The following is a 57,259-nucleotide window of genomic DNA, read 5'->3' as shown; positions in this document are numbered from 1 at the left end:
CATGGGCGGCAAGCGCCGCCCGGGTTGCGTGCCTCTCAGGATAATGTCCTCGCCCCGCCCTCGTGGAGGTTTCGCCGATGCGAGCGCCGGCCGGCCGGCGCACGAACTGGTCCCCGCGGCCTCGACCACACCTTTCTCCGGAGGTTTGCGGCTCAACCGGCCGAAATCGGGTCGGTGGGCGTCAATTCGGGTCGCGGCGGGCCGAACCTCCGGAGAAACGCCTGTGGCAAGGCTCGGCGATCGAGCGAAAGGCTGCCGTCTCCGTCGGCGTCACATTCGCCGCCCGCGGCAAGGGCGACGGTAGCGTCAACGTCATGGCCGCCAATTCTCCTCCTCGAATGGTGACCGTGCCCGGCGGCCGGATCACCCTCTCGGATCGGCGGAGGCTCCGCAGCTGGGACGTCGACCTGGCCCCTTTCGACATCGCCGTCACTCCCACGACGCAGGCGGAGTATGCCGCCGTCGTCGGTGAGTGGCCCGGCGAGACCCGCGGAGGCCTACTCCCGGTGGACAGCGTGACGTGGGGGGAGGCCATCCGGTACTGCAACTTGCTCTCAGAACGCACCGACGTTGCCCCGGCCTACCGGATCGATGGTGAGGAGGTCCTGCTCGACGACTCGTCGACCGGATACCGGCTGCCGACCGAGGCCGAGTGGGAGCACGCCTGCCGAGCCGAGACGATCGGCGCGCGCTACGGCTCGCTCGACGCAATCGCCTGGTATCGCGACAACTCGCAGGAGCACTCGCACGAGGTGGGCGGGAAGCTGCCGAACGGGTGGGGGCTTCACGACACGCTGGGCAATGTGTGGGAGTGGTGCTGGGACCTGCTCGACCCGGCCACCTATGGCACCTACCGGGTGCTTCGTGGCGGCGGCTGGTTCGACGAGCAGTGGAGCTGCCGTGCGTCGGTGCGGCGGGGCAGCCATCCGACCCTTCGGATCGAGGACGTCGGTTTCCGCGTCGCTCGCGGTCGCGCCGTCGCGCCTCCCGCCGGGGCCGCCTCGCGGGATGAGGACACTCCGTACTGAGCACCCGTCCGCCCCGTCGCCCCGCCAGCACTCACGTTTCTCCGGAGGTTTGCGGCTCAACCGGCCGAAATCGGGTCGGTGGGCGTCAATTCGGGTAGCGGCCGGCCGAACCTCCGGAGAAACGCGGCGGCAGACGCGGCTGCGCGGGCGGAGCGGAACCGGCACGCGACGCCGGCTTAAGGGCCAGGAAGTGGGCGCGGTCTGCCGGGGAGAACTTCTCGATCGCGTAGCGCAAGGCGGTGCGCGGCATGGTCGCCGCGTGGGTGTCGAGGAACGCGACGAGGCGCGCGCGGTCCATCTGACCGGCGGAGCGCAGCATCCATCCGGTCGCCTTGTGGATGAGGTCGTGGTCGTCATCGAGCAGCAACGCGGCCATCGCGAAGGCGTCATCGAGGTCGCCGGAGCGGATGAAGTACCAGGTGGCCACCATCGCGGTTCGTCGCTCCCAGAGTACCGGAGACCGGGCGAGCTCGTAGAGGATGTCGCGCGGCCGGTGCTCGAGATAACCTCCCACGACGTACGGGGCCGCACTGTCCACGAGGTCCCAGTTGTTGATGCGGTCGTGGCGCCTCAGGTAGAGCTCGAACAGCTCACGACGACGCTCGGGAGAGGTGCGTTTCCTCCGTCCCTCCTCTGACATGATCGCGAGCGCGGCGGCGCGAGCCTCGTGGATCTCGCTGCGCAACAGCGACTCGAGTTCGCCCACCGGCATCCCGAGGAACTCCTTCGCGAGTGCGGTGAGCGGGCCGCGACGCACCCCGATGAAGGTGTCACCCTCGCCGTACTCGCCGGGGCCGGCCTTGAAGAACCGACTGAGCCCTGGCACGTCATCGGGATTCGCGAGCGCGGACAGTCTCTCGAGAACGGATGCCGCACTCAGTCGCCCCGGATCCGTCACGCGTCCACGCTACTGCGCCCACCGGCAGAGGCTCGTGGGCGACGCCTAGGCGAAGGTCCGCACGGCGCTGACCCGGAGCAGGTCGAGCTTCGCGGCATCCGCCGACCCCGGCACCACGGTGTAGACGACGATCTTGAGGTCGCTGCCCGGAGCCGAGAGCACATCGCAGTCGAAGGTGATGGGTCCGACGACGGAATTACTCACGGTCTTGCGCGATTCCCGGTGCTCGCTGAAGTCGGCGGTAGCCCACAGCCGCTCGAAGTCCTCCGAGGATGCCCGGAGCCGGGCGATGAGGCACGCGAGGGCGGCATCGTCCGGGTAGCGCGAAGACGCCACGTGCACGTCCGCGACCAGGTCGCGACGGAACTGGGCGAGATGCTCGGCGGTGTGCTCGACGACCGTTGGCGCGCCCATGAACTGGTGCCACAGAAGGTTCGTTCCGCGATCGGGCTTAGCCGCCTCCCCGAACAGTGTGACCCAGAGGTCGTTGACGAGCAGAGTGTCCCATCCCGCTGAAAAGACCGCCACGGGCACTTCGCCGAGCCTGTCGACGATGTGCTGCACCCCGGGCGTGACGTGCCGAGGGACCATCGTCTTGGTCGGCACCGCAACACCCCCCAATCGGAACAGGTGGTCTCGCTCCTCGTCGGTGAGCCGAAGTGCGCGGGCGAGCGCTCCCAGAACCTGGGCGGACGGATGCTTCGCACGCCCCTGCTCGAGGCGGACGATGTAGTCCACGCTCAGGCTCGAGAGCATGGCGAGCTCCTCGCGGCGGAGCCCCGGTGAGCGACGGTCCCCTCCGGCGGGGAGTCCCGCCTCGACGGGCGAGACCCGGTCGCGCCACCCCCGGAGCAGCGATCCAAGATCTGACATGTTCCCATCCTGCTCCCGCGGCCTGATCGCAGGGTGGTACCGGGAGTGCCAGTCACCGGCACGGGCGAGGCCGCAGGCTCGATTCATGACAACAACACTGATCACCGGGGCCAACAAGGGCCTCGGACTCGAGACCGCCCGCCGACTCATCGAAGCCGGCCACACCGTCTATGCCGGCATGCGCGACACCTCCAAGGGAGCCGCCGCTGCGGCCCTCGGAGCCAAGGTAGTGCAGCTCGATGTGACAGACGAGGCATCGGTGGCGGCGGCTCTTGCCGGGCTTCCCGCCGTCGACGTACTCATCAACAATGCCGGAATCATCGGCTCGCACGCCGGAGCCGACGAGTTCGGGGCCGATGACCTGGCCGAGGTGTTCGACACCAACGTCTATTCGATCGTGCGCATGACCAAGGCGGCGCTGCCGCTGCTCCGGGAGTCGAGCAACCCGGTAATCGTGAACGTCGCGAGCGGACTCGGTTTCCCGCGTTTCGTGACCGACCCCAACCGCGTCGAGTCGACCATCAGCGGCCTGGGCTACATGACGTCGAAGGCCGCGGTGATAATGCTCACGCTGCAATACTCGAAAATGCTCCCCGGCATTCGCGTGAACACGATCGACCCCGGCTACACCGCCACCGATCTCAACGGCCACAACGGGCACCAGACCGTGACCGAGGGAACGGATGCCGTCGTCGCCCTGGCGACGATCGGCGCGGACGGCCCCACGGGCACCTTCAGCGATCGAGACGGAGTCATCGCGTACTGACGCCGCCGGCGCCGGTCGGCTAGTAGGCGACTCCGAATTGCGCGCCGGAGTGGGCCGGGGTCTCGATCTCGTCGACGATCGCGGTAGCGAAATCCGCGCCGGAGATAGCGGATGCCCCACTCTCGTCGAAGATCGCGACTTCGCCTCCGGTGCGGTAGGTGCCTTTCGTCTCTCCCGGTGCATACGATCCGTACTCGGCGGCCGGGCTCACGTAGAACCAGTCGAGCCCCTCGGGAGCGCCCTCGACCAGATCGTCGATGACCTCGGCCATCACCCGGGCCTCTGTCGCAAACTGCGGAGGCACGCCGTCCGTGTATGCCGTGCGTGTCGCCCCTGGCGCCAGGCGAAGGGCACTGAATCCGCCCACGATCCCGACGCGCTTTCCGGCGGCGGCCGCTGCTCGCGCCAGCGTGGCGTAGAGACTGCGCAGTTCGGTCTCGAGACCACCGCGCGGGGCGAGCGCGCCGATGATCACGTCGGCGTCCGACACCAGGCCGGCCAGCTCATCCTGAATCGACCCAATGAGATAGCGGACACCGTCGATCGGCGCGGTGGGCGCGGTGCGGCTGAACGAGGTCACCTCGTGGCCGCGCGAGACTGCCTCGCGGGCGATGTTCGAGCCGGTGTAGCCGGTTCCTCCGAGGACGGTGATTCGAGTCATTGTTTTCCTTTCAGAAGCCTGGGCGTGGGTCTTGAATAACTCTAGGAGAGTTGGTTACTGTTGGTAAGTAGGCACTTTGGGGTAACCGGATGGAGCGGGAACATTGCTGGACGCAAGCGCACGCGAGCTCGATCCCTATCAGGCGGGCTGCCCGACCCGGCGCATCCTCGACCTCATCGGGGGGCGATGGACGGTTCTCATCGTGGGCGCGCTCGGGGAGGGCACCGCACGGTTCTCGGAGCTGCTGCGGCGAGTGGACGGCATTTCGCAGAAGATGCTGACGCAGACCTTGCGGTCGATGGAGCGGGACGGCCTCGTGATCCGCACGGTCACCGCGGAAGTGCCGGTGAAGGTGGAGTACACGCTCAGCGAGGCCGGCCGCACCCTCACCGAGCCCCTCAGGGCACTCGAGCGCTGGTCGATCGAGCACTTCAGCGGCGTCGCGGCATCGCGCTCCGAGTACGAATCGCGGATCGCCGGCTAGTCGGGAAGTACCCGTAGCGTCTCCCCAGATGACCAGGGCGCTCTCCCGTGAGTCGATGGACCGATTCCAGTGAAGAGACCCCGCTCTCGTTCGTCTCCCTCATCGATCAAACTTTCGGATGTTATGCACAGATTGCTGTCAATCTATGGTTATAATGTTCGAGTTTTGCGAGAATGAAGTCATGCCCATCACCGCCACTCTCTCCCTCGAGGTCCCCGCCCTCGAGGGAATATCGCGCGCCGACGACCTCGAGCTCATCGAGGTCATGCGCAAGTGGGCACAGGCTCGGCGGGCAGTGGATGCCGGGCTGGCCATCCTTGCCGGCGTCGTGGCGGCGCGGTCCTCACTCGAACTGGGATACGACGGGCTCGCCCAGCGGGCGGGCGCGCGCACCGCCGACGCGCTGGTGTCTCAGCTCACCGGCACGTCGGGGCAGGAAGCGCGCGCGATCACCTCCGTCGGCACCATGATGAGCGACCCCGCGGCCTGGCTGGGTGAGGTGGCGACCAGAGTAGCGGCCGGTGACCTCTCGATCGGGGCTGCCGCGGCCATCCAAAGCGGGCTGGGGGCGCCGTCACCCACCGTCGCTGCCGACGACCTGGCGGATGCGGCGCACGAGTTGCTGGCATCCGCGAATTTCCTGCCGCCCGAGAAGGTCGCACGGCAGGCCCGCGAACTGCGCGACGAACTCGACGAGGCCGGCGTGGTCGACCGCGAATCGGAGTTGCGCGAGAAGCGATTCCTCCGCCTGACGCGCCAGGCCGACGGGATGACGCGCATCGTCGGGCTGCTCGACCCTGAGTCGGCGGCCCTCGTGACCGACGCGGTCGATGCCGTCACTTCGCCGCGACGAGGCGGACCGCGCTTCGTCGACGCGACCGCGGCGGCACGCGCAGAGGACATTGCTCTCGACGACCGCACCACCGGACAGTTGGCACTGGATGCCTTGGTCGAGATGGTGCGGATCGCCGTCGCCGCAGACGACGGCCGCGTGTTCGGCACGCGCAAGCCCGCCGTTCGGGTGCACGTCACCGCCACGGACCTCGCCCGGGGCACCGGTGTCGCCCACCTGGAGGGACAGACATCGGCGGTCTCCGTGGCGACCGTGGAGCGACTCGCCTGCGGCGACGGATTCCTCGCCATCGAGTTCAGCGACGGTGGGGCCAATAGCGGGGCGGCGCTGCGACTCGGTCGCAGTCGGCGCACATTTTCCGACGCCCAGCGCGCGGTCCTTGCCGCGATCTGGGGCGGATGCGCGGTGGGCGGCTGCGATCGGCCGCCGTCCTGGTGCGAGGCCCATCACATCGACGAGTGGCTCGAGGATCTCGGTCCAACCGACGTGAGCAACGGCATCCTTCTCTGCCGACACGACCACCTGCTCGTGCACAACAACGGCTGGAAGATACGGCGACGCGGCAACGACTACTTCCTCGAGCCACCGCGGGGTGATCCTCTGCATGCCGCTGCAATTCCGCTGATTCCGAAGAACCCGGTCTACCACCGAGGGCGTGCGAACGCGGATGCACGATCGCGGGGGCCGATCCGAAGGCCGAACGCCCCGCCTCCCGCCGGCGACCGCGCCGAGGGGACGGCCTAAGCGACCGCTGCCGCCATTTCGAACAGCAACCGCTCCTGACCGGCAGCCCTCGACAGCCGCATCGGGCCGGAGGCCGGGCCACCCAGCCAGAGGGTGGTGTGCTCGACCGGAGCGATGGTGCGGGACCGATGGTACCGGTGTGATCGCGCTTGACCACGCCGAGCTCCCAGCGAAAATGCTCTGGAATCACCCAGCCTGACGATATATCGTTAAGTGTCGTCGAGCCGCGGTGGCTCCGACGCCGAGGAGGAGATCATGAGCGGTTCATTCATGGGCGATGGGTTCCCGGGACGCAAGGGTGGCGACGGCTGGCCGGGCGGCGCGCTGTGGGAAGCAATGGAGCAGCTGCGCGGACAGTTCGATCGCAAGGTCGGCGCGAGGATGGCACGAGGCGACGTGCGTTCGGCAGTGCTCGCCCTTCTCGCCGAGAAGCCGATGCACGGCTACCAGATCATCCACGAGATCGAGGAACGCAGCGGCGGCGCGTGGAAGCCGAGCCCCGGCTCGGTGTATCCCACCCTTCAACTGCTCGCGGACGAGGGCCTCATCGTTGCGGAGGAGTCCAACGGCCGCAAGACCTACTCGGTCACGGATGAGGGGCGACGGGCAGCGGAGGCCACGGCGGGGAACTCTGCGCCGTGGGAGGCGGAGAGCGTTCGGGAGAGCGTGCGGGCGACCGCACTGCCTAAGGCCGGCATCGATCTGGCCCAGGCGGCCGCCCAGGTCGGGCGCTCGGGCAACCCGGAACAGGTGAAGCAGGCCGTCGCCGTTCTCGACGAGGCGCGTCGTAAGCTTTACTCGATCCTCGCTCAGGACTGACCGAGTGCCCAGGGCACGTCGGCCTCAAGGAGACTAGTTGACCGACGTCGGGAACATGCGCGCCCGCTCCCGCAGGATCCTGCGGTTCGCTGCCCGCTATCTGGCGCAGACCTGGTGGTTCGAGTTGTTCCTCCCGCGGATCGGGCTCGCGCGGGTCGCGGCACGGGGCAGATCGGCGCGCCTGCGGCGGATCGCACAGCACTTCCACGTGCTCGCCGTCGAGCTCGGCGGGCTCATGATCAAGGTCGGCCAGTTCATGTCGTCGCGGCTCGACGTGCTGCCGCCGGAGATCACCAAGGAGCTCGAAGGCCTGCAGGACGAGGTACCCGCGGTGCCGTTCCCGGCGATCCGAGTGCTCGCCGAGGCCGAACTGGGGGTGACCCTCGAGCGTGCGTTCTCGTACATCGATCCGACGCCGCTGGCCGCGGCATCCCTCGGTCAGGTGCACCGAGCCCGGCTCTCGGAAATCGACGCAGCGGAGACGGGCCTGCTCGACGTCGTCGTGAAGGTTCAGCGGCCGGGCATCGGCACGATCGTCGACGTCGACCTCAGCGCCCTGCGGCGGGTCGCCGGCTGGCTCAGCCGCGTGCGTCTCGTCTCGGATCGCGTGGACGTGCCCGCTCTCGTCGAGGAGTTCGCGTTCACGAGCCTCGAGGAGATCGACTACCTGCACGAGGCGGCGGGCGCGGAGCGCTTCGATCAGAGTTTCGCCGACGACCCCCGGGTGAGCGTTCCCGAGCTGGTCTGGGAGCGCACGACGCGGCGAGTGCTGACCCTGCAGGACGTGACCGCTATCAAGATCAACGATGTCGACGGGCTGCGCGCGGCCGGCATCGACCCGTCCGCGGTCGCGAACGAGTTCGCGGCCGTCATGTTCGACCAGCTCTTCGTGCACGGCTACTTCCACGCCGACCCGCACCCCGGCAACATCTTCGTGACTCCACTCGCTGGCGCGGTCGGTGGCCGGGCCTGGAAGTTCAGCTTCGTCGACTTCGGGATGATGGGCGAGGTACCCGAGACCCTGCGCCAGGGGCTGAGAAGGCTTCTCATCGCCGCCGCGTCGCGCGACGGCAAGGGGATGGTGGACGGCATCCGACAGGTGGGCGTGCTCCTGCCGTCCGCCGACACCGTCGAGCTCGAGCGAGCGATGACGAAGCTGTTCGCCCGCTTCGGCGGCATGGGTTTCGCGGAGCTTCAGGAGGTCGACCCGCGGGAGTTCCGCGCCTTCGCCGTCGAGTTCGCCGATGTGATGCGCTCGCTGCCGTTTCAACTCCCGGAGAACTTTCTCCTCATCGTCCGCGCCATGTCGCTGACCTCGGGGATGTGCAGCTCGCTCGACCCCGCCTTCAACATCTGGAATGCCGTCGAGCCGTATTCGGCCCAACTGATCCGCGCCGAGGGCGGAAACCTCGTGCAGGCGTTCGCGAGGCAGGCGGTGTCGGTCGCGGGCATCATCGCCCGGCTACCCCAACGGCTCGACAGCCTCGCGACTCAAATCGACGAGGGCAGGGTCTCGGTGCAGGCACCCCGGCTCGAGCGTCGCCTGGTCAGCATCGAGCGAACGGGCCGGCAGATCATCTCGGCGATCCTCTTCGCCGCCCTGCTGGTGGGCGGCATCCTGCTTCGCGCCGAGGACGCCGTGTTCGGCACGGTGCTCATGGTCGTCTCCGCGCTCCCGCTTCTCCACGCCCTCTTCGCCGGGGTGATTTCGCGGCGCGGACCCCTGCCCTAGCGGACCCACCGCAACCCGGGTCAGACGGCCAGGTGGAACGTGCTCGCGAAGCGTTCGAGCAGGTCGCCGGGCCCGCGCAGCACCTCGACCACGCCGGTCGCGATCGCGAGGTGCGGGGTGAGCTCGCCGGAGATGAGCCGACGGATGTCCGCGCCCGCGGCGAAGGCGAGGTCGGCCGTGCCGTCCCCGCGCCGCACGTCGAGGGCGGATCCATCCACCCGGATGAACAACTCGGCCGGACCGAGGCGCGCCGCGTAGGCTGTCGGCGGCAGGTTCGCCGCCACCTGCTGCCGGAAGGCCGTGCGGAGGTCCATGGTCATCGAGTCCGGGGTGATGACCTGCTCCTGGCGCGGATCGCCCAACGTCTTGAAGCCCCAGGCCCCGAGCGCGAGCACGACCGGCTCGAGTTCGCGGCCGTACGGCGTCAGCTCGTAGACGATCACCCGTGAGTGCGGCACCCGGCGGATGACGCCCGTCGCCTGCAGCTCCTTCAGCCGTGCCGCCAGGATGTTGCTCGGGATCCGGTGCAGCCCCGCGGCGAGTTCTCCGTACCGGCGAGGCCCGACGAGCAGGTCGCGGACGATGAGCATGGCCCAGCGCTCGCCCACGAGTTCCAGGGCGCGCGTGATGCCGCCGTACTGCCCGTAGTCCCGTGCGGCCATGAGTCCTCCGGCGTCTGGCCTCAGGCCTGCTGGTTCGCGAAGGCCTCTGGCCCTTGCTCGGCGGCGACCGGATCCATCCAGCCGAACTCGAGGAAATTGCCGTCGGGGTCGGTGAGCTGGCGCTGGTACATGAAGCCGTAGTCCGTGGCGGGTTGCGGCTCCGCGCCCCCGGCTGCGAGGCCGTCCGCGACGGCCCGGTCGACCGCCTCGCGGGTGTCGAGGAAGATGGCGGTCGCCACCGAGGGGTTCACTGCCGGGTCACCGATCGGAAGGTCGGTGAAGGTCTGGAAGAACTCCCGAACCAGAATCATGAAGTAGCTGTGGCCGTCCTCGACGACGACGCAGGCCGCGTTGTGATCCGTGAAGAGCGGATTGATGGTGAATCCGATCGCCGTGTAGAACGCCTTTGCACGGTCCAGGTCGGTCACTGGCAGGTTGACGAACATCTGGGGCATCATGGTCTCCTTTTCTGAGTCCGGCATGCGGAACAGGATCAACACTTGCAAAAAACAAGTGCTTCGTCAAGACCCTGTCTGTGCGCGGAAGCCCGAACTCGGGCCCTCGGCGAATCCACGCTACCGAGTTGATGTCGTCGACATAGTCCCCGGGGAGGTAATCCCAAGCCCTACACAGGCCCGAAATGATGGCGGTGCTCCGACGGTGTTGTGTTCAGGCGTCGGCGAAATGCTCGGTTCATGGTCTCGGGGGTGCCGAAGCCACACGCGCGAGCGACCTGTTCGATCGTGACAAGGGTGGTTTCGAGTAGGCGGCATGCCGCTTCCATTCGCACTGCTTCGACGTGTTCGGCGGGTGTGATGCCGACGTCGAGCTTGAATAACCGACTGAACTGTCGCTCGGAAAGGTGTGTGCGAGCCGCCATGACCCGGATCGACAGGTCGTCGGCCAGGTGCTCGGGCAGCCAGGCGAGGAGGTCGCGAATCGGCTCCTCGTTGGCGGACTGGGCAGCCAACAGTGCGGAAAATTGGCCCTGGCCACCGGATCGACGCAGGTAGACGACGAGTTGCCTGGCGACCAAAGCAGCGGCCTGGCTGCCGTGATCATCAGCTACCAACGCCAGCGAAAGGTCGATGCCAGCGGTGACCCCGGCGGATGTCCACACGTTGCCGTCGTGCACATAAATGGCGTCAAGGTCGACCGATACGTCGGGGTAGTCCTGTTCGAGCTGCGCGCAGTCCGCCCAGTGGGTGGTCGCATGCCTGCCGTCGAGGAGCCCCGCAGCGGCGAGCAGGAACGCTCCGGAGCACACGGACGTCACTCGTCGCGATCTCCTGGCGACACGCTGGATTTCGTCAACCAACTTCGCATCGTTGGTCGCCTGATCGAAGTCGCGCCCGCCAGCCACAACGAGCGTGTCGACATCGCCGACGACCTCATCGATCGGAGTGGTTGCGTATTCCAACCCGCTCGTTGACAGTACGGGCCCACCGCCGATGCTCACCACCTGCGTCGAGTACGGCGGTATGGACAGGAACCTCGAGGCGGTCGAAAACACTTCGAGCGGGCCGGCTATGTCGAGGATCTGGGCGCCCGGGAATCCGACGATGACGATGCGTGGTTCGGGCACCGGTCCTCCGTCACAGAAGTCATATTGAGTCGAACGCGTGGCCGAGATCGTCAACATCGTGTCCTAGGCGGGTCGGCGAGCGAACTCTACCGTGAATGCATACCCACAAACAGGAATCGAGACCAAATGCGCATCGCACGCTCGGCCCACGTTCCCTGGATGTGGCTCGTCACGACAGTCGCAATCACGGCGGTTGTGATCACCTTCGGTCGCTTCAGGAGCAACGAGCGAATCGCCCAGGCAATCGCGGCCGGAGCAACACGACGCCGCGGCGAGCCCAGCGCCGAAGCGCTTCCCCTTGACCCCACACAAACCCACGAATCGAGTCCGACATGACCACAACAAACCCCGTCCAGCAGTCCCGACCCCGTCGCCTGACGCGAATTGCCCGAGTATTCGGCATTGTCGTGGTGATTCTTCTCCTGCTAACCGCAGTTTCGGCTCTGGCGAACGCCTCCATCACGACATCGGAGAAGACGAGCCTCACCCCGTACGGCCAGAGGGTATCGGTCGATGCCGGCGCCCTTAACGTGTACCGCAACGGCGGATCAGGGCCGACGATGGTTCTTCTCAGCGGCTTCGGCACCCCGGCACCAGCGATCGACTTCGCGCCGCTCATCCGCAAGCTCGACGCATTCAACGTGATCGTCGTCGAGGGATTCGGCTACGGATACAGCGATCTGGATGTTGCCAATCGCACGATCGAGAACATCACCAGCGAACTCCATCAGGTGCTGACCAAGCTGCAGGTGAACGAGCCGGTGATCCTGGTCGGCCACTCTGTCGGAGGCCTCTACGCCCGCTACTACGCGAACGCCTACCCGAAGGATGTCTCAGCCATCGTCGGCATCGACCCCATGGTGGCCACGACCTCGTCGCTGAAGGTCGGGGCACCGTCGACCGTAGAGGGCATCCAGGCCGGTACCGGCCTGTTCCGATTGGTGACGACGATTGCGCCCGACCTCATCCAGCCTCCCGGCACCGCGTACACGCCAGACGACCGCCGCCGCACGGCTGCCATGACCAAATGGAACTACGGCAACGTCTCGATCTCAGACGAATGGAGCCGCATCGGCGCCAACTCCACACAAGCCAACGCCCACCCGTTCGCCGCCGACCTTCCCGTCCTGGAGATCCTGTCGAGCGAGAGTGTCAAGGCGATGCCGGAGTGGCTGCCCAACCATGAAGCCGAACTCAAGGGCGTCGCAACGCACCAGCTCGAAGTACTTGAGGGCAGCCACTACCTTCACTGGACGCAGTCCCCGGCATTGGCTCGGATCATCTCGAAATTCGTCGCAGCAAACGTTGCCAACTGACCGCACCCGGAAGCAGAGAACGCCCCAGCTCCTATCCGGCCTTGCCTCGCCCAACCCACTCAACCCAACCCACTCAACAAGGAGATCAGCCATGACGAACAAAACGAACATCCCAACCATTTCCCGCAGTGCCGCCTGGGTCGGAGGGGTCTGCCTTCTCCTCATCGCAGTGCTCGCCGGCGCTGGCAACTTCGGCGCGCTCGCTCCTCTCATCACCGCCGGTGATGCGGCGAGGACCGCTGCTGCCATCAGCGGTTCGGGACTCCAATTCCGCATCGGCGTGCTCTGCATGGTCCTCGCGGCGATCCTCGACGTTGTTGTTGCCGCCGCACTGCTCCGCATCCTTGAGCCAGCGAGCCGGATGGTCGCCCTCACCGCGGCCTGGTTCCGCATCGCGTACGCTGCCGTGTTCGTAGTAGCCATCGCCCAACTCGCGAGCGTGCCGAACTTGCTTCGGAACCCGGATCGGGCCCTCGACGCGATCGACTCCTACAACGTCATCTGGCACGTCGGGCTAATGCTGTTCGCAGCCCACCTCGTGCTAGTGGGGTACGCGGCTTTCCGGTCCCGCATCCTGCCTCTTTGGCTCGGCATCTTGGTCGGCATCGCCGGCGCGGGATACTTCGTCGACGGCGCCGGCACAATCCTCCAGCCCGACTATGTTCCGTCGATCTCGACATTCACCTTCATCGGAGAGGTCGCACTCATCGGATGGCTGCTCTGGACAGCCATGCGCCGGCCAACGCTCCAGCTCGCCGCCGCCCTGTGAGACATCTTCCGCACGCTCTCGCCGGAAAGGAATCGAGATGTCTACCGTGAATCGCCGATTCACCCTCCGCCCGACTCGCCAGCGCGGGTCTCGCCGCTGGGTCCGGCGGGCGGCTGCCGCTTTCGTTCTGGTGGTGGTCCCCACGGGGATGCTGTTTCAATCCCTGCGAAGCGGCCACTACGCGGACGACAGCTGGGTTGGCATCCTCATGGCGGCCGTCCTCATCGTCCTGTTCGTCGCGACCAGGCGGCTGGCGCCAACCCTGCTCGTTGCAGCGCTCGTCGTAGGTCTCACGGTGTGGGCAGCCACTCCCTCGGCCCTGGCTTCCCCCACCGGCGACTCCCTCGTGCTCGCCAGGATCGATCGGGCGCGCGAGTCCGGGTTCCTCACCCGGCAGCACGACATCGCGGTCGCGTCGGTGTCCCTGCATGACGCCGCGCCTGTCAGGTTTGCGGGCATAGGCGCATCGGATGCCACACCCATGGAGATCGGATCGCTGACCAAGGCGATGACCGGGTTGGTCATCGCCGATTCGGTACGCCGGGGCGAGATCCGCCTGGACACGCCGATTTCCACCTACCTTCCTCACTTGGCGGGCGTCCCTGCTGGCACTGTGACGATGCAGGAACTCGTTACTCATACTTCCGGCTACGCCGCCTTTGGGCCGACCGTGCTGCGGCGGGCCGCGTGGAGCGCTCCGTTCGGCCGAAACTTCCTCGACGGCGATCTCGGTGAGCTCTACGGGGATGCCAGACAGGGGACGCTTGAGACTCGCGGAACCTATTCTTATTCGACCCTCGGAGCCGCAATCGCCGGGCAGGCTGCCGCTGCGGCGGCCGGGATGACCTACCCCGAGCTCATGCAGGCGCGGCTCTTCGGTCCGCTCGGCATGACGCACACGTTCATCCAGGGCGCGCACGCCCTTGTGCCGGGCGGATGGTCGACGTCGGGCCTGGCGGTGCAGCCCTGGCTCCTTGGCGCGTATGCCCCCGGTGGTGGCGGAGTATCAACAACCCGGGACCTCGCGATACTCGCCACTGCGCTCCTCGATGGTTCGGCACCCGGCATGTCCGCCCTTGATCCCACCACCGCGACCACGCAGACGGACACGCAAGTGGGAATCTTCTGGCACACCTCGACCCTGACGTCGGGCACAGACGTCACGTGGCATGGCGGGCAAACCGGCGGCTACACCACCTACTTCGGCCTTGACCGGACCGCAGGAACCGCCGCCATTGTGCTCTCCGATGTCGCCAATCCGTCAACGGACGCTCTCGGCGTCGCGCTCCTGACCGACACCAACTGAACGTGCAACGCCTGGAGGGATTTGAACGCCTGACCTACTGTTCAGAGGTCAATTGGTCGACTTGGCCCGACGAACCAACACTCAGACAAACACCGGGCCGGATTAGGCCGTGGAGCTCGGATCATGGCCTAAGTCACCGAAGTCGTTTGAAGCGGGGCAGAAGCCAGAATGGGCCTGACCAGATTTCGCAAGAAATGGTGGTCAGACCCGTTATCCAATGTGCGCCCGGAGGGATTTGACTCCCCTACTGAGCCGCATCCACATCGCGGTCTTCGCGTGAACAGCTCAATGAGGCGGGCGATGCGGCTGACTGCTCAGCGGGGCCCACGAGAGCTTTCGCGTCCTCCCGGGCGCACCAATCAATCGAGACGTCCGGTTAAACGAATCGGGACGCCACACGAATGTGACGTCCCGATTGATTGGTGCGCCCGGAGGGATTTGAACCCCCGACCTATTGATCCGTAGTCGAAAGTCGTCTCCCCGGAACTAGACGGAAGTGGTCGAGATACCGCTAAAACGCTGGTGACTGGGCTCGGCCTCGATGACGCGAGCTGACCACGATGTTCTCCAGGTGTGGGTGAAATGTGGGCACGGCCGCTTGCGTGAGAAACTGCTGACGGTCTTGTGTGCTGAGTGTCTTGGTGACTCTCGCGGTTGGGCCGCGGACACCCCTGCGTAGTCATGATGGTCTCGAATTCGATCGGGCTCAGCCGGCCGAGCGCAGCATTCAGCCCACGACGCTCTCGGTACGCGATCGCTCACGCGCGCGGCTACCAATGATTCGTCGTCGATACCGCGCTGCAAAGCCCCGAATTGATCTGCTGACCAGCCTCAATAACGATTAGACACTCTGACTCATTCCCTCCGTTTAGATGCCTTTCTGTCCACCGGGTCCGCGGAACTGCCCGTCGCGCGAGACAATCGGCGGCCGGGTGGCCGCAGAGCCCGGACGACCCCCATACTCGAAGCCGTGAATCCCCTCGAGCCCGCCCCGAGCGCCCCCAGCCTCGATAGTCGCCGATTCGTGATGGAATCCTCCACCAACAGCGACGTCAATCTCGCGTCCCCCTCACGTTTCCAGTATTTCGAGCGCGACGGCGTCATCTGGGGCGACTACGACGGAGACACCGTGACGTTCGGCCGGTTCGTCGGAACACGGGTCGGAGACCAGCTCTCCATCTCCTTCGCCCACGTCATGACATCCAACGGACTCGTCGTGACGGGGACGAGCGGAAGCCTCGTCGAGGTGACAGTCGAGGGCATTCGCCTTGTCGAAAACTTCCGCATCGGCGACACCGATCACGTGAGCATCTGCGTCGAGGTTTAACCTCCTGGCCACCATCTAGCGAGCGGCGGCGTCCCGCCCGTTTCCGGCCGTGGTGAATCGCGTCATGCCGAGGCGGTTCGCCATGCCCGTCCGGTTCGGGATGTCCGACGGCAACACGTAGGACTTCCGCACAACCTCGTCGAGAACGACGACGCTAACGACCGACTTCACCTCGGGCCGCGCGGCGACAACGCCGGTCACAAAGTCGTGGATGCCTCCGATGTCGAGCGCTCGGATCAGCAGCATGGCGTCATGCTCGCCGGTTGTGATCGCGCAGTACTCGACATCGGGCATCTGCAGGATCCCCTCGCGAAAGCGGTGCCAGCTCTGCGGATGGACCGTCACGAAGACCAGCGCGCAAACCTGCAGGCCGACGAGGGCGGGGGCGACCTGGGCGGAGAATCCCGTGATGATCCCTGCAGCGATCATTTGCTCGACGCGATTGTAGACGCTCGCCCGGGAGACGTTGACCTTGTCTGCGAGCGCGGCCATAGAGATCCTGCCGTCGCCCCTGAGGACGGACAGGATGCGCATGTTGACCTCGTCGAGTCCGGTCGCCTTTTGTCCAGAGAGCGGCTGCCCGTCTTGGGCCGTTTTCAACACTTTGCACTCCAGAACGTTTTGGACATAGATTTCGTCTACGGTTTTTGATGAACGGTGACTTAACAATAGGGATCATGCGACTCTTTCTCCATACCGTCCAACGGCAAGAAGTATTACGGATGGACGCTCGGCGCGACGGAGGGCCATCCACCAGTCGCGAGCTATCCCGTTCTGGTCGGTACCGACCGTGCCGGCCCTTTCCCCCAGGAGACATCATGGTTTTCCGCTCCGCCAAGACCAGAATCGCGGTCGGTTCCGCAGCCGTCGCCCTCGCTCTGGTCGTCACCGGATGTTCGTCCGGCAAGACCACGGGCAGCGACTCCGCGTCAAAGACGTTGACGATCGACAAGGCCTTCGACCTTAAGACCGCCGATCCGGGCCGCATGTACGAGCCCACCGGCGAGATGGTCGACAAGGCCCTCTACGAGACACTCCTGTCCTTCACGGGCGGCGACGTCTCGAAGGTCGCGCCGGGTCTGGCAACGCTCAAGGTGTCGTCTGACTCCAAGACCTTCACTCTGACGCTGACCGGAACCCACAAGTTCTCCGACGGCACGGCGATCACCGCCGACGACGTCGTCTTCTCGCTCGGCCGGGTCATTGGCGTCAAGGGCAATCCGTCCTTCCTGCTCGACGGCGTGACGGTCACGAAGAAGAACGCCACGACCGTCGTACTCACGACGAAGACGGCGACGCCCGCGCTGCCATCCATCCTCGCGAACCCAGCGCTCGGCATCCTGAACTCAAAGGTGGTCAAGGCGCACGGCGGCACGACAACGGACAAGGACAGCGCCGAGAAGTACTTGAACACGCACTCCGCGGGTTCCGGTCCATACGTGCTCAGTTCGCTGAACCTCGCGTCGCAAGTTGTACTGACCGCCAACAAAAACTACGACGGCAGTGACAAGCCCACCTACACCCGGGTCGTGATCCAGAACGTCAAGGGTCCGACCCAGAAGATCAACGTGCAGGGGGGCAGCGCGGATGTCGCGCTCGACCTCTCCGGAACGCAGGCAACCGGTCTGGGCAGCTCGATCAAGGTCACCAGTGACCCGTCGGCCAACGTCATCTTCCTGCTGCTGAACCAGAACCCGGCGGTCTCGAAGATCACGAGCAACCCGTACTTCGTGAAGGCGGTGAAGGAATCCATCGATTACGCCGACCTGGTTTCCATCGCCGGAACCGGAACGTCGCAGGCGCCCGGTGTCGTGCCGAGCATGTTCCTTGGCGCGCTGAAGAGTGCGGACGAGCTGAAGACGGATGCCGCAGCGGCCAAGTCGGATCTGGCCAAGAGCGGCTACGCCGGGGAGTCGGTGACGCTCAACTTCCCGAGCGACATCACGCTGAACGGCATCGAGTTCCCGACGCTGGCGCAGCGAATCCAGTCTCAGCTGAAGACCGCGGGCATCACGATTGACCTCGCTCCTGCGCCCGTCGCCACGGAGCTCGATGCGTACCGCAACGGCACGGAGACCATCGGCCTGTGGTACTGGGGACCCGACTATCCTGACCCGAGCGACTACCTCGTATTCGCTCCAGGCAATGTCGTAGGTCTCCGCGCCGGCTGGTCGGCAACTGCTGATGCCAGCATCTCCAAGCTGGCCGATGCCGCAACCATCGGTGGCAGCAACGCCGAACGAGCCAGCCAGTTCCAGGACCTGCAGAAGGCCCTCAACAGCTCGGGTCCGTTCATCCCGCTGCTCCAGCCCGGCAACAACATCGCCGCGAAATCGTCGGTCAGCGGTGTCGTCTACAACGCCGTGTGGACGATCGATATCGCCGCACTGGGCAGCAAGTAGGCACTGCTCTTGACGAGTGATTCGGCGGCCCGGACCGTGCGCGTGGGGGAAACCGCACGCACGGTCCGGGCCTCCCACCCGTTTCTTCGGTATGCCGGCCGGCGGGTCATCACCTCGATCCTGCTGGTGATCGGCGTGACCCTGGTCACGTTCATCCTCACCAACCTCGTGCCCGGAGACCCGGTGGCCGCATCGCTCGGCCAGCGTGCGGCCGAAGACCCGGCGATCGTCGCGCACTTCCGCGCCGAGTACGGGCTGGACAAGCCTCTCGTCGTGCAATATTTCACCTATCTCGGCAACCTCCTGCACGGCAACCTCGGCATCTCGACCACGACACACGACGCGGTCGCGGCCGACCTTGCCCAGGCTCTTCCGGCCACTCTCGAGATCGCTATCGGGGCGATCGTGCTCAGCGTCGTCATTGGCGTCGTGCTCGGAACGGTCGCGGCCTACCGGCGCGGCAAGGTCTCCGATCACGTGCTGCGGGTCGTCTCGCTGGCAGGGCTCAGTGTCCCGACCTTCTGGCTCGCGCTCGCGCTGTACTACTTCTTATATTTCAAACTTCACATCGCGCCCGGCTCCGGTCGTCTCAGCTCCGATTTCAACACCCCGCACACGATCACGGGGCTCTATACGATCGACGCCTTGCTCGCCGGGCAGCTCGACACCTTCTTCGACGCGCTCTCGCACCTCTTCCTTCCGGTGCTCGTGCTCACCCTCTACACCGTTGGCCTGCTCACCCGGTTCGTGCGCACCGCAGTGCTGGAAATCCTCGACCAGGACTATGTTCGTGCCGCCCGCGCCAAGGGGCTGCCGACGCGCACGGTCGTGTGGTCCTACGTTCTGCGAGGGGCGAGCATCCCCGTGCTCACCGTCGTTGGACTCGCCTTCGGAAGCCTGCTGAGCGGCACTGTGCTCGTCGAATCGATCTTCTCGTGGCCGGGCATCGGCAGCTACGCATACCAAGCCGCCTCCCACCTCGACCTCCCTGGAGTCATGGGCGTGGGCCTCCTCATCGGAGTCATGTACCTTCTCGTGAACTTGATCGTTGACCTGCTCTACGGCATCCTTGACCCGAGGGTGAGGCTCGCATGACGCGCCCGCTTCTCACGAAGGACGAACTCGAGCCCACCAGGCTCCGCTGGCGTCGTCCACGGCTGCGCCTCGGTCGGTGGTCCTCGCCGCTCGGCATCACTGGCGCCGCGGTCGCCGTCCTCTGGATCATCGTGGCGATCATCGCTCCCGTGATCGAGCCGCATGATCCGCTCGCGCAGAATCTTGCCATCCTGCAGGCACCGGGCCACGGGACTCTTATGGGGACCGACGAGCTCGGTCGCGACGTCTTCTCGCGCGTGCTGTCCGGCGCGGGCGTGACGATTCCGCTCGCACTCCTGCTCGTCGTGATGTCCGTGCTGATCGGCGCCGTGCTTGGGGCCATCGCCGGCTTCTTCGGGCGCTGGGTGGATGAGCTGATCATGCGCATCACCGACTTGGTCATGGCGTTTCCCACTGTGATCCTGGCGATGGTCATCGCTGCGGCGCTCGGCGCCTCGCTGCTCAACGCGGTGTTGGCGGCACTGATCGTGTCGTGGCCCTCGTATGCGCGGCTCACGCGGGGTCTTGTGCTGGCTCTGCGCCAGTCGAACTATGTCGTCTCCGGACAGCTGCTCGGCTTCTCGCCCCTGAAGTCCCTCTGGCGCGACATCGCCCCGAACATTGTCGGTCCGATCCTCGTCCTTGCGAGCCTCGATATCGGAACGGCGATCCTCCTCCTCTCCGGGCTGTCGTTTCTCGGGCTCGGCGCAAAGCCGCCGACTGCCGAATGGGGCTCGATGGTGTCGGACGCCATCCAGAATTTCGATTCCTGGTGGCTCGGGCTGTTTCCCGGTCTCGCCATCCTGACCATCGTCGTCGCGTTCAACTTCGTCGGCGACGCGCTGCGTGACGCGCTGGATCCGAAATCAAACACGTTGCGGGGAGGTGGTCTCACCCTATGAGCATCCTCAGGATCACGAACCTGCAAATCGATGTGCGAACCCAAGGGGGGCCCCGCGCCGTGGTGGATGGCATAGATCTCACCCTGGAGAGGGGTCGAATTCACGGCCTCGCGGGCGAGTCGGGCTCAGGCAAGACCGTGACCGCGCTGGCCATCCTCGGGCTGCTCCCGGAATCGATGACGACATCGGGCTCGGTCGTTCTCGATACCAATGACGTCGACACGGAACTTCTTGGTGCGCCGCGTCAGGTGCTCGCCGGCATCCGTGGCAGACGCATCGCCATGGTGTTCCAGGATCCGTCGACGAGCCTGCATCCGCAGCTCTCGGTGGGCCGGCAACTCACCGACCACATGCGACACCACCTGAAGCTGGGCAAACGGGATGCGCGTGATCGTGCACGCGCCCTCCTCGAGCGTGTTCGGGTTCCCGATCCGACGAGCGCGCTCAAGAAGTTCCCTCACCAGTTCTCGGGCGGCCAGCGCCAGCGCATCGCCATCGCCGTCGCCCTCGCGTGCGAACCCGACGTCCTGCTGGCGGACGAGCCGACGACGGCCCTCGATGTCACCGTCCAGGCGGGAATATTGCAGTTGCTTCGGGAGCTCGTCGATGACGCCGGCCTGAGCGTGCTCCTTGTGACCCATGACCTTGGCGTCATGAGTGCCGTGGCCGATGAGGTGGCGGTTATGCGCGCCGGAGTCATAGTCGAGTCTGCGCCACGACAACAACTCTTCACCGACCCGCAGCACGCGTACACCCGGTCACTGCTCGCGGCGCTTCCTGGGTCGAAGCTCGAGGAATCACCGGAGGCGCTCGTCGCGGAGCTGCTCAACGCCACCAGGACGGAGGCGATCGAGTGACGACCATGCCGGTGCTCACCGCCTCCGACGTTGTCGTTGAGTATCGCGGGCGACCGCCGCTCAGGGCAGTCGACGGTGTTTCCCTCGCGATCGCAGCGGGCGAGGTTGTTGCGCTCGTCGGCGAGAGCGGCTGTGGCAAGTCGAGTCTCGCGCGAGCGGTTGTCGGCATCGAGAGACTCGGGTCCGGTAGCGTGAAATTCGGGAGCGACGAGGTGCCCGTGCTCGGCATCCGTCGTCGCCCCCTCGCCCTGACAGGGATGCAGATGGTGTTCCAGGACCCCAACTCGTCACTCAATCCGCGTCGCCGGGTCGGTGACCAGATTGCGGACGGCGTGCGGGCAGCGGTGCTCCGGGGAGACGCAGGTTCCGATCCGGCGGAGTGGCTCGAGCGCGTCGGTCTCGATCCAACGGCAGCGCGTCGTTACCCGCACGAGTTTTCCGGCGGCCAGAAACAGCGCATCGCAATCGCGAGGGCTCTCGCGGCGCGCCCTCGGATGCTCGTCGCCGACGAGCCGATCTCGGCTCTCGACGCCTCGACCCAGACCAGCGTCGCAGCGCTCATGCGCTCGCTCTGCCTCGAGGCCGGTGCGGGCATGCTGTTTATTTCGCACGACCTGTCGGTGGTGCGTCGCATCGCCGACCGGACGCTCGTAATGTACTGCGGGCGAATCGTCGAATCAGGCCACACGGAGTCGATCTGGCAGAACCCCGTTCATCCCTACACCCGGGCGCTTCTCGCGGCCATCCCTGTGCCGGACGGCGCCGGCCGTCTTCCAATCACTCCGCTCGAGGCGGACCGACTGACCTGGACCGAGAAGATTCCGGATGCGCTCGAAAGGACAGCCTCGTGACCACCGTCGACTCGCATCCGGTGCTTCACCCGACCGAGGCCCCCGCCTGGGCAATGCCGCGTGCCGCCAATCGGGCCACCCTCCCGGGTAACAGCGCCTTCATGCTGGACGGCTGGGGCGATGCCTCTCACGTGCTTGCACCCGACAATCCGGTATCGGCCTACACGGCCGAGCGTCGCTCTCGTCTGGCCCAGGCATTCCCTGCCGAGCTTCTCGTGATCCCGTGCGGCGAAACACGAACACGGTCGAACGACAACGACTACCGCTTTCGCCCGGGAACGGACCATGTCTGGCTGACGGGCAATACGGGTGCGTCGAGCGTGCTGATGGTCGACACGACGGGTGGCGAAGCGGGCTCCGTGCTCTACCTCCACGCGCCATCCGGTCGCACGAACGACGAGTTCTGGCAGAACGACGGCCAGGGTGACCTCTGGGTCGGGCCACGGCCCTCGCTGGCCGAAACCCAGGATGCGCTGGGTATCGAGTGCAGGGCGCTCGTCGACCTGCCGGAGGACTTTGCGCGCGCGGCCGCGCGTGCGCGTACCATCCGCGTCCTTCCCACGCTGGATCGCGCTGTGGATGGGATGGTACGGGAGGCGTGTGGCGCGGAGTTCGCGCCGCACCTCGCGCTCAAGGCGACACTGGACCAGCTGCGCCTGATCAAGAACGACTGGGAGCTCGGCCAGCTCCAACTCGCAGTAGACGGGACCATTCTCGGGTTCGAGGACTGCGTCCGGGAATGGGATCGCGCCCGCGCCAGTGATCGCGGTGAGCGCTACGTAGAGGGCACCTTCAACCGTCGCGCGCGTCTCGAGGGCGAGGGCCCCGCGTATGGCAGCATCGTCGGCGGTGGCGGACATGCGACTACGCTGCATTGGACCGCCAACACCGGCCGTCTCCGTGACGGCGACCTCGTGCTGATGGACATGGGGATGGAACTCCCGTCGCTGTACTCCGCGGACATCACAAGGACGCTCCCCGTCTCCGGATCATTCACCCCACTGCAGCGTGACGTGTATTCGATCGTGCTCCGCGCCCAGCAGGCCGGCATCGACGCGCTGCGTGCCGGAGTCCTGTTCCAGGACTACCAGGATGCGTGCGGCCTGGCCCTCACCGAAGGGTTGATCGAACTCGGCGTCCTCATGTGCTCGGTGGAGGAGGCGATGGCCCCGGAGTCCCTGTACCACCGGCGCTGGAGCATCTCCCGCCCAGGGCACATGCTCGGCATGGACGTGCACGACTGCAACCACGCTCCGCAGGGCTCGTACCTGACGGGGACACTGTCGGCGGGCAACGTACTCACAGTCGAGCCGGGGCTCTATTTTCAGGCCAACGACCTGAGGGTCCCCGAGGAGTTGAGGGGTATCGGGATCCGAATTGAGGACGACCTGCTCGTCACCGAGACATCGTCGATCAATCTTTCCGCGGATCTTCCGCGAGATCCGGAAGTCATCGAGGAGTGGATGTCGAAGCGGGCCGTGTAGCGAGCTCCGTTAGGTGAGTGGCCGCAGCCTCGTCCACCCTCGCTCGACGTTCACGGGCACGCCAAACCCAATGACCTGTTTTGGGCCTGGGGAGCCTGACCCGCTTTCCCGGACACCTTGGTCCTGCCCTGGTAATCCGGAACAGCGGCTATGGAGTTGTGATGGTTTTCAGGTGTTGGTTCTCGAACTCTAGCGGGGTTGCCCACCCGAGACTGCCGTGCCGGCGTCGCCGGTTGTGGAAGCCCTCGATGTACTCGAAGATCGCATTGGCGAGTTCGACTCTGGTGGTCCACCGGCGCCGGTTGAGGAGTTCGACTTGCATGCGGGCCCAGAACGACTCGACTACGGCGTTGTCATAGGGATCACCGACGGTGCCCAGCAATGGGAGCAGCCCGGCGTTCTTGGCCCGGGCGGTGAAGGCCCAGGAGGTGAATTGACTGCCGTGGTCGCCATGGATGACCGTCCCGGCTGAGGGCCGGCGGGAGTCGATCGCCATGCCGAGTGCGTTCGTCGCCAGATCCGCGCGTTGCGCGGAATCGATCGCCCAGCCAACAACGCGTCGACTGAACACGTCGATCACGACGCAGCAGTAAAGCTTCCCCTCCCGGGCCTTGGATTCCAGCAGTCGTCGCAACACCTGATGGAAGGTGGCGGCGATGGCGGGCAAGAAGTACACGGACGAGCAGAAGGACGAGTTCTTCCGGCTTCTCGATCGAGGCGGCACGGTTCGGGCTGCCGCGCGAGCAGTCGGGGTGAATGAGAACGCCGGCTACAACTGGTTACGCAAGACGGGTCTGACGATGAAGCGGGCCGTTCCGCGCATCTATCCGCCGGAGTTGAAGACCGAGTTTCTGCGGCTGGTCTTTGAGCGTCAGATCATCTCGACTGTCGCTGTCGAGCTAGGTATTCACCGTCCGACCGCATATGCGTGGGCGCGAAAGGCCGGCATCTCCACGAGCGAAGCACGCAGGGTCAATCCACGACGAGACGAGTTCCTCCGGCTCCGAGCCACCGGCTTCACCCGCGCTCAGGCCCGTGCGGCGGTCGGTGCGGATACCCGGTCTGCGACGGACTGGGACAAGGGGATCACGATCATCAAGCGAGGCCGGATCTATCCCGATGGGCGCGTGGTCAGGTATCCGGAAAGAAACAATGGGGTCGTGCCTGAACGAAGATCCCGTGCCATCGGCGGAACCGTCGACCTGAACATCGTCGAGAAGATCATCCACCCCCGATACCTCGGCGTCGTGGAGCGTGAGCATCTCCACGATCTTCACCGCGCTGGATTGTCCATCCGCGCGATCGCGGTCGTGATGCAACGGGCGCCGTCGACGATCAGCCGCGAGCTGCAACGCAACACCGTCTCGGCGCGTGGCTACCTCCCGCACACTGCGCACCGATTGTCCGTGACACGGCGAGCACGGCCACGGACACCGAAAGTCGTCGCCAACGACCGGCTCCGCGCCTACATTCAGGGGAAGCTTTCTAGGAAGTGGTCGCCCCAGCAGATCAGCAATCGACTGGTCAAAGAGTTCCCGGGCGCGAAGGAGATGCGGGTGAGCACGGAGACGATCTACCAGGCGATCTACGTCCACGCCCGTGGCGAGCTGCGACGGGAACTCGGAACACAGCTGCGGCGAGGTCGCGTCGCCCGGAAACCTCGAAAGCAGCCAGACGCACGACGTCCACGGTTCGTCGATCAAATGCGGCCAATCAGCGAACGACCGGCCGAGGTCGAGACCAGACAGATTCCCGGCCACTGGGAGGGCGACCTCATCATCGGCGCCCTGGGCGGCTCCGCGATCGCCACCCTGGTCGAGCGGACGACTCGCTTCGTGATGCTGGCCCACCTCGGCCGCGAACGAAACGCGGAAGCTCTCCGCGACTCGCTGATCACCACAGTCCGGCACCTGCCGGCATCGCTTCGGCAATCGCTGACCTGGGACCAGGGCGCCGAGATGGCAGAACACCGCGCGTTCAGCGTCGCGACGGACTTCGACGTCTACTTCGCAGACCCGGGATCCCCCTGGCAGCGCGGCAGCAACGAGAACACCAACGGGCTCCTCCGGCAGTACTTCCCCAAGGGCACCGACCTTGCCCCGCACGGCGTCGGGCGTCTTCTTGAAGTCGCCACCGAGCTGAATGACCGGCCTCGAAAATCCCTCGACTGGGACACGCCCGCTGAGCGTCTCACTGCTTTACTTGAAGCTTCATAACGAGAGCGTGTTGCGACGACTGCTGGAATCCAAGGGCTCGGGTGTTCTGTGATGTCGGTGACCCAGAGCTTGTCCGGACCCGACGCGGTGAATTGCCGCTTCACGAGGTCCGTGACTGTGACCTGGTTCGGGGAACGCTTGCCGCGGCGTCGGAGCGGAAGCCCGGACAGGGCTGCGCGCTGCATGAGAAGGGCGACAGTGCCGCGGCCGACGATGATGCCGTGGCCGCGTTGCAGCTCAGCACGAACACGCAGCTGGCCGTATATCCCGTAAGAGGCGTCATGGATTTGGCCGATCAGATCAGTAAGGAATGCGTGCCGGATCGAGCGAGCAGACGGCGCACGGCCCCGCCACTCGCAGTAACCGGAGGTCGACACCCCAAGCGCCTGGCAAGCCCGGCGAACTCTCACTCCGTCAGCGTGGAGCTCGTCCACGAGACGGAAGCGTTCTTTTGGGGGCACCACCTGCTCCACGGCCTCGGCCGCCTTCCGCAGGATTTTGACCTCTTCCTCGAGATCCCGGATCCGAGCTTTCGCCACCGCAAGAGTGCGAGACTCGACGCGCGCACTATCAGGCTTGAGCCCCCGGTCGACAAGGTCCAGCTGCTTCCATCGGTATAGGCAGGACTGCGCGATCCCAAGCAACTCCGCAGTCTCTACCACGGTCCGACCAGAGCGCACGAGTTCAAGCGCGCGCTCACGGAACTCGGCCGGATACGGACGGGGCATGTGACGACTCCCCTCTCAGATGTAGCCACATTCTCCCAACCACCCATTCTGGAATACCAAGACAGGACCAGCTACTACTGCGGAAGAACCTGAGTTCGAAGTCTCAACGCCAGATCTCAACGTTGCTACCTGAGGTATAGACACTCGATTCGATCAATCCTGTGACTACTGCTATTGATACACCGAAGGAAATGCGGCTAGATCTTCATGTCCGGAAACGCTGAATCAGCTCGTGGCCAGCAGTGGCACCAGGGATCCAATTGACCTCGTTAGTGATTCGAATGAGAGTCACCCGCATCGTCGGTCCTAGCCACTAGCGTCGTCTCCGTGAAACTCTCCCCGCAAGCAGCTCCGCACATTTACGCCGATACCCAAGTCACCCTGGAACGTGTTCTGAGCTTCGGCAATGCAACGCGAGAAATACAGCTAACAGTTCTGACAGAACTGCGGCTGCGAGCAAACGACCATGCGAACGACACTCAAATTGCCCTTGTGGCTGTCTTCGTATCGTTCGTCGGCTTCTTTGTCTCGCCGATCAAAAATCCGGTTCCCGAGGGTGCACCCCTGTGGACATCACTCGTCGTGGGCGCGGTCCTTGGCATTGGTGGAGCGATTGTCGCAATACCGTTTCTTCTCCGCCCGGTGCTCCGCAGCTTGCGGAAGGAAAGGGCGACGGTCTGGATTCCAGCCTTTGAGGACGAGATCGCTCGCCGGCGGGGGGATATTACTCGCCAGGGTCGCGACTGGCGCCGAACCCACTAGCTACGGGAGGCTTGAAATTGCGCCTCTGCAATCTCAGGTGCTCTGAAGATCCGTCAACTCCCAGTGCCGCTCCATAGCTCCAATGCCGCGAGCGTCAGAGTCAACTGCAAGGTGGGCGCCGGTTCAGGGTTCCTAGGTGAGAGATCTCCTCTCGCGTCAGAGCGCGAAGGGTGCTCGTTCGAGGCCAGGGGCGACGGCGGTTGCGGCGTCTGAGCCGATCTCGACGATGGAGTTTGCGGCGTCGACGTGAACGATTCTTGGCCGGAACTGTGCTGCCTCGTCGTCGGCGAACAGGCCGTAGGCGATGATGATGACGATGTCGTCGACGTGCACGAGGTGTGCTGCGGCTCCGTTGATCCCGATGACGCCGCTCGCGGGCTCGCCGGCGATTGTGTAGGTTTCCAGCCGGGCGCCGGTGGTGACGTCGACGACCGACACGAGCTCTCCCGGCAGGATCCCGGCGGCATCGAGCAGGAGCTGGTCGACGGTGATCGAACCCACGTAGTGGAGATCGGCGTGGGTGACCGTCGCCCGGTGGATCTTCCCGGTGAGCATCGTTCGCAGCATCAGGTGTGCTTCGTGCGGGCGTGGGCCCGGAGTTCGAGCCCCGAGAGTAGGAGTATTATTCCGAAGTCGAAGGCTTCGCGCCCGCGGTCGCCGGCGACGGCACCCAACGGGTCCGCCGAGTGCCCGAGTGCGACGACACCGAGGCTGTCGGCCTGGATACGTTGCTGTTCGTGCGATACGTGGCCGAGGATGAAGTGGAGCAGGGCCGCCGCCGCGATCTCGCTCGTCCTGTCGTCGTAACCGCCGCGATGGATTGCGCGGGAGAGCCGTTTCTGGGCCTCGTCAGCGCCGAGCCCGAGGGCGAGGGTGCTCGAGACGACCTCTGCCCCATCCCGGAAGGCCAGCAGCGCGTCGCGGAGTGCCTCGGCCTCCGCACGGGCCGTGCCGTTCCACTCGTCGTCGGTGCGCCCCGCCGGCGCGGCGCGGGACACGATCTGGTCGGCGATGGATGCGAGCAACGTCTGCTTGTTGGCGAAGTGCCAATAGAGCGCGCTCGGCTGCACATCGAGCGTCGCTGCCAGCCGCCGCATGGTGAGGTCGGGCAGCCCGTGCTCGTCGAGGATCCTCAGGCCCGCCGCGACGACATCGTCGCGCGAATGGCGGGTGGACCGGGTGCCGACCGTTTCTGGAAGTGACATTGTTCCGTTATCGTACCAGCGTCCTGTACGGTGTTCAGGTGAACAGCGTTCAGGTTAGGGAGTACAGGGTGGGCAGTCGAATTCGAGTCGACATTCGCGACGTGACGCGGATCGCGGTCTTCGCGGCGATCATCGCCGTGCTCGGCATTCCCGGGGCGATCCCGGTCTTCGGCGGCGCCGTTCCCATCACCGCCCAGACCCTCGGTGTGATGCTCGCCGGTGCCGTGCTCGGCCGGTGGCGGGGAGCTGCCGCCGTGGCCGTGTTCGAGGCGCTCGTGTTCCTCGGGCTTCCGCTGCTTTCGGGGGGACGCGGGGGCATCGGCGTGTTCGTCGGCCCGTCGGCCGGCTATCTGGCCGGCTGGATTTTCGGGGCCTTCGTCATCGGCGCTATCGTCCGTGCCGGCACCCGAAGGCCCACGTGGTGGCGGACCGCCCTCGGCTGCGTCGTGGGCGGTGTCGTCGTCGTCTACGCGCTCGGCATTCCCGTCCAGGCCCTCGTGACTCAGCTCTCGCTGGCCCAGACAGCCCTCTCGAGCACCGTGTTCCTCCCGGGAGACATACTCAAGGTGGTCGTCACGACGCTCATCACACTGGCGCTCTGGCGGGCCTATCCGCGGGCCTTTGGTCGCGGTTCCGAGGCTTCAGCCCTGGCGGAGCGTGCTGATTCGCCCGTGCAGCAGGGCGCGAACACCCCGTGACGGTCGACCGGGTCGCGGTCTCCTGCGGGTCGGTCTCGCTGACCGAGACCCAATTGCAGGCGCGCATCGACCGGTCACGGGGCGAGCGAGACAGCACGCCGGGCCGCGTCGTTCCGATTATCGACGCGGACCGGGTCGCGGCGCTCATAGAGGCTCTCGCGCTGCGGGAATCCGGCGGCATCCCGCTGCTCGGCGATGACCGGTGGGATGCGCGCCTGTGGGCTGGACTGCGTCGGCTGGCGGACGACGCCGAACCGGTGCCCGGCATGGCGTGGGCAACATTCAGCTCGGGAAGCACGGGCGCCCCGCGGGTGATTTTGCGCACCGAGAGCTCCTGGTCCGCGTCGTTCCCGGGAGTCTCGGGCCTCTTTGAACTCACCGATGCGGACGTCGTCTACCTTCCGGCGCCGCTCGCCTCGTCCCTCTCGCTCTTCTCGGTCGCCCATGCACGGTCGCTCGGCGCGGGCATCATCCTCCCGCAGGCGCACACGATCTCGCCAGCCGATCTGGAGTGCGCCACGGTGATGCACGGCACTCCGAACGCTTTAGCTGCCGCCGTCGAGGTCATCGAAGGCGGTGCGTCACACCGATTGCGTGCCGCGCTGGTCGGAGGCGCGCACCTTGACAGTGCCCTGCGGGAACGGGCCGAGGCGGCGGGCATCCGCGTGGTGTCGTATTACGGAGCTGCAGAGCTCTCCTTCGTGGCGGTCGATGCCGATGGGCTCGGCTACCGGCCTTTCCCTGGTGTCGAGGTCCGCGTGGACGAGGGCGACCTGTGGGTGCGTTCCCCCTATTTCGCGGCGGGATATCTCGGGGGTGCGTCCGGTTCGATGACCGCGACGACCGGCGCCCTCCGGCGGGACGGCCAGGGCTGGGCCACGGTCGGCGACGTTGTGGATGCCGACTCGGCGGGGTTGCTGCGGCTGCGGGGCCGACGGGACGGCGCGATCCTGACGGCGGCCGCGACCGTGATTCCCGAGGACGTCGAAGCGGCCCTGCGCGCGATCGACGCAGTGGAGGACGCTATCGTCTTCGGAGTCCCCAACGCGGGCACCGGCTCCCTCGTCGCCGCGCTCGTCGAAACAACCGCCGGGAACCCGATTCCCTCCGCACGCGAGCTCAGAGAACAAGCCCGCACAAGGTTGGCGCTCTCACACCTGCCCCGCCGCTGGTTCTGGACCGAGAATCTGCCTCGCACCGCCACGGGAAAGCCGGCCCGAGCCGCGGCCCGCGACGCCGTCCTGGCAGGCTCTGTGCGCCGCCTTGACTAGCGACCGGGTGCCGGTCGTCGTGGCCGCACGCCGCACCCCGATCGCGACCAAAGGCGCGCGACTCGCCCACGTCACCGCCGAGCACCTCGCCGCTCCCGTGATCCGGGCCTGTGTCGACGATGCGCGCGCCGCCACCGGGGCGCGGGCAGACATCGGCGATGTCGTGCTCGGCAACTGCATGGGCCCCGGCGGAAACATTGCCAGGCTCGCGGCGCTCGCTGCAGGGATCGACGTCGCCGTTCCCGGGATGACCGTCGACCGGCAATGTGGAAGCGGATTGTCCGCGATCATCACCGCGGGTGAGGCGATCAGGGCCGGCGACGACCGCCTGCAACTCGCCGGCGGAGTCGAGAGCGCCTCGACCGCGCCGACGCGGACCTTCGCCGGGATCGCCTACTTTCGGGCGCCGTTCGCGCCGAGCGGATTTCCCGATCCGGAGATGGGCCCCGCCGCCCAAGCGCTCGCCCTAAGGTACGACATCGATCGACACCAGCAGGACAACTACGCCGCGCGGAGCCATCAACTCGCCTACGACGCCCACCGGCTCGGCAGGTTCGACGAGGAGATCGTGGCGATCGGTGACGTGCGGGTCGACGACGGACCGCGCGCCGGAATACCGGCGATGCTTGGCCGTTTCGCCCCGCTGTTCGCCCCTGCGGACGGAGAACTCAATGGCACGGTCACGGCGGGCAACTCGTGCCGGATCAGCGACGGCGCCGCCGCCGTCGCCATGGTGCCGGCTGGATCCCGCGGAACCACGCCGGGACTGGCCCTGGTGGCGGCGGCGACCGTCGGCTGCGACCCGGCGCTTCCGGGCATCGGCCCAGTCGCGGCGATCACTCGGGCACTCGCCGACGCGGGCGTGACCCTCGCCGACGTCGCCGCGTTCGAGATCGTCGAGGCGTTCGCGGCGCAGACACTCGCCGTTCTGCACCTGCTCGGCCTAGCTCCGGACGGCGTCGCCGATCCACGGGTCTGTGCCCAGGGCGGCGCCCTCGCCCTCGGCCATCCGTGGGGCGCAAGCGGAGCCGTGAGCGTCGTTCGATTATTCTCCCGGCTCGTGCGCGGCAACGCCCCGGCGGGCACCCTCGGAATCGCGACGGCGGCGGTCGGCGGCGGCATGGGCGTGGCCGCCCTGTTCAAGGTCGTGCGATGAGGCCGCATGCCTAGATAAGCGTCGACGCAGTGTCGGAGAACTTTGCCGTGCGTCTCGCGCTGCTGGTCTGAGCCCGACCGCTGTCCCAGATCTCGAATCCCCCACAACTGGGGTACGACATCGTGTCCTCGTTAAGGAGGACATGCGATAGCGTTTAGAAGCGTCCAAAACCGGAAGTGTGCGATTCTCGATGTTGAACTCTCGTCGTTCCCCCGACGACGCAGGGTGTGCTGAGAATCGTGTCCCTGTGAATCACAGAGATCCGAGTTGACAAAGGCGCACGAAAAGCCCAACGCTGCTTCCCCCAAGCAGCGTTGGGTCGTTTCTTCGCTGCCCGCGATCTGCCCGGTGGAGAGCTGCTGTTATGGGACCGGGCGTGCAGCCCACGGTCTCGATCAGTGCAGCGCGCCGACCGGATCCGGACGTGTCCCTGCCATAGGAGTTGCTCTATGCGAATTGCCCCCGACCGGGGGGCAGCGAATTCAGCCTGATCCTGCCAGCATCAACCGTGGATGTCCCGTTCGTACGTGCATGTCCAATTTGGCATGACGGCGAGATTCATGCCAGGCGGATGGCACGGCGCGGGCACCGAATGGAGTGCTGAATTGGTGAGGGGTTTCTTCACGGCTGGCGATCGGCCGGCCACGCTTTCCCCTGGAGTGGCCGCTGTACTCATTCTTCTTGCACGCCCCGTGCTTCGCCTCCACCTCGCCCTGTACAAACTGGATGTCCGGCGGGCTCAATTTCCCGTCGATAACCCGGAGCGTGTCATCCCAGGACCTGACCCCGTCCGGCTGATGTTCATCGGTGATGTGACGGTGTCCGGGTACGGAGTTTTGCACCAGGGGATGACGACTGTCGCCAAGACCGCACGATTCGTCGCCGAGACCTGCGGGAGAGGCTGTTCGTGGACGACCATCTCGGCGAACGATCTCACCGCCGCGCGGGTCGCGAAAATGTCGACTCTCGACGCGACCCCGGTTGACGTCGTGCTGGTCATGCTCGGCGTCCCAGATGTGCTGCTCGCCACAAGCACGAACGCCTGGAAATCCAACCTCGAAACGATACTCGAGCAGCTCCGCAACCACACCGAACCGAACCGCCGAGTCGTCTTTGCCGGCATTCCACCGATGGTGGACTTCCGGCCTGTACCGCCTCTTGGTCGCAAGATGCTGAGACTTCAGATCGATCGCTTGAACAGTGTCACGCACGAGCTCGCTTCTCGGGCACCTGATGTGTCCTTCGTGCCGTTCCCTGATTGGCGAGTAGGAGATATGTATGTGCAGGATGCCTTCTCCTGGAAGTCTCTGCACGAAATGTGGGCACGCGTCCTCGCCGCGACAACTCTGCAGGCATTAACCGACACCAATTCGGATCGGCGCGAATCGGGCAGCGAGAATCTCGGCGCGAGCTGAACCTGTGGGTCGAGGGCTTGCCCACCGATTCTCCGCTGCATCGTTGTCGATGACGATCACTGATCTGAGTCCGCGCCCTCGGTCACAAGATCTCCATCACAACTGACGACAGGCATTCCAAAAGCCGAGTCAGGGATGCCGTCGATTGGGTTGACTCCTTGACGTGTGCAGCGTAACCACCGATCTTCTTTCGCTGCTCAAGGCTGAGTCAGGCTGAGTCAGGCTGAAGGGAGCATGCATCGCGAACCCGGGCGTGGTCGGGCAGCCCGACTGATGCTTCGGAGGCGAGAAGCCCGCGGAGTTCGTCGGATGACCCTGAGAGACGGCAACGATGTGCAGGAACCCCGCACTTCATTCGTGCGCGGTAGCCTGACGATATGTCTGTTTCGGCGAGGCGACGTGATGCGCGACGAGAGATGGCGCAGCCCAGCCAATCCGCGGTTCTCGACGGGGCCATTCCCGATATGGACTGGACAGTGTTGCCCTTAGGCACGCAGCCCTTCCGGTTCAGCGCGCCGAGTGGTTCGCTCGCGGCAATCGCCCTCGGCGATGTGGCACTCGACGCCGCCGGGACCAGGGTTGTTCTCGTTCCGGGGGCCACCGGATCGAAGGAAGACTTCACCCTCCTTATGCCGCTTCTGGTTGCCGCCGGTTACTTCGTGGAAAGCTTCGATCTTGCCGGCCAGTACGAATCGTCGGCGGCCGGACCGGTTGCTGGGGTCCGGTACACCTACGAATTGTTTGTGGCGGACCTCATCGCGTTCCTTGAAGCCGGGCCAACACCGGCACACGTGTTCGGGCATTCGTTCGCTGGGATAGTCGCTGAATTAGCGCTCCTCGAACGCCCGGACCTCTTTGCATCCCTCACCCTCCTCGGCGCCCCGCCTCAGCCGGGCCAGGCCTTTCGCGGTGTGCGTTGGATCGGTCGGTTGAGCTACCTTATTCGACCGCGCATGATCGCAGGACTTCTTATCTGGGGCATCGTCACCAACCGAGGTCGAGCGGACCCTGGTCGGCTGGCTCTCCTGCGGTTGCGATTCGACTACACCAGCAGACGAAGCGTCGACGACATCATGGACTTGATGAAGCACGTTCCCGACCTGGACTCCCGCCTCGCCGACAGTCCCGTCCCGATGCTCGTCGCGGTTGGTCGAAACGACTTGTGGCCCATACCGCTGCACGAGAGCTTCGCTGTGCGAATTGGAGCCGCGCTGGAGGTTTACCCCGACGGCGGGCACAGTATTGGCGAAACCGTCCCGCACCAGTTGGCGCGAGATTTCTTCACCCTCGCCGGCTCTCGCGCTGGACGATAAGTGCAGGACTCTCCCTTGCTCCCTGGCCGACCACGACATCCAGTTCGCTTCCATACTTCACTCACAAACGTGAGATCGGCGGGAGATCGCTCTCGTGGTGCCCGGTGGTGGAGCGGCCGAGTTGCCGCCTCGCGGCGCGCCTGCGCCTGGGCAGCTCCTCAGGCCAATGCAACAGGAGTGTCCGCCATGCCCAGCGCACTCGGCGGACCATCCCCGCCCAGGTACTGAACGGTCGCGCGGAAATGCCGACCCGGAGAGTCGGCTCATAAAGCACTGTCACCGTCGGATCGAGATGGAGGCTGAGGTCGAGATCATCGTGAATGTCAGTCCGTGCCCGATGCACCACTTCGCGGACTCCCTGCCAGACAGCTCGCCGCATTGCGAAGTTTGATCCGAAGATCGGCGGATTTCCGATCAGGTGACCAACTGCCCAGAAGTAGCCGCCGATGTAGACGATCCTCCCGATGAATCGAAGAAGCACCCCGCAGCCGTAGAGATCACCAGGACCGGTCACCACGTCAACCTCCGGAAGCCCCGCCAGCGTTGCCTCGACATGCTGAAGCCAGTCCACAGGGGGAACTGAGTCCGCGTCGAGACGGGCGATCACGTCCCCTTTTGCCGCGTCATACCCGGCAGCCGCTGCCGGCCAGATCCCGTGCGCTAACTCGACAATCACCCGAGCACCCGCGGCCGACGCGACAGCCGCGGTGGCGTCCGTGCTGGCGTTGTCGACAACAATGACCTCGTCTGGCAGCCGCGTCTGCACCGCAAGAGCCGCCAGACAGACCCCTAAGAAGGGCGCATCGTTATAGCTCGGGATCACGACGGAGATGGTGGTCATCTAACCCTGCTTCTCTAGCCGCGTCACCGGAGTACAGCAACCATACACGGGGCCTCCCCCTTCACCACTAGACGATGGACGCTCGCAGCTCACCGTGGCTCCCCGAGTCGACGATGGTCGTCTGCCGAACGCGACATCGCACCGCGTTCGACACACGACCAGCCTGAAAACCGGGTCTCCGTATCTCCATGTCCGCGACTACTGCAAGCGGCCAGACGCTGCCATCACGCCAGCATTTGCGGCCGGCTACAGCCGGATCCTGAACCTGCGACGGTGCATCCCCCACGCGATCACAGACATGATCGTGAGGATCACGACCAATTGCAGGGCGACGAGCCCCACGGTGGCTCCGGCGTACCACCATTCCACTCCCGGGAGCACCACTATCGCGAGGAGGAGCAGGTGGAGTAGATAGAGGACGAGCGGGTTCTCTCCCCACCAGCAGAAGAAGCCGGCGCGGTTCGACGTGACTCGTGAGCCTAACTCGACGGCGGTAAAAATCAAGGTGCTGATTGCAAGGGTGACCAACACGTAGCTGAGGGATACCCGGTTCTTACTGACCGGCACGATCAACACGGAGATCGCCGCCGCAACCACCAACGCCGCGCAGCAGATCGCGAACGGCCCGCGTCTCTTTCGCCAAACATCCGCTACTGCCGTGGACAGTACCAGCAGCGCGGCCCAGGACAGCGCCCCGACCGGGCCGCCGTGCACGGAGTGGAGCACGGCCGCGAGCATCGAGCTGTCGAGCAGGTACTGATAGCCGCACAGCATCAGAAACCCGATGACGAAACGCGCCCAGGCAGGGAGCCGGATGAGCGCAAGGCATACCAGGCCAGCCACCCCGATCGCTTCCAGCACGCCCCAGTCGGTCGCAATACCAGCCACGTTCGTCGCCCCCACCGCGAGGATGGCGCCGATCCCGAACAGGGCAACGTATCGCACTAGGAAGTGCCGATAGCTGGCCACGGCGCCCTGCCGCAGCTGCCGTGCGAAGGACGGCCCGTAGTTCACGCCGATGAGGAAGACGAACGCGGCGGCGACCATGTCGGCGACGGTGAAGCCGATGTCCGGGGCGTGTTTGAGGTACGCGGGCACGATCTGCACGCCGCCGAGATAGTTGCCGCCGACCATCAGGATGACGAGGGCACCCCTGAGCCGGTCGATCGCGAGATCGCGAGTCGATTCCTGGGCCACGGCAGCCCTCTTTCTAGCGCCCCCTGCCTCAACTCGGACGCCGGACCGCATGGTGTCAACGGTACGCCTCCGGACATTCCGGTGCGGCTCTGCCACAGACCAAATGGCCGGCCGACGGAACGGGGCTCCGTCGCGAGCTCGGAGGACGCGAGCTGAGAGGGACAACGTCGATTCACAAGTCGGTGGACCGAGTTACATCAACATGGTCCGTAAGGCTGTGCACCGCGTCCCTCGCCCTTGGCGCCTTGACGGACCCAATTACCCAATGCACTCCCCGCGGGGTGAAGACGAGCGCGTATCGCGGGACGATAGTCCCTTGACCGGCCGATCCCTCACTCCTACGGTGAGGAGCGACCCCCGATTCGGGAGCCAACTTACTGAGGAGGTTGGTATCGATGAACAAATGGGTACGGTGGCAAGACTGGGCCGTTGTCGCTGCGGGCGCCTACGCCGCGCTGTCAGTGATGTGGACCGCGCAAGCCGGAGGCTCCCTGCTGATGTTGCTGATTCTGGGGGTGGCCTTGGCCGGTTCTGGACTCTGGAGTTTGGCGATGCCGGGTCTGGTCTCCATGGAATGGGCGCACATCGCCATCGGTGCTTTGCTTCTGATCGCACCGTGGGTCGGCGCGTTCTCCACCCAGACCGGGGTGGCGTGGACGTCATGGATCTGCGGAGCTGTCGGAGTGATCGCCGGCGCGCTGGCCGTGCAGCCGGCACGACACATGCACGAACACCCAGCGGGCCACTAGAGTAATCGGCTGCAGAGGGGCGGCAGACAAATCTGCAGCCCCTCTGTTTGGCTGAGGTGAATGCGTCTCCTCCCGAGGGTTGGGAAGATAACCACGGCGTCACAAGCCGACCTAATTCGGATCAGGAGGTTGCGGCGCCAGTCGAGGCAAACCCTTACCCGCCTTGGGCCAGCAACTCAACCGCTGGGCACCCGTTCTCCTAGGGTTTGCACATCGTCTGCTTGTTTCGGAGTGGATGTTGGCCGTTAAGGGACTTATGGGGTGTGCCTCTCGATGGGCGCGAACCCTGAGGCGCGAACAAGGAACGTAGCCGCCTTGTCCCAGAGTTCCCACCGGCCCCTTTCCGAATCTGAGGTGATGTCAGGTCCGACGTGAGCGTCGAAGGCTTGGCCGATTCGGCGGATGAATCCGATCACTCGATAGTCGAGTTCAATTTCGTAGGTCGAGTTTCCGGCGAACACAACGATGATTTGAAGCGAAGTGATGGCCCCGTCCGCCCCGACCACCCGTAATGGCAAGCTCGCCAGGGTCAGGGTACTCGGCGCGACCAACAGAGGGCATGGCCAAGATCTTTCTTGGCCTTGCCCCCCGTGTGGGTATCGTCACCGACTCGCCGGCGCACATCGGTCGGTGGGGAATCTGAGTGTCGATGCCCCTCTTCCGCGGGAGCCGAGTGAACGCTGACCGTGAAGGGGGTGATCGATGAGATGTGGAGCAGATCGGTCCCGCCCGAGTGGGCAAGCACCACGAGTCCGGATAGGCGAAGGCTAATGATGCGCCTGGCCTGATTGACAAAGATCTGCGCCATGGACTCTGTCACCAGGAACGTTCGCCCGCCGTGGGCGAGCAGTATCAGTCCTGTTCTCTCCTGACCATCGCCGATGCCCGGACCCCGCGGATCCAGCTCCGATTCCGGGGAGACCGAGCCGATCGCGCCCCGGTGAGTAACGAGGGCGTCCACACTGCGGGGTGGGACCGCCCGCGCACGATTCCGATTCGCGCGACTCCGCTGAAGGGTGAAATTGAGAATCGGACACGGGAACTCCCGCCGGAAGAAACGGCACCCCAACCACCGGAGCAACCGGGGTCTGGGATGACTCCCGGCAAGCATAAGCGCCCCAAATCTGAGGGCACCAAGGTATTACTCCCCGTGACAGTCATGACCACCACCGGAGAAGACTAGCCAATGACATGTTGACAATGGCGTCGATGGCGCTCGAGAACTGGTCGGTATCGACCGGATGGTTTCCGGGGGTTGGTGCAGCAATGCCGTGTGGAGGTTGTGTTGTCATCTCGTCGTGCGAAGGTTGGGGCAGGGCGTCGTCCGCTCTCGGCGCAGCGGGATGTTCATAGAGTTGCGTAAGCGGGGGGGATCATTCGGGCGGCGACCAGCGAAGTGGTGTGTCCCGCTCGTCGGAGACGCCTGGACCACGGGCTATACGACCCATCGGAGGGTGAGCTGGTCGGTTCACGCCTCCATTGGACTGCCTCACGGTGCGGCAGCTCAGCGCCTGGTTCCTGTCCCAGGACGAGTGCATCGAGATCGCTGACCTGCGCAGCGCCGGCCAGTCTAAAACCGGCCGCGTCGCAATGGCTTCATTGTCGAACGTCGTCGGCCGAAGCGCCTGGCACGGGCGCGAACCCCGACGGGCAGGATCATGACGAGCGGCACGATTACCGCCGGGCACCGTCACTTCCACCGATCGGCATTAGAGCTGTCCTCGGCTAGTCCCAGTGACTACTACGACAATGATGCCGGTGACGAAGAGCCCCAGCGTCACAGCTCCGGTGGCCAGAACGGCCCTGCCACGTAGCCACGGGCGGGAACGAGTTGCGCTTTCCATCTTCAGGGCTCCCATGATCATGACGACCAGGGAAATGATCGCCGCCGTAAGCCCCACGATTATGAGCATCAGCGGCTTCTGCATCTCTCGTAACTTTCCCGCGGGTTTCCGCTTGTAGGGGCCGATTACTCGGATCTCATGTATGAACAGGGCCAATGGCACTGGCTAGGACGCGTGATCCCTAGAATCGGAATTCAAAGCCTTGCCCATCTGCCGAGGCCCGCTACGAGGGCGTGAGGATCGGCGATAGGCCCGGAGTTGCTGCGCGGTGTGGCTAACCGGCTAGCCGTCGTCTCGTGTCATGCCTCCAGATCGGCCAGCAACGAGGGATACAAATCGTCTAACAGGGCATGGTTCCCAGGCGTAGCGTAGCCGTCCAACGGGAGGGGAATGGCGGTCTCGTTGTAGTGCGCGATGATTTCGACCTCGGTGGGCCACACGGTCGTGTCTGGGAGGACTGGTGGGACCGAGGTGAGGTCAATCCTGGATAAAGAAGACCTTGAGTACCTGGATGCTGTGACGGCCACGACCTCCCTGCTGTCGGCTGCCACACCCACGACGTTCACCTGGATTACTGAATCAGCGGTCAAGGCGACGATTTGCCAGGGGTCGTCCCTGGCAAACGAGGTGGTCAGGTAGGCGATCACGTCGCCGCCCGCCAAAGCCAAGATGGCCGCGAGCACGCGAGACTGCCACTCGTGGAGCCCGCGATTCTGAATTTCCTCGTCCTGCCACCCCCGGCGGTTTGTCGATTCGGTGATCCTTTTTTTTAGATCGCTGCACTGCTGCCAATAGCCAATCGACGTCGTCATGATCTGCCCTCGTTTGTTTATTGCAGTTCACGTTACGACAACGGATCCGACTTGGCCCCTTCGATGCACGACCGACGAGCACTCACCCACCAATATCCGTGACGAATATCGGCATGAGCCTACTGACGGTGAGCAGCTCGATGCCTCCTTCGTGCAGCAAGGGCACCAGCTCCGAGCCATCCCGTGCGATGACTTCCTCGGATTGACGCAGGAAGATCTTCGCCATGCTGATGCGGGTGAGAAATTCGCGACCGATGCAATGGATCACGACCCGCCCCTCCCGCGCAAATAGGGAGCGCGCCTGCGTCGCTGCGGCCGCACGAATTCGAGATACAAGCGCGTGGCCATGCTCCGGCCGCGACGAAATCCACGACTGCACGAGCCTCAGGTCGCCTGCCTCGACAAGCGAGGAAATCCCTTGATCGACTCCGATCTCAACGACCGACGACGCACGACCACCAGCGCCGCGTTTACTCAGACCTCGCTGTACGTTGACCACCATGTCAATCCCCCTTTGACTTTGTGTAGTGAACATATACTCACTTAAATAGAACGATTTGTCTACCCCAACCGAGGCGCGCAAGTCTCAGCGACAATTAGCGCTGTTGTCTTGCTGCTCAAATCGGCGCTGATGATCGCGGAGTGCAGTCTTGCCCAAGATGATGAGATCGCCCTCCCAGTTGCGTATCGACGGGTGTTGACGCGGGGATGCGAACCTGCCCGGGCGGGCCGACAGCCGCTCTTTGGGAGTGCCGCGACGATCAACTCGACAACTTCGACACCCCGCCGGCCTTTCCAATCCGAGCCGAGCGAGCATGCAAGTGCCGACCCGCCATCCAATCACCGGACCGCGTGCCCCCCTCTGCCTCACGTCACTGAGGAAGTAGACGACTCGCTCCAACTCCCGCCGAAATGGGGCGGTTCCGAAATGACCGACGACGATCACGTGAACTCCACGACGAGTACGAAACGATTCCACCGCGACCCTGCCGCCCCAGTCCCCCATCGAGGTCTCCGAGCACGCGTCTCGATCGCCGTCGAGCCAAGGCCACGGGGCCGTGCCGAAACCCCACGCGAACGTGTTGAATCGTGCGATCTGCACGATCATCCTCACCGACGATACGGCGAACGTTGCGGCGCTCATGTCGCAGCAGCCCTCGAGAACTGCGGCCCGACTTTGACGTCAACGGTGGGATCAGGGAACCCACCGGGCACCCGGCGGCATAAACCAGTTCTCGTGCCGCTTCGTCCCACAGAAGGCATTGAGGGCAGAAGACATTCCCGGCGGGCCCCCGAGCGCAAGCAGTGTACGCGCGACCGGTTCGGCGGATGACGCCGATCACGCTGCCAGCCACGCGAACCTCGAAAGTCGCACCACCCAGATACGTCACGGTCGTTGGGACGGTGGCAATCGTGTCGTGTGGTCCCACCATCCGCAAGGGCACACGCGCGGTGTCGAACAGTCCGAGCAAGACAGAAAAAACTGACCGCCGCGTCGTCTTTCCGCCGGTGTCAGCAGGCGGCACCATGCCCGACCTTCCGGCTCGAATCGCCGCAAACGCATGAAGGCTCGTCATGGCGACGCTCCTAGTCAGTGAAAACGTCTGTCAGCCGCAAGCGAAACGGCCCTGAGGCAACGCCAGAATACACCGCCTAACCACACCCCGATAGAGACTGTCCCCTCATCGGTATTCCGAAACCATGGAGCGTGACCGAGTTTCCCAGACGCCTTCGACGATTGACCGCATCCTCCACCCACGCCGACGCCCTCACGCCTAAAGACGCCAGCTAACAACTCCGCGCCGAGGCATCGACGGCCTCCCCAACATCTGCACCACAGCCGACGAGACCGAGCACGAGACTGCTCGCAACCCTTCACTACTTGAGCACCGAAAGCGTTCAAAATTCGAGCGTCGCCGACCGCGAAACGCACCACGGTTTCGGGCGCCGTAGATACTACGGATCACCGAGCCACTCCGGGGACTGCCCCGGCATTACCTCGCCGACGTGAGGGTGCAGGCTCGACCAAAATCGAGCCGGCATTCGCGCCACAGCAATACCAAGACCGCTTGTCATTCAGCCGGACAGCACTGTGCCGGCCGCCTCCGATGCGATTGCCGTCCGCGATCGCTCCCCGGGTGCCCGCGTCAATGGTTCCAAGCGTTCGACCCACGCGGACGCGACGCCTTGGCCGCCAGCAGCACGGATCCCCTGATCGGTCTTCGTTCTGACCGGAGCCCATACGGGCCCTGCGTCCCCAAAAAACGTGATGTACATGCTGATCCTCAACTGAAGAGTCAATATCGGATGCCACGACATTCCGACCTTTGCTGCGGCGGCAACTTAGCCACCGATCCAGCGAGTCGATGGGCTACGTCGCGCTGATCATGTTCCGCACAACCTGCTGGTACATCCAGTGGATCGACCGGCGAGCCCAACCGTATGGACGAAGGGCCAGCCCCACCCGCAGCCACGGAACGTCAATCGATTCGTTTGTTATGAAGTCATCGCTAACACCCAATACTGCAGAGCCTGCGGCGACAATGATCAATTGTCAATCATCCGACCGGATACAACACGCCACGTGCAGCATCAAGTGCCTTGCTGCGCGCCAGGACTACCTGCAAGGAACGTGTCCCATCGCAACGCACAACGCCCTGGAGTCCGCCGCGACAACCGCTCCCAATGACGCACAAGTGGGTTCTCGCTTCGCCGAGTCGAGATTCACTCGCTGTGGGCACCAACCTTCGTCACAACACGTATCGCCCGTTCGATCTCCTGTTCAGACGCTCGCCGTCGAGATGGGCGTGGCCGCCCTGTTCAAGGTCGTGCGACTACGCCTCATCCCGAGCTCAACGTCGACGCCATGGCGGTGAGCTTTGCCGTGCGCCTGGTGCTGCGCGACCTCTCGATCATCCTCAACCCGGACCGAGGCGACGGGCTCGAATGGGTGGACCTACCTGCGTGTGACCGGCTTGCGTGCATTCTGATTCGAGCGATGCCATGATTGAACTGCGCGGGCGGTGGCGGGACTTTTTCTGGTTCTCGGCACTGATCCGGGGAGGGGGCTCCGGTGCACATTTTCATTCGTTGGGCTTTAGTACCGCTGATTCGGGTATGGAGTCTGATTGTCGAGCGCAGACTGGCCGATGTTCCTCGGCCGGCGGACGAGTCCCGGGTGCCATCATCAGAGATGGATTGCGACCGCGTCCTGATCTTCGGTCGCGGCCCGGCTTTAGGCTTGGGCGTTCTGAGCCACAAGCTCGCTTTGTCTGGCTCGCTGGCTCGTGCGTTGTTCCTCCGAACCGGCCATGCTATCGACGTCACCGTCGTCGCCGATTCAACGATCGCCGTCGGTTCGGCCATCCCCCGACTGGCCTCGTTACCGCTGGCAAGTTCTGACGCGATCGTCCTCACCTTCGGCGCGAAGGATGCCACCACCCTCGCTGATCCCGGCCGGTGGGATCGTCAAATGCGGGCTCTGCTGCGTTTCCTCGACGACGACTGCCCGGATTCTGTCCACATCTTCCTCCTGGGCATCCAGCCGGTCCGATCGATTTCGGTGTTCAATTCACCGTTAGGCGCCATTGCCGATCTCCATGCCCGCGAATTGAACGCGGCGACCGAGAAGATCTGTGCGGAGTTCTCCCGCGCCCTGTTCGTGCCCTTGACCGCCGTCCCTCACCCCTCGCCAGATCGGTTCCGCAGTGCAGCCGACTACCGTCACTGGGGCGAAATCCTTGCCGCGCAAATGTCAAGTCACCTCGAAGGCAAACGGCAATACGCAGATCCGGCTGAACACACTGTTCCCTGACCGCGATTCTCGAATCAACCGTGGCGCAAATGCCCTAAATCCCACACCTGGCGCTACAAGCTCTTATCCCCTTTCGGGAACGTCTACCGTTCTGCTCCAGACGAGTCAGGTAATCGGTCGAGATTCCGGCGAGCGCGGCCAGATCTTCTCGGCGCAGACCGGATGCTCTGCGCCTGTTGCCCACGGGTAACCCTGCGCCCTACGGTGACACTCGGTCCCGCCACCGCCGCACCGTGCTCCCGAACTCCAAAATCTCCATCGCTCGAGTCTGCGCGCTGGACGCCTACTTTCCGTAGCCCTGCCAGTCCTACGACAAGCGTGCCAATGGTTACGAGCATGCGGCCGGAGGATGCTCGCACCATGACATCTCCCACGAAAGCCTGGATCATCACCGGACCGACCTCAGGGATCGGTTACCGCACCGCACTTGAACTCGCGAAGCACGGGACGGTCGTCCTGGTCGGGCGCAGCGCATCCAAACTCGATGCCGTTCGCGCCGAAATCGAATCGACGGGCGGTCGTGCCGTGTCTGTCGTTTCCGACCTCTCTGACATCACGAGTGCCCGGAACGCGGGCGCTGAGATCGCCGCCCTCGGACTTCCGATCGGCGGCCTGCTCAATAACGCGGGCATCTTCCCCGCGCGCCCGTCGACATCCGCGCAGGGCTGGGACACCGTCTTCGCTACCAACCACCTCGGGCCGTTCGCGCTCACGGAGGCACTTATACCGTCCCTGCCGGATGGCGCAAATGTGGTATTTGTCGTGTCCGCGGTGGAGGATCCCGAACGCAAGATTGCCGTGCAGGCGGGCTTCCGAGGCGGTCGCTACATCTCAGCGAAAGCGAGCGCTCGAGGCGAGTGGCTCTCGCCAGGTAGCTCTAAGTTGGCTGGGCCGATACCCACGCCACCACCAAACAAGCGCCGCTCGCAACCGCTCTCGCGTTTGCTCGCGAATACGCGACTGCGCTTCAACGCCATCGAACCCGGAGTCAATCCCGGCTCGAACCTTGGACGCGCTATGGCGCCGGCGCTCGTCGCAGTGAGCAAGCTGGTCGCGCCGCTCCTGCAAGTAATGCCGCACTACACGACGCCGAAGAAGGCGGCGAAAGTTATCGCACGAATCGTCACGAGCGCTGATTCGAGCACCGGTGTGTACTTCGACGAGAACGGCAGCTCCATGAAGGGTTCGAAGCAAGTACACGATCCGGCGTTTCAGGGTCGCGTGGTCTCGGAGACCCGCGCCCTTCTCGGGACCGCGAACGGCATCTGACGGCTGCCGGATGCCGGCTGAGTTCGATGGCATGCCGCACAGCTGTGGTCGTTCATCTTTCTCCCAGCCGCTTTGCGTTGGTTTCAGGAGCGGAGGCTTCTGAGGCCGGCGCGGATTTCGCTCACCAGGATCTCGGGCTGCTCGAGGGCCGCGAAGTGTCCGCCCTTGTCTGCTTCGCCGTAGTGAATCAGGTTGGCGTAGGTGTCTTCGATCCAGTTTCGTGGCAGACGCGGAATGTCACGCGGGAATACCGTTACGGCCACGGGCAGCGTCAACTTGGGGCCGGCCATGCTGCCCGATCTGTTTTCCCAGTAGATCCGACCGGAGGACGCGGCACTGTTGGTAAACCAGTAAAGCGAAATTGCGTCAAGCATGTCGTCGGTGCTGAGAGCGTCCTCGGCGAGCCCATCGTTGTCCGTCTTGGATTGGAACTTCTCGTAGATCCAGGCCGCCTGCCCGGCCGGAGAATCCGCCAGGGCGATTCCGACGGTCTCCGGCTTCGTGCTGTGAAGGTGGTTCGAACCGCCGAGTTCTCCGGTGTAGAGGGCGAGGGTATCCACGGCGTAGCGCTCTTCTGGCGAAAGCGTGTCGGGTATCTGTGCAGGAAAGGCGTATTGGGTGTTCAAGTGGATCCCGAGAAGACCCGTGGGTCGCATCGCGCCGAGAGCGCTCGTGACGACGGCGCCCCAGTCGCCGCCCTGGGCTGCCCATTTCTGGTAACCGAGACGCCTCATGAGCTCCACCCACGCGATTGCGATGCGACGCACATCCCAGCCGTCCTCTGTTGGCTTTTGAGAAAAGCCGAAGCCGGGCAGAGAGGGAATGACCACGTCAAAAGAGTCTTCGACACGTCCCCCAAACGCCGCCGGGTCAGTGAGTGGTCCAATCAATTTCAGGAATTCGACGATCGAGCCCGGCCATCCGTGCGTCAGAATGAGGGGCATCGCATTCGGATTCTTCGACCGGACATGGATGAAGTAAGTGTCCAGACCGTCGATCTCACTCAGGAATTGTGGGAAACGATTGAGCTCAGACTCGAATCGGCGCCAGTCGTACTCTCGTTCCCAGTATGTGATGAGCGCTTTGGCGTTCTCCAAGCGGACACCTTGGGACCAGTCGGGAACAGTCTCCTGACTCGGCCATCGAGTTCTGGCCAACCGCTGCTTGAGGTCATCGATCTCGGAGTCCGAGATTGCGACGGTGAATGGGCGGACAAGGGTAGAGGGTGCGGGTGTCGATGTGGTCAATGTCTGGTTCTCCCGAGTTTCTGGTTCCACCGTGCAGCGCTCTGTTGCACAACTGTGTGCACTGCACACTGATGTGCAATCTACTTGATTGCACATGATTGTGCAATCATTGAGTCGTGCACATCGAATCCGCCCGAGCGCGCTCCATGAACGACACACGCAATCGCATCCTCGACGTCGCGCTCGAAGTTCTGGGGCAGAACCCGGAGACCGGGATGGGTGACATCGCCTCCGCTGCCGGTGTGGTGCGCCGCACCGTCTACGGCCACTTCCCCACCCGCGCCGACCTCGTGCAGACCCTCGCGCAACGAGCAGTAGACGAACTGGCGGCCGCGCTCACGGAGGTCGACTCCCCGGACCGAGCAGCCGACGCCGTGTGGACGGACTTCATCTCCCGGCTCTGGCCGTTGGCACATCGCTACCGTGTGCTGTTGGCGTTGCGGCGCGGCGAGTACGGCGAGGAGATCCACGCCCTACTCGCACCGGTCGACAAGATTCTTGCCAACTTCGTGCATCGAGGCCAGGCCGACCAAGTATTCGGACGGCACCTTCCCGCGGACGTCCTCAGCCAGATCGCCTATGCAGCCGTCTTCTCCATCGCAGACAGCGACATCTCCGACGGGACCCTCGACGCCCGCGCGGCAACCATCGCGAGCCTGCTCATTCTGGGAGTCCCCGAGGCGCGCGCGTTTGCTCTCGTGGATGGACAGCCATGACACGCACTGCCCTGAGTGAGGAACCCGCGTGGTCGGCATTGAGATCCGTGGTGCACGACCCCCGTAGGTGCGTTCGCACGTCTAGAGGCCGCCGTCGCCAACCGGGTCAAATACTTACGACAATTTGCGGCAAAGTGTGGGCAACCCAGAGAAAAATAAGGACTTGACCAGCATTTTTATGGCGTACCGATGGGATTTGACCCCAAATATCGGTGCCCGAAATCACAGCCATACGTCGCAAATCCCCGAGAATTCAAATGGTTTTGAGTGAATAGAGCGACGGATGATCTGCGAAGTTTGCCCACACATGTGGGCAAACGGTGGGCAGACTATTTTGGCCAACTGGGCCGCCATTTGAGGTCTTGAGAGACCACATACCAACTACATGGACTGGAGGTACCAACAAGGGTTACTCGCCAGCGAACGACGCGACCGCTGATTCCAAACGGTCGAACGTGAGGTCATGACGCGGCACCTCAATATTGAGGACTTCGAAAGTGGAACCACATCGCTGGATGTAACCGAGTACCTTCTCGGCTGAACGCTCGTCTCGCCGCCGATCGCCTACACGCCACTCGTGGTCGGAAAGAGGACGCACCTCGAGATCTTCGGCCCTGCACGGTTCATGTCTGTGATTCACCATTGAATCTCCTTCGTGTTGAACAACTCATCGAACTCGGTCGATGTCCCGCCCGACGTCTTCAGACACCGCCAATTGCTCGATGACACTGTAGCCCCCAAGCTTCAACGTTCCCCGTCCACCCCGCGAAGGGACCAAAGTCTCTCCCTGCGGATCTCCCCGCAACATAGCTTTGCCATGTTGCCCCAGATTTCTGGGCGCGCATCCCTTCCCGCGCTGAGGAAGCGACCATGGCCACCATCCTTTCGTCATCTGAGACATCCACTGATCGTCCGAGCCACGTGATCGATCCTGCGAATTTTGAGTTGCTCCAGACGCAACCCATCGAGATCCTCCTGCAACCGAACCGGCTACCGCCCACGAAACTGACCACTGCGACACCGATGATGCTGCCTGGTGTTGTTTCATGACGGGACTTACGGTGGCGATTGTGCTGGTCGCGGTGGTGGCGATCATCGCCTTAATCTTGGCTATTCACATCGTCAACCAATATGAGATGGGTGTGCTGTTTAGGCTCGGCCGCGTGGTTGGAGTGAAGAAACCCGGGCTTGCTGTGATCATCCCGGTCATCGACCGGCTCAGGAAGGTGACGCTTCGGATCATCACGATGCCGATCCAGTCCCAGGGCATCATCACAAAAGATAACGTCAGCGTCGATATTTCCGCCGTCGCATACTTCAAAGTCGTCGACGCGGTGAAATCGGTCGTCGCGATCGAGAACGTGTACTCGGCGATCGACCAGATCGCCCAAACAACGCTACGGAAGGTCGTCGGCAAGCACACCCTCGATGAGATGCTCGCCGAAACGGACGTCATCAACGCCGACATCCGCAAGATCCTCGACGTCACCACCATCGACTGGGGTATCGAAGTCACCCTCGTCGAACTCAAAGACATCCAGCTGCCGGAGAGCATGAAACGCGCCATGGCACGCCAAGCCGAAGCAGAGCGGGAAAAGCGCGCAAAAATCATCGCCGCCGAAGGCGAATCGCTTGCAGCGGCGGCACTCGGCGATGCCTCAGACACCATGATGGCGCACCCATTGGCACTCCAACTCCGCAACCTACAAACCCTCATCGAACTTGGCGTGGACAAGAACACGACGGTCGTATTCCCCGCTCCGCTGATGAGCACGATCAGCGAACTCGGCGCATTCCTTGCCCGCGAAGCCGCCGCTGCCACACCAGGGGCCTCCCATGCGACCCTTGTCGCCTCCCAGGACGCTGCTGAACCTGACGTTTCTGTTGTCCGCCCGGTCGAGAGAAGAACGAAGAAGATCGCTGAATAGTCGGTGAGCAGGACGCTGGTCGAGCCGAGAACCATGTTGGTCGGATTCTCATGGGAAATGAGCACCGGCCGATAGTCGGCCCCGCTCGCTTGGAACTGGCGCACAATCTGGCTGTTGCATGAGCCCGTTCGTCACCTCAGCCATGAAAGGACTTCTGTCCGCCTGGCATGCAGGACGAGTGGCGCTTGCCGGTCGGTGGAGCGAAGTTGTGGCACAAGCCTGAGAACCGGCGCGAGCCGCAGGGGCACTCGAAGGTCCGCGGTCATGTGTCGTGTGTTGCTCGGGACTGGTTGCGGTTCTGATGGGAATCACAGTTCTTTGCATTCGACTAGCGGCGCTATACGGAAAGTAAGTTCGGCGACCGTCTCGCCCCTCCTTTGGCCGTAGCGCCGGTAGTCACGCTCACCAAAGGTGGCGCGGTAATTTCCGGATGGAGCGAGTGGCACGATGGACGACGACTGGGCGGTTTTCCACTTTTCCCCAGGCAACCCGTCAGGGCCAGAAACGTGCTCTCTTGCCGACACCATTGTGGCAGAATGGGCCATCGAGGTCCTCGACGCCCACGTAGCAGGCGCCCGAGTGCTTCAGACACCATTCCACGGTGTGCCAGTTGGCACGTACGACTTGGTCACGTTCATTGCCGTGCTCCATCACCTTCCCCTCGCCGAGACACTTCGAGCGGCTCGGGCCGCCGTTCGTCCCGGCGGTCGGCTGGTGATTGTAGGGATGAGCCGTGAGACGCGTGATGATTGGCGCGGGTCGCTGATATCCCTGCTGCTGAACCCCCTGATCGGTGCCGTGCGTCACCCTGGGCGCGCCAAATCGGTGCCCGTTCGCAGACCGCAACGCGGGGATCATGCGTACGGGCGAATGCGAACGACGGCCCGACCACCCCGCCACCAGAGCGGCGGCGGGGTGCTCGTCGCTCGATCAATGCTGCGGCAGGACCCGTGTTCCCTCGATCTGCACGGCCCGGAGGGCCTTCGGGTTGAGCCCGAGCAGCTTGAGGATGGTCGGCGCGATCTGTGTGGTCTCCACGGGTGACGCGATCGTCTTGCGGTGTTCTGTGCGGAGACCGGCGACTATCAGAGGCACATCGCGATCATCAGCGCTCGCCCCGCCATGTTCGGCGATCTTGGCTTTTCCGCCGGTGTAGACCACTCCGGAGCTAGCGATGCCAAGGATGTCCGGGTAGCGCGAGTCCGCGGCAGTCGTGCCGAAATAGGAGGCCACGGCGGCACCAGCGTAGATCGTGCCGAGCCCGGATGAAGGCGTGCTCTTCGCGGCACCGGTGATGTCGTTCGCGGCGGCGGAGTGCGTGGCCAGGTAGCCCTTGGCGAATTCGGCGGCGACCTGGGAATGATCGGACAGCCACAACTGCATGATGTCGTCGTCCGTGGCGAAGGCGACCAGATCCGGCCTCGTCGGATGGGTGGACTTCCACGCCGCGTTCAGGCCGTCGATGATGGGGCCGTCCGGGACGCGCGTGAGGGCGCCGGGGTCCATCGGCGACTGCCCGTGCTTGGCCGACAGAATGATCGTCGTCGACTTGGCTAGGCCGTCGGCGGTGATCGCGGCATCCAGCTTGGCCACCGACGCGTTCACGAAGTCGAGGGCCTTGCTCAGGAGCGGGCCGGGGACTGCGCCGCCCGGGAGGTAGCCGCCGGTCAGACCGTGCGAGGTCGGAAGCTTCTGGGCGGTCGATACGGACTGGAAGTTCATCCCGAAGATCGCCGGCACAGGTTGAGCGGTGGATCCGGAGTGATCCTTCCCACCGATCTCGTTCAACACCGCCTGCACCTTGTAGCCGTCGTACTGCTGGGTGGCCGCGTTGTCCTTGGTCCAGTCCCCCGCGCTGTAGGGCGCGGCTGCCTGGCTGTTGATTTCGGGGGTGAAGAGATCATCGACGCCCTTGCCCGATGAGCCGTTGAGAATCTCGTAGGCCGGGTGCTTGTCCGACCAGGCGGTCGTGAGGCCCGCGCTCTTGGCGACCTCGAAGATGGTATTCACCTTCAGGTACTGGTGCGGGTATATCGGAGTGCAGGTGGCCGGATCGACGGGAAGGGCGGCCGGGTCCGGGAGGCTCTGCGGCTGGCCGGTCATCGACAGGATGCTGCCTGGCAGGCCGCTGAGGCCCGCACCGGCGTCGAGCGCGTCCGGGTTCTTATCGGCCGACTCGGTGAACGCGACTTCCGCCCCGGGCTTGGCTGTTGAGCAATTCGTGGTTCCGGCGGGGAGCACCGCACGATTGTAGGTGTCGTCGTAGTAGATACCGGTGGTGCCTGGGTTTCCACCCGTCACCTGCCCGATGAGGCCGGGAAACGAATCTGATGGCACCGGAGTCTGCGCGTGTGTATAGCTGGTTCCCCGTGCCACAATCTCGGCCAACGCCGAGGTCGGATGCGCGCGGACGTACCAATCGAGGTCCTTCTGATGCAGCCCGTCTACCGAGAGCAGCAGGACATGCTTGGAGTGCTTCCCGCCGCCATCGTCGGCGATGGCAGGCGTCACCGCGGCAGCCGCCAGTAACGTCGCGCTGAGAATCGCCGCGGTTGCGTGCGCGATCTTGTGGGTTGACTTCATGGAATTAGACCTTCCGGTTTCGGTGCCATCGCATGGACTCCCCCGCCGGGCGCGTTCGCCGCCCCATCGAGGGCCGGACCATCGCCCGCGCGGTACCGACGCCCACCGTAGCCAGACGAGACGACCTACCCCTCAAGGGGGGGGCGAAAGGCCGGTGGACGCGAGGTTGCCATCTGGTTAATCCCTTGGGCGACCACCCAGATCCGGATCGGCATTGGCCTCGACCTCGTTCGCGAAACCGTCGAACGACTCGGGCGGCCGAGAGTGCTCGACACTTCCCCTGATGGGACGACGAATGAACTCCGCATCCCCGGCGACGAGCGCAACAAGAGAAACGGCGAGCAGGTAGGTACCGAGGCCAACGTAAGCGCCTCCGAGGAGGAGCAATGCGATCGCCCGCCGCGCGTCGTCGGAGCCGGACAGCTCCCACACCGCCACAAGGCTCGCACCAACTTCGAGGAGGCTGTCAAGGCCGAAACCGAGCAGGGCGGCGGACGATGCCGTGTAGGCCAAATAGCCAAGCACGCCGACACCGAGCTTTCGCCACCGCAAGAGTGCGAGACTCGACGCGCGCACTATCAGGCTTGAGCCCCCGGTCGACAAGGTCCAGCTGCTTCCATCGGTATAGGCAGGACTGCGCGATCCCAAGCAACTCCGCAGTCTCTACCACGGTCCGACCAGAGCGCACGAGTTCAAGCGCGCGCTCACGGAACTCGGCCGGATACGGACGGGGCATGTGACGACTCCCCTCTCAGATGTAGCCACATTCTCCCAACCACCCATTCCGGAATACCAAGACAGGACCAAGGTGTCCGGGAAAGCGGGTCAGGCTCCGCCTTGCTGCGGCGTCGTTCCGGTTCCGCGAAAAGGCACGAATAGGCCGCCGCGAGGTTAGGCTCAGACGATCAACAAGGGAGTCGATCATGCCGAAACTTCACTATGCCGGTCAGTCATTCGAACTCGAAGCAAGCAACGGGGCGGAGAATATTGTCAGCCGTATTGATGAGGCGCTGACGACCGGGCGAGAGATAGTCGCGAACACTAAAGTGCCGACGAACATGGTCCTCGGGGTCGTTCGTCTGGCGAACGGCAACGACCTTGTTTTCGGGTTCAGCGGATCGCTTCCCATTGCGATCGAGAGCGACGGACCACAAGACAGTCATAACGGTGCCTAGTCAGTCAACCCGTGGGTTCGGCCGTTAGCGCAGCGTCACTCCTCGGATTCGGTAACAGCGGACGCACTTCGTGGTCTGTCGCGGTAGTCAACCCAATCTGCTCGCAACCAGCCTTACGACTCGGCACATAGACCTGGTCACGGGAGAACCCCTCGCGGCAGACTGGGCCAGATCGACGGCGGAGGGTCTTTCTCGATAACGGTGTTTCCGGCGGTTTTCATTAGCAGGTTTCCGCGGTCGGCCAGCGGTATTGGCTTCGTGAGAACGGTCGCTTCTATGAAAGGCCCGACGGTAGCAACCGCCTCCGACAAGGATTCGTGTGCGCAGGTCAGGCGTGGGGCGCGTGCTTCTTCGTTTTCGCCGGGCCGTTCATCATTTCCTCCTGCACCTGCCGGGCGAGGTCGCGAAGCAATGCCGCGTCCGCCCGGGAGAACTTGCGCGGCCGGGTGTCGACAATGCAGAGCGCCCCGAGTCGCTGCCCGTCACTGGTCTCGATGGCCACGCCGGCGTAGAAGCGCACCTTCGGCCCCCCGACGACGAACGGATGCGTCTTGAACACCGGGTCTGCCGCGGTGTCCTCGATCGTGAACTGGTCTGTGCGTGCGATCGTGGTGCTGCAGAACGAGAGGGCGCGTGGCACTTCGACCGGCGGCATCCCGATGACGGATTTGAACCATTGGCGGTCGTGGTCGATCAGGGTGATCGCCGCCGCGTCGGTGCCGAACGCTTCTTGGGCCCGCTTCACGATCGCGTCGAAGCGTCCTTCGTTCGGAGTGTCGAGGATGCCGAGAGCGTCGAGCGCCTCTTGTCGGAGGGTTTCGTTCCGTTGCACGAATCGGATGGAACTCGCAGCCGGAACAAACCCCTCCACCACGAGCGGCGCGATGAGGGACGCCCACTCCCGATAGGTCTCGCTCGTCGCGTAGACGTCGGTCTCGGCGAGTTCCCGGTCGACGGATTCCGGCAGTGGCGGGTCGAACGGGATGAAGGTGATCCGGTCGTGGCCGTCGCAGGCGCGCCTGGTCACCTCGTTGAGTCGTCGGGCGTGACGAGACGTGGGGCCGAGCACGAAGTCGGGCAGTCGGGACAGAAGCCCAGTCGGCGGCACCGCGACGACGAACAACAGAAGGCTCACCGGAGTCTCCTGGTCCACGAAGGCGAACAGCCGGGCCAGCCGGCGACGCCAGAGGAAGACGGGCACGAGCTGGAGAGCCTCGTTGACGCCGATGGTCGTGATGATCGCATCCAGTAGGCCAAGGTCACGGCCGCGAAGAGCTCGCAGGCAGCCGACGGCGTTGAGGGACGCGTTGCCGACGATTTCCACGTCCGTTGCCCGGTCGGTGTGGGCGCTCACCTCTCGCGCGAGGTGTCCGCCGAGCGAGCGGTCCCACGACGAGACTCCGTAGCCGACTGCGAGAGCGTCGCCCATGAGCAGAATGCGGTCGGGGTCGACACCGATCGTCCGGACGTGCGGCTCATCGATCGGCCGAGCCAACGCCAGCCACTTCTGCCAAACGGAGAGAAGCCAACCAAGGATGACGGGACGGACGAAGAAGTCGCTGATGTGAACTGGCATTGTGTGCCCCCACTCCCACGACTCATCTGCGGGTGGACCATCTTGTACCCCCGCCGCCGCTGCCGCGAGTCTAGACCGTCTGGTTCACCAGGGCCGCCGGCGACACGTTGCGGCCGGCTTCAGCCGGGGGTTGCAGGCGACAGGGCGGCCAGCCGGGCATCCGCGGAATTACCTCTGACGTTGTGGACGTCATTCTCCGAAGTCCAGTCCTCCATCCCTGAATTCAAGACTGCTCGCGGCGTGGCGTCAAACCGGCCGCCATGAGGTCGAAGCTCGCGAAGACCGGGCCCGCCATCTAGAGAGCACCTAGCCCTCGGCGACGAACCGTTCGAACTTGTCCGCGACGGCGTTGGGGTCGGTCGGATACACGTGGTCGTTCATGCGCGCCAGAAGCTCTACCCGAGTGCCCGAGATAGCGAGCCACCTCGAACGTGTCTTTGATGCGTGGGACCAAGTACCCTGTTTGCCCGTTCAGGGCTGGCGGTATGGTTTCTGGATGCCCGATGACTTTCCCGGTTCGGATGCAGAGATCTACATCAATGGGATGCGTGTGCCATTCCATTTGCGAGTGACGACCACGGATGTATGGGCGGTGCTCGATGAGTCGTTCACGCGACGTGGCTCACTTGCAAGAAGCCATGCCTATTCCCGGAGGACTTCACCGCGACTGATTGTTCGCCGCGGCGATGATCTAACCCCTCACCTCGTCAGTAGTTGGAGCGAGGGGTTGCGCCTAATTCTGTCACCATTGTGAGGCGGCGCACCGTGTCCGAATCAACACATTCGCAACGCTCGTCCGCCATTATTGAGGGCTGCTTGGGGGACACGCTTGTTGAGGCGTCACGCTAGGTTTGATTTCCTAGGTCCTCCACCAAACGGATCCCCAGTGTAAGCCGATCTCCGTTGGATCCTGATCGTCGTAGGTGGTTGGCCGTCAGGGCCGAGGTCGATGAGGATCGTTTGATCGCCGGTGTAGCGAGGATCCTCGACGTCTGGCCAGTACAGAGTCAAGGGCGGTCGGAATCGTCTAACGCTCCTCTCTGGTTCTCACCCGAGGTTGAGGGGCGCCGTCTCAGCGGACGTTGCGAGGCAAATCGCGGCGGCAGGACGTGTAGTGACTCAAGAGGCATGGTGGGTTTGCGAGAGCGGGCCAAGCGGGTTATATCTTTCAGACGAAGCCACTGACTGGATTGAAGCCATCGCGAACGGCGAGACTAACGACGATCGCTGGAACCTGTCGCGCTGGCCCCCCGCTTGTGGAGAAGGTTCGTGCCCTTTCCAACCCGCTGCCTGTCTCAATTCTTGTCACCGTTATCGGTGTGCATATCGGTGCAGGTGTGCGGCGGGAAGTGTCGTTAGGTGAGCGCGGGGATGCCGAGGAGATGCATTCGACTGACGGCCCAGATGCTTGCGGCGAACACGACAGTGGCAACCGCGATGGCCAACGCGTAGAGTGCGACGACGCCGTAGCCTTGTGCAGGGTTCAGGAACGGGTAGGGCACCCATCCGTCGGTTGCCCCGCGGATCAGGACGACGATGATCCACACGATTGGGTAGACGAGCGAGACCCAAATCTTGTTCCATGGGAGGGAACTGCGGTCGCTGAAGAGCATCCAATCGAAGGCGGCGTAGACGGGCAGGATTACGTGCAGCACGGTGTTAGCCCATGCCAGGGAAACGCCCCCTTCAAGTCCGGCCAGCAGCACGTTGTATACGGCTCCGGTGATGACTATGTAGGTTGTTGCGCATCCGCGCGCCAACTCCAACCATCGGGACTGAGCTTTTCCGGAGAAGGAAACGAGTGCGGCGACCAGTAGCACGATGACCAGCATGATGTTGCTTTGCATGGTAAAAAACCCGAAGAAGTTGAACGGGTTGATCGTCGCGCGAGTGGCCGTGTCGAAGAAGGTCGACACGATCGCCGCTATGCCCAGCAGTGCGACAGCCAGCCGAACTGCAGGCACAATATGTTTCACGTTTCGCCTTTGATCAGTGGTGCACATGTCACGAAATCTGTGACCTCCTTGAATCCTAAATGTCCCGCCCCTTCATCCCCGGGAGATTCCTCATCGTGATCGACGCCGGCACCGCTGACGATCATCAGGCGTGCTGCCCTGGCTCAGTGGCCCGAAGTCAGCGACTAACGGCCCCACTACAGGTCACGTTGACATCCGCGCCCCCGCCCGCTCCCGCTCCCGCATTCGCACCATCGCCGATACCCGAAACGAGATGGACACCGAGACGATCATGGCGCTCAGCGCCTAAAACCGAAGGGCCACGAGTTACACCACACCCCGGGACTTGACCCGGGTTAACGTAGGAATCGCCCGGCGACGGGTCGCTGGGCGATTCCAATGTGTGGACGGGTTTCGGGTTCCTATCCACATACGGACTATTTCGAGGTAGTAGCGATCCGCGATTCGGGGGTTACGTCTCGGTCTCTCGAACGTCTAGTTCCGGGCTGACCTGGGTGGAGCGCTTCGGAACTCTTTACAGAATACTCTACGTCCACATTAAGGGGGACTTCTGTTGTACCCCCATTTCGGGACTCCGCCAGCAGGTGTGTGAGCCAGAGGTAAAGGCGTACGCACAGTCACCGACAACGTGACCACAGCCCCGACTCCGCAATTCCCGCATCTTCAGGGCCGAGTTCACTTAGCTCTCGGAGATTCCTCGGCTGGAACGCACGGGAAATAGGCTGGTACGCACAGGAAATAGACGGACAGGTCAGTGGTGGGTGGGTTGGGCCCAGGGCGGGGTGCCTGTTCACTGTTGAGGGCTCCTCGCTAGGCTGCACAGATGGAGTGGGCCATAGGTATCGGATTGAACCTCGTGTCGGCGATCATTGGTGGCGCAGCAGTGAATCGCCCCGGGGTTGATGGAGGGTCTGATTCCGCGAAGGATGATGATTATGCCAGCACCGAGGAAGTACCCGCCGGAGTTGCGGGAGAGGGCCATTCGGCTCGTGCAGGAAGCCCGAGCGCAGGATGGGGACCTGTCGCTCAACCAGGTAGTGCTCCGGATCGGGCAGCGGGTCGGGGTCAACCCGGACACGCTGCGCGGCTGGTTGATTCGGCCTGGGTTTAGTTCCGTCTTTTGATCAAGGATGGAACTGATGGCTAGATATACGACTGAGATGCGTGAGCGGGCTCTGAGGATGCTCGGTGAGGCGCGGGTGGATCACCCGAATCAGATGACGGCGATCCGGCATGTGGCAGGGCTGCTGGGGATGAGTCCCGAGACGTTGCGGGTGTGGCAGCGCCGTTACGAGGTCGACGCGGGCGCAAGGCCCGGCGTCACGTCGGACGTGGTCGAGGAGAACCGGCGGCT

General features: G+C 64.2%; 53 protein-coding genes and 4 pseudogenes. 34 read left to right on the top strand and 23 right to left on the bottom strand.

Translation table 11 applies throughout. From position 1 onward, the window contains the following. Positions 1-314: 314 nt before the first annotated feature. Complete coding sequence (locus tag FVP33_RS01495) at positions 315-1,028, top strand: formylglycine-generating enzyme family protein (protein ID WP_246142118.1); 714 nt, start codon at positions 315-317, stop codon at positions 1,026-1,028. Between the two features lie 85 nt (positions 1,029-1,113). Here FVP33_RS01495 and FVP33_RS01490 read toward each other — a convergent pair whose 3' ends face one another. After that, positions 1,114-1,926: a DNA alkylation repair protein gene (locus FVP33_RS01490; RefSeq protein WP_147781870.1), complete on the bottom strand. Its 813-nt coding sequence runs from the start codon at positions 1,924-1,926 to the stop codon at positions 1,114-1,116. Positions 1,927-1,971: 45 nt separating this feature from the next. After that, positions 1,972-2,799, bottom strand: a complete 828-nt coding sequence (locus FVP33_RS01485) for a helix-turn-helix transcriptional regulator (RefSeq protein WP_147781869.1) — start codon at positions 2,797-2,799, stop codon at positions 1,972-1,974. A gap of 85 nt (positions 2,800-2,884) precedes the next feature. On the opposite strand from FVP33_RS01485, the gene FVP33_RS01480 reads away from it, so the two are divergent. Continuing rightward, the gene (locus FVP33_RS01480) at positions 2,885-3,565 is read left to right on the top strand and encodes an SDR family NAD(P)-dependent oxidoreductase (protein ID WP_147781868.1); all 681 of its coding nucleotides are present in this window, start codon (positions 2,885-2,887) and stop codon (positions 3,563-3,565) included. A 19-nt stretch (positions 3,566-3,584) separates the two neighbouring features. Here the strand turns inward: FVP33_RS01480 and FVP33_RS01475 are convergent, their stop codons facing one another. Further along, positions 3,585-4,226 (bottom strand): NAD(P)-dependent oxidoreductase, encoded by a 642-nt coding sequence (locus tag FVP33_RS01475; RefSeq protein ID WP_147781867.1) that lies wholly within the window; start codon positions 4,224-4,226, stop codon positions 3,585-3,587. A gap of 103 nt (positions 4,227-4,329) precedes the next feature. Between FVP33_RS01475 and FVP33_RS01470 the strand changes: the two genes are divergently transcribed. The 4 genes from FVP33_RS01470 to FVP33_RS01455 all read left to right on the top strand — a co-directional run bounded on the left by FVP33_RS01470 (position 4,330) and on the right by FVP33_RS01455 (position 8,858). Continuing rightward, complete coding sequence (locus tag FVP33_RS01470; RefSeq protein WP_147781866.1) at positions 4,330-4,710, top strand: winged helix-turn-helix transcriptional regulator; 381 nt, start codon at positions 4,330-4,332, stop codon at positions 4,708-4,710. Between the two features lie 181 nt (positions 4,711-4,891). Next, positions 4,892-6,307, top strand: a complete 1,416-nt coding sequence (locus FVP33_RS01465) for an HNH endonuclease signature motif containing protein (protein ID WP_187270536.1) — start codon at positions 4,892-4,894, stop codon at positions 6,305-6,307. Between the two features lie 255 nt (positions 6,308-6,562). After that, entirely contained in the window at positions 6,563-7,126 is a 564-nt protein-coding gene (locus tag FVP33_RS01460) for a PadR family transcriptional regulator (RefSeq protein WP_147781864.1), read from the top strand. Positions 7,127-7,181: 55 nt separating this feature from the next. Beyond that, positions 7,182-8,858 (top strand): ABC1 kinase family protein, encoded by a 1,677-nt coding sequence (locus FVP33_RS01455; protein WP_147782059.1) that lies wholly within the window; start codon positions 7,182-7,184, stop codon positions 8,856-8,858. A gap of 20 nt (positions 8,859-8,878) precedes the next feature. Here the strand turns inward: FVP33_RS01455 and FVP33_RS01450 are convergent, their stop codons facing one another. The 3 genes from FVP33_RS01450 to FVP33_RS01440 all read right to left on the bottom strand — a co-directional run bounded on the left by FVP33_RS01450 (position 8,879) and on the right by FVP33_RS01440 (position 11,162). Further along, positions 8,879-9,520: a winged helix-turn-helix transcriptional regulator gene (locus FVP33_RS01450; RefSeq protein ID WP_147781863.1), complete on the bottom strand. Its 642-nt coding sequence runs from the start codon at positions 9,518-9,520 to the stop codon at positions 8,879-8,881. Positions 9,521-9,540: 20 nt separating this feature from the next. Beyond that, positions 9,541-9,975, bottom strand: coding sequence for a VOC family protein (locus FVP33_RS01445; RefSeq protein WP_147782058.1), 435 nt, complete (start codon positions 9,973-9,975; stop codon positions 9,541-9,543). A 170-nt stretch (positions 9,976-10,145) separates the two neighbouring features. Further along, complete coding sequence (locus FVP33_RS01440) at positions 10,146-11,162, bottom strand: GlxA family transcriptional regulator (protein ID WP_222706594.1); 1,017 nt, start codon at positions 11,160-11,162, stop codon at positions 10,146-10,148. Between the two features lie 275 nt (positions 11,163-11,437). On the opposite strand from FVP33_RS01440, the gene FVP33_RS01435 reads away from it, so the two are divergent. The 4 genes from FVP33_RS01435 to FVP33_RS01420 all read left to right on the top strand — a co-directional run bounded on the left by FVP33_RS01435 (position 11,438) and on the right by FVP33_RS01420 (position 15,823). After that, on the top strand, positions 11,438-12,421 hold the full coding sequence (locus FVP33_RS01435; protein ID WP_147781862.1) for an alpha/beta fold hydrolase: 984 nt from the start codon (positions 11,438-11,440) through the stop codon (positions 12,419-12,421). A gap of 91 nt (positions 12,422-12,512) precedes the next feature. Then, positions 12,513-13,190, top strand: a complete 678-nt coding sequence (locus tag FVP33_RS01430; RefSeq protein ID WP_187270535.1) for a DUF4386 domain-containing protein — start codon at positions 12,513-12,515, stop codon at positions 13,188-13,190. A 37-nt stretch (positions 13,191-13,227) separates the two neighbouring features. Continuing rightward, positions 13,228-14,496, top strand: a complete 1,269-nt coding sequence (locus tag FVP33_RS01425; RefSeq protein WP_187270534.1) for a serine hydrolase domain-containing protein — start codon at positions 13,228-13,230, stop codon at positions 14,494-14,496. Between the two features lie 970 nt (positions 14,497-15,466). After that, positions 15,467-15,823 (top strand): avidin-fold protein, encoded by a 357-nt coding sequence (locus tag FVP33_RS01420; protein WP_246142117.1) that lies wholly within the window; start codon positions 15,467-15,469, stop codon positions 15,821-15,823. A 15-nt stretch (positions 15,824-15,838) separates the two neighbouring features. Here FVP33_RS01420 and FVP33_RS01415 read toward each other — a convergent pair whose 3' ends face one another. After that, positions 15,839-16,426: an Lrp/AsnC family transcriptional regulator gene (locus tag FVP33_RS01415; RefSeq protein ID WP_246142116.1), complete on the bottom strand. Its 588-nt coding sequence runs from the start codon at positions 16,424-16,426 to the stop codon at positions 15,839-15,841. A gap of 215 nt (positions 16,427-16,641) precedes the next feature. Here FVP33_RS01415 and FVP33_RS01410 point away from each other — a divergent pair, with 215 nt between their 5' ends. From FVP33_RS01410 to FVP33_RS01385, 6 genes are read left to right on the top strand one after another with little or no spacing between them, the layout of a single operon-like run. Beyond that, the gene (locus tag FVP33_RS01410; protein WP_147781859.1) at positions 16,642-18,225 is read left to right on the top strand and encodes an ABC transporter substrate-binding protein; all 1,584 of its coding nucleotides are present in this window, start codon (positions 16,642-16,644) and stop codon (positions 18,223-18,225) included. Positions 18,226-18,234: 9 nt separating this feature from the next. Then, positions 18,235-19,320: an ABC transporter permease gene (locus tag FVP33_RS01405; protein WP_246142115.1), complete on the top strand. Its 1,086-nt coding sequence runs from the start codon at positions 18,235-18,237 to the stop codon at positions 19,318-19,320. Then, positions 19,317-20,222, top strand: a complete 906-nt coding sequence (locus FVP33_RS01400) for an ABC transporter permease (protein ID WP_147781858.1) — start codon at positions 19,317-19,319, stop codon at positions 20,220-20,222. Before FVP33_RS01405 ends, FVP33_RS01400 begins: the two co-directional genes overlap by 4 nt. Before the next feature lie 59 nt (positions 20,223-20,281). Next, a complete protein-coding gene (locus FVP33_RS01395; RefSeq protein WP_246142114.1) occupies positions 20,282-21,079 on the top strand; it encodes an ABC transporter ATP-binding protein in 798 nt (265 codons plus the stop codon). 5 nt (positions 21,080-21,084) lie between these two features. Continuing rightward, complete coding sequence (locus FVP33_RS01390; protein WP_147782053.1) at positions 21,085-21,930, top strand: ATP-binding cassette domain-containing protein; 846 nt, start codon at positions 21,085-21,087, stop codon at positions 21,928-21,930. After that, positions 21,927-23,414: an aminopeptidase P family protein gene (locus FVP33_RS01385; protein WP_222706593.1), complete on the top strand. Its 1,488-nt coding sequence runs from the start codon at positions 21,927-21,929 to the stop codon at positions 23,412-23,414. The genes FVP33_RS01390 and FVP33_RS01385 overlap by 4 nt, the downstream gene beginning before the upstream one ends. A gap of 148 nt (positions 23,415-23,562) precedes the next feature. Here the strand turns inward: FVP33_RS01385 and FVP33_RS01380 are convergent. Next, positions 23,563-24,039: pseudogene (locus FVP33_RS01380) on the bottom strand (IS3 family transposase); the annotation flags it as partial. A 31-nt stretch (positions 24,040-24,070) separates the two neighbouring features. Here FVP33_RS01380 and FVP33_RS20195 point away from each other — a divergent pair. Then, a pseudogene (locus FVP33_RS20195) lies at positions 24,071-24,151 on the top strand (hypothetical protein); the annotation flags it as partial. A 63-nt stretch (positions 24,152-24,214) separates the two neighbouring features. Then, positions 24,215-25,630 (top strand): IS30 family transposase, encoded by a 1,416-nt coding sequence (locus tag FVP33_RS19730; protein WP_425460926.1) that lies wholly within the window; start codon positions 24,215-24,217, stop codon positions 25,628-25,630. Between the two features lie 155 nt (positions 25,631-25,785). Here FVP33_RS19730 and FVP33_RS20190 read toward each other — a convergent pair. Next, positions 25,786-26,358: pseudogene (locus FVP33_RS20190) on the bottom strand (transposase); the annotation flags it as partial. A 327-nt stretch (positions 26,359-26,685) separates the two neighbouring features. Between FVP33_RS20190 and FVP33_RS01365 the strand changes: the two are divergent. After that, on the top strand, positions 26,686-27,120 hold the full coding sequence (locus FVP33_RS01365) for a hypothetical protein (RefSeq protein ID WP_147781853.1): 435 nt from the start codon (positions 26,686-26,688) through the stop codon (positions 27,118-27,120). 156 nt (positions 27,121-27,276) lie between these two features. Here the strand turns inward: FVP33_RS01365 and panD are convergent, their stop codons facing one another. Both panD and FVP33_RS01355 read right to left on the bottom strand, forming a co-directional pair. Beyond that, entirely contained in the window at positions 27,277-27,687 is a 411-nt protein-coding gene (gene panD, locus FVP33_RS01360; RefSeq protein ID WP_147781852.1) for an aspartate 1-decarboxylase, read from the bottom strand. Next, the gene (locus FVP33_RS01355) at positions 27,687-28,325 is read right to left on the bottom strand and encodes a TetR family transcriptional regulator (RefSeq protein WP_147781851.1); all 639 of its coding nucleotides are present in this window, start codon (positions 28,323-28,325) and stop codon (positions 27,687-27,689) included. The genes panD and FVP33_RS01355 overlap by 1 nt, the downstream gene beginning before the upstream one ends. Before the next feature lie 101 nt (positions 28,326-28,426). On the opposite strand from FVP33_RS01355, the gene FVP33_RS01350 reads away from it, so the two are divergent. The 5 genes from FVP33_RS01350 to FVP33_RS01330 all read left to right on the top strand — a co-directional run bounded on the left by FVP33_RS01350 (position 28,427) and on the right by FVP33_RS01330 (position 34,178). Beyond that, complete coding sequence (locus tag FVP33_RS01350) at positions 28,427-29,023, top strand: biotin transporter BioY (protein ID WP_246142113.1); 597 nt, start codon at positions 28,427-28,429, stop codon at positions 29,021-29,023. After that, entirely contained in the window at positions 29,020-30,294 is a 1,275-nt protein-coding gene (locus tag FVP33_RS01345) for an AMP-binding protein (RefSeq protein WP_246142112.1), read from the top strand. Before FVP33_RS01350 ends, FVP33_RS01345 begins: the two co-directional genes overlap by 4 nt. After that, on the top strand, positions 30,287-31,450 hold the full coding sequence (locus tag FVP33_RS01340) for a thiolase family protein (RefSeq protein WP_147781849.1): 1,164 nt from the start codon (positions 30,287-30,289) through the stop codon (positions 31,448-31,450). The genes FVP33_RS01345 and FVP33_RS01340 overlap by 8 nt, the downstream gene beginning before the upstream one ends. 545 nt (positions 31,451-31,995) lie before the next feature. Continuing rightward, positions 31,996-32,865: an SGNH/GDSL hydrolase family protein gene (locus tag FVP33_RS01335; RefSeq protein WP_187270532.1), complete on the top strand. Its 870-nt coding sequence runs from the start codon at positions 31,996-31,998 to the stop codon at positions 32,863-32,865. Between the two features lie 377 nt (positions 32,866-33,242). Continuing rightward, positions 33,243-34,178 (top strand): alpha/beta fold hydrolase, encoded by a 936-nt coding sequence (locus FVP33_RS01330; protein ID WP_147781847.1) that lies wholly within the window; start codon positions 33,243-33,245, stop codon positions 34,176-34,178. Between the two features lie 61 nt (positions 34,179-34,239). Here the strand turns inward: FVP33_RS01330 and FVP33_RS01325 are convergent, their stop codons facing one another. Continuing rightward, on the bottom strand, positions 34,240-35,019 hold the full coding sequence (locus FVP33_RS01325) for a glycosyltransferase family 2 protein (RefSeq protein WP_147781846.1): 780 nt from the start codon (positions 35,017-35,019) through the stop codon (positions 34,240-34,242). A gap of 246 nt (positions 35,020-35,265) precedes the next feature. Next, on the bottom strand, positions 35,266-36,216 hold the full coding sequence (locus tag FVP33_RS01320; protein ID WP_187270531.1) for a heparan-alpha-glucosaminide N-acetyltransferase domain-containing protein: 951 nt from the start codon (positions 36,214-36,216) through the stop codon (positions 35,266-35,268). Positions 36,217-36,611: 395 nt separating this feature from the next. Between FVP33_RS01320 and FVP33_RS01315 the strand changes: the two genes are divergently transcribed. Further along, complete coding sequence (locus FVP33_RS01315; protein WP_147781844.1) at positions 36,612-36,965, top strand: SPW repeat protein; 354 nt, start codon at positions 36,612-36,614, stop codon at positions 36,963-36,965. A 1,709-nt stretch (positions 36,966-38,674) separates the two neighbouring features. On the opposite strand, the gene FVP33_RS01310 is transcribed toward FVP33_RS01315, so the two are convergent. The 3 genes from FVP33_RS01310 to FVP33_RS01300 form a co-directional block, all read right to left on the bottom strand. Then, positions 38,675-38,965: a hypothetical protein gene (locus FVP33_RS01310; protein ID WP_147781843.1), complete on the bottom strand. Its 291-nt coding sequence runs from the start codon at positions 38,963-38,965 to the stop codon at positions 38,675-38,677. 143 nt (positions 38,966-39,108) lie between these two features. Next, entirely contained in the window at positions 39,109-39,621 is a 513-nt protein-coding gene (locus tag FVP33_RS01305) for a hypothetical protein (protein ID WP_147781842.1), read from the bottom strand. Positions 39,622-39,703: 82 nt separating this feature from the next. Continuing rightward, on the bottom strand, positions 39,704-40,123 hold the full coding sequence (locus FVP33_RS01300) for a hypothetical protein (RefSeq protein WP_147781841.1): 420 nt from the start codon (positions 40,121-40,123) through the stop codon (positions 39,704-39,706). A 2,571-nt stretch (positions 40,124-42,694) separates the two neighbouring features. Between FVP33_RS01300 and FVP33_RS01295 the strand changes: the two genes are divergently transcribed. Beyond that, positions 42,695-43,435: an SGNH/GDSL hydrolase family protein gene (locus FVP33_RS01295; protein WP_147781840.1), complete on the top strand. Its 741-nt coding sequence runs from the start codon at positions 42,695-42,697 to the stop codon at positions 43,433-43,435. A 34-nt stretch (positions 43,436-43,469) separates the two neighbouring features. On the opposite strand, the pseudogene FVP33_RS20130 reads toward FVP33_RS01295, so the two are convergent. Continuing rightward, positions 43,470-43,694, bottom strand: a pseudogene (locus FVP33_RS20130) (helix-turn-helix domain-containing protein). A 101-nt stretch (positions 43,695-43,795) separates the two neighbouring features. Between FVP33_RS20130 and FVP33_RS01285 the strand changes: the two are divergent. Then, the gene (locus FVP33_RS01285) at positions 43,796-44,704 is read left to right on the top strand and encodes an SDR family NAD(P)-dependent oxidoreductase (protein ID WP_222706592.1); all 909 of its coding nucleotides are present in this window, start codon (positions 43,796-43,798) and stop codon (positions 44,702-44,704) included. An 83-nt stretch (positions 44,705-44,787) separates the two neighbouring features. On the opposite strand, the gene FVP33_RS01280 is transcribed toward FVP33_RS01285, so the two are convergent. Continuing rightward, complete coding sequence (locus FVP33_RS01280) at positions 44,788-45,951, bottom strand: epoxide hydrolase family protein (protein WP_246142111.1); 1,164 nt, start codon at positions 45,949-45,951, stop codon at positions 44,788-44,790. 116 nt (positions 45,952-46,067) lie between these two features. Here FVP33_RS01280 and FVP33_RS01275 point away from each other — a divergent pair, with 116 nt between their 5' ends. The 4 genes from FVP33_RS01275 (at position 46,068) to FVP33_RS20185 (ending at position 49,639) form a co-directional block, all read left to right on the top strand. Continuing rightward, complete coding sequence (locus FVP33_RS01275; RefSeq protein ID WP_147781838.1) at positions 46,068-46,667, top strand: TetR/AcrR family transcriptional regulator; 600 nt, start codon at positions 46,068-46,070, stop codon at positions 46,665-46,667. Between the two features lie 870 nt (positions 46,668-47,537). Next, positions 47,538-47,717: a hypothetical protein gene (locus FVP33_RS01270; protein WP_147781837.1), complete on the top strand. Its 180-nt coding sequence runs from the start codon at positions 47,538-47,540 to the stop codon at positions 47,715-47,717. Beyond that, positions 47,714-48,595 (top strand): slipin family protein, encoded by an 882-nt coding sequence (locus FVP33_RS01265; RefSeq protein WP_147781836.1) that lies wholly within the window; start codon positions 47,714-47,716, stop codon positions 48,593-48,595. Before FVP33_RS01270 ends, FVP33_RS01265 begins: the two co-directional genes overlap by 4 nt. A 447-nt stretch (positions 48,596-49,042) precedes the next feature. Then, positions 49,043-49,639: a class I SAM-dependent methyltransferase gene (locus FVP33_RS20185; RefSeq protein ID WP_425460921.1), complete on the top strand. Its 597-nt coding sequence runs from the start codon at positions 49,043-49,045 to the stop codon at positions 49,637-49,639. Here the strand turns inward: FVP33_RS20185 and FVP33_RS01260 are convergent. From FVP33_RS01260 to FVP33_RS20180, 3 genes are all read right to left on the bottom strand, one after another. Then, positions 49,526-51,178, bottom strand: a complete 1,653-nt coding sequence (locus FVP33_RS01260; RefSeq protein WP_147781835.1) for an alkaline phosphatase family protein — start codon at positions 51,176-51,178, stop codon at positions 49,526-49,528. The genes FVP33_RS20185 and FVP33_RS01260 overlap by 114 nt on opposite strands. Positions 51,179-51,355: 177 nt before the next feature. After that, positions 51,356-51,691, bottom strand: a complete 336-nt coding sequence (locus FVP33_RS01255; RefSeq protein WP_147781834.1) for a hypothetical protein — start codon at positions 51,689-51,691, stop codon at positions 51,356-51,358. Continuing rightward, complete coding sequence (locus FVP33_RS20180; protein ID WP_147781833.1) at positions 51,645-51,914, bottom strand: transposase; 270 nt, start codon at positions 51,912-51,914, stop codon at positions 51,645-51,647. The genes FVP33_RS01255 and FVP33_RS20180 overlap by 47 nt, the downstream gene beginning before the upstream one ends. 187 nt (positions 51,915-52,101) lie before the next feature. Here FVP33_RS20180 and FVP33_RS01245 point away from each other — a divergent pair, with 187 nt between their 5' ends. Then, a complete protein-coding gene (locus FVP33_RS01245; protein ID WP_147781832.1) occupies positions 52,102-52,353 on the top strand; it encodes a hypothetical protein in 252 nt (83 codons plus the stop codon). A gap of 328 nt (positions 52,354-52,681) precedes the next feature. Here FVP33_RS01245 and FVP33_RS01240 read toward each other — a convergent pair whose 3' ends face one another. Further along, positions 52,682-53,929, bottom strand: a complete 1,248-nt coding sequence (locus tag FVP33_RS01240) for a GAF domain-containing protein (protein ID WP_147781831.1) — start codon at positions 53,927-53,929, stop codon at positions 52,682-52,684. A gap of 1,355 nt (positions 53,930-55,284) precedes the next feature. Continuing rightward, positions 55,285-55,932: a Pr6Pr family membrane protein gene (locus FVP33_RS01235; protein ID WP_222706591.1), complete on the bottom strand. Its 648-nt coding sequence runs from the start codon at positions 55,930-55,932 to the stop codon at positions 55,285-55,287. Between the two features lie 908 nt (positions 55,933-56,840). Between FVP33_RS01235 and FVP33_RS01230 the strand changes: the two genes are divergently transcribed. Together FVP33_RS01230 and FVP33_RS01225 are read left to right on the top strand one after the other, a co-directional pair. Next, positions 56,841-57,029 (top strand): helix-turn-helix domain-containing protein, encoded by a 189-nt coding sequence (locus FVP33_RS01230; protein WP_147781829.1) that lies wholly within the window; start codon positions 56,841-56,843, stop codon positions 57,027-57,029. 15 nt (positions 57,030-57,044) lie between these two features. After that, positions 57,045-57,259: transposase (locus tag FVP33_RS01225; protein ID WP_222706581.1), on the top strand; the 215-nt coding region annotated here is incomplete at its 3' end.

This window comes from Lacisediminihabitans profunda (genome assembly GCF_008040105.1).
GTDB classification, from domain to species: Bacteria; Actinomycetota; Actinomycetes; order Actinomycetales; family Microbacteriaceae; genus Lacisediminihabitans; species Lacisediminihabitans profunda.
This window is presented reverse-complemented; position numbering and strand designations above follow the sequence as displayed.

Excerpts from the sequence above, each read along its gene's own strand:
- FVP33_RS01440 (WP_222706594.1), bottom strand. The coding sequence starts at position 11,162 with ATGTTGACGATCTCGGCCACGCGTTCGACTCAATATGACTTCTGTGAC.
- FVP33_RS01330 (WP_147781847.1), top strand. The coding sequence starts at position 33,243 with ATGTCTGTTTCGGCGAGGCGACGTGATGCGCGACGAGAGATGGCGCAG.
- FVP33_RS01240 (WP_147781831.1), bottom strand. The coding sequence starts at position 53,929 with ATGCCAGTTCACATCAGCGACTTCTTCGTCCGTCCCGTCATCCTTGGT.
- FVP33_RS01260 (WP_147781835.1), bottom strand. The coding sequence starts at position 51,178 with ATGAAGTCAACCCACAAGATCGCGCACGCAACCGCGGCGATTCTCAGC.
- FVP33_RS01390 (WP_147782053.1), top strand. The coding sequence starts at position 21,085 with ATGCCGGTGCTCACCGCCTCCGACGTTGTCGTTGAGTATCGCGGGCGA.
- FVP33_RS01465 (WP_187270536.1), top strand. The coding sequence starts at position 4,892 with ATGCCCATCACCGCCACTCTCTCCCTCGAGGTCCCCGCCCTCGAGGGA.
- FVP33_RS01485 (WP_147781869.1), bottom strand. The coding sequence starts at position 2,799 with ATGTCAGATCTTGGATCGCTGCTCCGGGGGTGGCGCGACCGGGTCTCG.
- FVP33_RS01265 (WP_147781836.1), top strand. The coding sequence starts at position 47,714 with ATGACGGGACTTACGGTGGCGATTGTGCTGGTCGCGGTGGTGGCGATC.
- FVP33_RS01335 (WP_187270532.1), top strand. The coding sequence starts at position 31,996 with ATGACGGCGAGATTCATGCCAGGCGGATGGCACGGCGCGGGCACCGAA.
- FVP33_RS01230 (WP_147781829.1), top strand. The coding sequence starts at position 56,841 with ATGCCAGCACCGAGGAAGTACCCGCCGGAGTTGCGGGAGAGGGCCATT.
- FVP33_RS01355 (WP_147781851.1), bottom strand. The coding sequence starts at position 28,325 with ATGTCACTTCCAGAAACGGTCGGCACCCGGTCCACCCGCCATTCGCGC.
- FVP33_RS01430 (WP_187270535.1), top strand. The coding sequence starts at position 12,513 with ATGACGAACAAAACGAACATCCCAACCATTTCCCGCAGTGCCGCCTGG.
- FVP33_RS01445 (WP_147782058.1), bottom strand. The coding sequence starts at position 9,975 with ATGCCCCAGATGTTCGTCAACCTGCCAGTGACCGACCTGGACCGTGCA.
- FVP33_RS01300 (WP_147781841.1), bottom strand. The coding sequence starts at position 40,123 with ATGGTGGTCAACGTACAGCGAGGTCTGAGTAAACGCGGCGCTGGTGGT.
- panD (WP_147781852.1), bottom strand. The coding sequence starts at position 27,687 with ATGCTGCGAACGATGCTCACCGGGAAGATCCACCGGGCGACGGTCACC.
- FVP33_RS01450 (WP_147781863.1), bottom strand. The coding sequence starts at position 9,520 with ATGGCCGCACGGGACTACGGGCAGTACGGCGGCATCACGCGCGCCCTG.
- FVP33_RS01270 (WP_147781837.1), top strand. The coding sequence starts at position 47,538 with ATGGCCACCATCCTTTCGTCATCTGAGACATCCACTGATCGTCCGAGC.
- FVP33_RS01455 (WP_147782059.1), top strand. The coding sequence starts at position 7,182 with ATGCGCGCCCGCTCCCGCAGGATCCTGCGGTTCGCTGCCCGCTATCTG.
- FVP33_RS01435 (WP_147781862.1), top strand. The coding sequence starts at position 11,438 with ATGACCACAACAAACCCCGTCCAGCAGTCCCGACCCCGTCGCCTGACG.
- FVP33_RS19730 (WP_425460926.1), top strand. The coding sequence starts at position 24,215 with ATGAAGCGGGCCGTTCCGCGCATCTATCCGCCGGAGTTGAAGACCGAG.
- FVP33_RS01480 (WP_147781868.1), top strand. The coding sequence starts at position 2,885 with ATGACAACAACACTGATCACCGGGGCCAACAAGGGCCTCGGACTCGAG.
- FVP33_RS01495 (WP_246142118.1), top strand. The coding sequence starts at position 315 with ATGGCCGCCAATTCTCCTCCTCGAATGGTGACCGTGCCCGGCGGCCGG.
- FVP33_RS20180 (WP_147781833.1), bottom strand. The coding sequence starts at position 51,914 with ATGCCCCGTCCGTATCCGGCCGAGTTCCGTGAGCGCGCGCTTGAACTC.
- FVP33_RS01235 (WP_222706591.1), bottom strand. The coding sequence starts at position 55,932 with ATGTGCACCACTGATCAAAGGCGAAACGTGAAACATATTGTGCCTGCA.
- FVP33_RS01245 (WP_147781832.1), top strand. The coding sequence starts at position 52,102 with ATGCCGAAACTTCACTATGCCGGTCAGTCATTCGAACTCGAAGCAAGC.
- FVP33_RS01325 (WP_147781846.1), bottom strand. The coding sequence starts at position 35,019 with ATGACCACCATCTCCGTCGTGATCCCGAGCTATAACGATGCGCCCTTC.
- FVP33_RS01400 (WP_147781858.1), top strand. The coding sequence starts at position 19,317 with ATGACGCGCCCGCTTCTCACGAAGGACGAACTCGAGCCCACCAGGCTC.
- FVP33_RS01305 (WP_147781842.1), bottom strand. The coding sequence starts at position 39,621 with ATGACGACGTCGATTGGCTATTGGCAGCAGTGCAGCGATCTAAAAAAA.
- FVP33_RS01285 (WP_222706592.1), top strand. The coding sequence starts at position 43,796 with ATGACATCTCCCACGAAAGCCTGGATCATCACCGGACCGACCTCAGGG.
- FVP33_RS01460 (WP_147781864.1), top strand. The coding sequence starts at position 6,563 with ATGAGCGGTTCATTCATGGGCGATGGGTTCCCGGGACGCAAGGGTGGC.
- FVP33_RS20185 (WP_425460921.1), top strand. The coding sequence starts at position 49,043 with ATGGACGACGACTGGGCGGTTTTCCACTTTTCCCCAGGCAACCCGTCA.
- FVP33_RS01410 (WP_147781859.1), top strand. The coding sequence starts at position 16,642 with ATGGTTTTCCGCTCCGCCAAGACCAGAATCGCGGTCGGTTCCGCAGCC.
- FVP33_RS01315 (WP_147781844.1), top strand. The coding sequence starts at position 36,612 with ATGAACAAATGGGTACGGTGGCAAGACTGGGCCGTTGTCGCTGCGGGC.
- FVP33_RS01425 (WP_187270534.1), top strand. The coding sequence starts at position 13,228 with ATGTCTACCGTGAATCGCCGATTCACCCTCCGCCCGACTCGCCAGCGC.
- FVP33_RS01475 (WP_147781867.1), bottom strand. The coding sequence starts at position 4,226 with ATGACTCGAATCACCGTCCTCGGAGGAACCGGCTACACCGGCTCGAAC.